At 55.6% G+C, this 56,467-nt stretch carries 52 protein-coding genes, 1 tRNA gene, 4 pseudogenes and 1 riboswitch (2 of these 58 running past the window's edge); of the genes and pseudogenes, 34 read left to right on the top strand and 23 right to left on the bottom strand.

Translation table 11 applies throughout. From position 1 onward, the window contains the following. Window positions 1-66, top strand: partial view of a hypothetical protein gene (locus tag AC1DFB_RS14785; RefSeq protein ID WP_170566679.1) — the final stretch only. It extends 144 nt beyond the left edge of the window; only the last 66 of its 210 coding nucleotides appear in the window; the start codon falls outside the window, past its left edge; it ends in the stop codon at window positions 64-66. On the opposite strand, the gene cobO is transcribed toward AC1DFB_RS14785, so the two are convergent. The 5 genes from cobO to AC1DFB_RS14760 form a co-directional block, all read right to left on the bottom strand. Continuing rightward, window positions 63-662: a cob(I)yrinic acid a,c-diamide adenosyltransferase gene (gene cobO / locus AC1DFB_RS14780; RefSeq protein WP_170625409.1), complete on the bottom strand. Its 600-nt coding sequence runs from the start codon at window positions 660-662 to the stop codon at window positions 63-65. The two genes, AC1DFB_RS14785 and cobO, sit on opposite strands and share 4 nt — an antisense overlap. Window positions 663-720: 58 nt before the next feature. Then, window positions 721-1,656 carry a DMT family transporter gene (locus AC1DFB_RS14775; protein WP_170398226.1) on the bottom strand — a complete coding sequence of 312 codons (936 nt, stop codon included), beginning with the start codon at window positions 1,654-1,656 and terminating at the stop codon, window positions 721-723. 54 nt (window positions 1,657-1,710) lie between these two features. Next, complete coding sequence (locus tag AC1DFB_RS14770; protein ID WP_170425573.1) at window positions 1,711-2,373, bottom strand: HD domain-containing protein; 663 nt, start codon at window positions 2,371-2,373, stop codon at window positions 1,711-1,713. Beyond that, entirely contained in the window at window positions 2,357-3,457 is a 1,101-nt protein-coding gene (gene aroC, locus AC1DFB_RS14765) for a chorismate synthase (protein WP_480921566.1), read from the bottom strand. The genes AC1DFB_RS14770 and aroC overlap by 17 nt, the downstream gene beginning before the upstream one ends. Window positions 3,458-3,568: 111 nt before the next feature. After that, on the bottom strand, window positions 3,569-4,009 hold the full coding sequence (locus tag AC1DFB_RS14760) for a 6,7-dimethyl-8-ribityllumazine synthase (protein WP_480707435.1): 441 nt from the start codon (window positions 4,007-4,009) through the stop codon (window positions 3,569-3,571). A gap of 72 nt (window positions 4,010-4,081) precedes the next feature. After that, window positions 4,082-4,228, bottom strand: a riboswitch (FMN riboswitch). A 55-nt stretch (window positions 4,229-4,283) separates the two neighbouring features. On the opposite strand from AC1DFB_RS14760, the gene AC1DFB_RS14755 reads away from it, so the two are divergent. Next, the gene (locus AC1DFB_RS14755; protein ID WP_480921565.1) at window positions 4,284-4,898 is read left to right on the top strand and encodes an FMN-binding negative transcriptional regulator; all 615 of its coding nucleotides are present in this window, start codon (window positions 4,284-4,286) and stop codon (window positions 4,896-4,898) included. 22 nt (window positions 4,899-4,920) lie between these two features. Here the strand turns inward: AC1DFB_RS14755 and AC1DFB_RS14750 are convergent, their stop codons facing one another. Next, entirely contained in the window at window positions 4,921-5,367 is a 447-nt protein-coding gene (locus AC1DFB_RS14750; protein WP_480921564.1) for a c-type cytochrome, read from the bottom strand. A 484-nt stretch (window positions 5,368-5,851) separates the two neighbouring features. Here AC1DFB_RS14750 and petA point away from each other — a divergent pair, with 484 nt between their 5' ends. Genes petA through AC1DFB_RS14735 form a run of 3 tightly spaced genes read left to right on the top strand, consistent with a single transcriptional unit; the run spans window position 5,852 to window position 8,586 of the window. Then, the gene (gene petA, locus AC1DFB_RS14745) at window positions 5,852-6,436 is read left to right on the top strand and encodes a ubiquinol-cytochrome c reductase iron-sulfur subunit (RefSeq protein ID WP_170398293.1); all 585 of its coding nucleotides are present in this window, start codon (window positions 5,852-5,854) and stop codon (window positions 6,434-6,436) included. A gap of 14 nt (window positions 6,437-6,450) precedes the next feature. Beyond that, window positions 6,451-7,782, top strand: coding sequence for a cytochrome b (petB, locus tag AC1DFB_RS14740; protein WP_170613159.1), 1,332 nt, complete (start codon window positions 6,451-6,453; stop codon window positions 7,780-7,782). An 18-nt stretch (window positions 7,783-7,800) separates the two neighbouring features. Beyond that, the gene (locus AC1DFB_RS14735; protein ID WP_170613161.1) at window positions 7,801-8,586 is read left to right on the top strand and encodes a cytochrome c1; all 786 of its coding nucleotides are present in this window, start codon (window positions 7,801-7,803) and stop codon (window positions 8,584-8,586) included. Window positions 8,587-8,729: 143 nt separating this feature from the next. Here AC1DFB_RS14735 and mtaB read toward each other — a convergent pair whose 3' ends face one another. Both mtaB and dapF read right to left on the bottom strand, forming a co-directional pair. Beyond that, complete coding sequence (gene mtaB, locus AC1DFB_RS14730; RefSeq protein ID WP_480921563.1) at window positions 8,730-9,986, bottom strand: tRNA (N(6)-L-threonylcarbamoyladenosine(37)-C(2))-methylthiotransferase MtaB; 1,257 nt, start codon at window positions 9,984-9,986, stop codon at window positions 8,730-8,732. Beyond that, window positions 9,983-10,825, bottom strand: a complete 843-nt coding sequence (dapF, locus tag AC1DFB_RS14725) for a diaminopimelate epimerase (protein WP_170408150.1) — start codon at window positions 10,823-10,825, stop codon at window positions 9,983-9,985. The genes mtaB and dapF overlap by 4 nt, the downstream gene beginning before the upstream one ends. A 209-nt stretch (window positions 10,826-11,034) precedes the next feature. On the opposite strand from dapF, the gene AC1DFB_RS14720 reads away from it, so the two are divergent. Then, window positions 11,035-11,110, top strand: a tRNA-Lys gene (locus AC1DFB_RS14720). A gap of 2,443 nt (window positions 11,111-13,553) precedes the next feature. Here the strand turns inward: AC1DFB_RS14720 and AC1DFB_RS14715 are convergent. Next, the gene (locus AC1DFB_RS14715; protein ID WP_480921562.1) at window positions 13,554-15,098 is read right to left on the bottom strand and encodes a ShlB/FhaC/HecB family hemolysin secretion/activation protein; all 1,545 of its coding nucleotides are present in this window, start codon (window positions 15,096-15,098) and stop codon (window positions 13,554-13,556) included. Window positions 15,099-15,222: 124 nt separating this feature from the next. Next, window positions 15,223-15,522: a hypothetical protein gene (locus tag AC1DFB_RS14710; RefSeq protein ID WP_170408154.1), complete on the bottom strand. Its 300-nt coding sequence runs from the start codon at window positions 15,520-15,522 to the stop codon at window positions 15,223-15,225. Between the two features lie 569 nt (window positions 15,523-16,091). Between AC1DFB_RS14710 and AC1DFB_RS14705 the strand changes: the two genes are divergently transcribed. Further along, window positions 16,092-16,607 (top strand): DUF805 domain-containing protein, encoded by a 516-nt coding sequence (locus tag AC1DFB_RS14705; RefSeq protein ID WP_170395437.1) that lies wholly within the window; start codon window positions 16,092-16,094, stop codon window positions 16,605-16,607. 74 nt (window positions 16,608-16,681) lie between these two features. Further along, window positions 16,682-17,452 carry a hypothetical protein gene (locus AC1DFB_RS14700; RefSeq protein ID WP_170408155.1) on the top strand — a complete coding sequence of 257 codons (771 nt, stop codon included), beginning with the start codon at window positions 16,682-16,684 and terminating at the stop codon, window positions 17,450-17,452. 276 nt (window positions 17,453-17,728) lie between these two features. Here AC1DFB_RS14700 and AC1DFB_RS14695 read toward each other — a convergent pair whose 3' ends face one another. Together AC1DFB_RS14695 and AC1DFB_RS14690 are read right to left on the bottom strand one after the other, a co-directional pair. Beyond that, window positions 17,729-17,959, bottom strand: coding sequence for a hypothetical protein (locus AC1DFB_RS14695; RefSeq protein WP_170408157.1), 231 nt, complete (start codon window positions 17,957-17,959; stop codon window positions 17,729-17,731). 13 nt (window positions 17,960-17,972) lie between these two features. Beyond that, the gene (locus AC1DFB_RS14690; RefSeq protein WP_480921561.1) at window positions 17,973-18,563 is read right to left on the bottom strand and encodes a hypothetical protein; all 591 of its coding nucleotides are present in this window, start codon (window positions 18,561-18,563) and stop codon (window positions 17,973-17,975) included. Between AC1DFB_RS14690 and AC1DFB_RS14685 the strand changes: the two are divergent. Continuing rightward, window positions 18,558-18,833: pseudogene (locus tag AC1DFB_RS14685) on the top strand (IS3 family transposase); the annotation flags it as partial. The gene AC1DFB_RS14690 and the pseudogene AC1DFB_RS14685 sit on opposite strands and share 6 nt — an antisense overlap. Window positions 18,834-19,030: 197 nt before the next feature. On the opposite strand, the gene AC1DFB_RS14680 reads toward AC1DFB_RS14685, so the two are convergent. Next, window positions 19,031-20,245, bottom strand: coding sequence for a TIGR00180 family glycosyltransferase (locus AC1DFB_RS14680; RefSeq protein WP_480921560.1), 1,215 nt, complete (start codon window positions 20,243-20,245; stop codon window positions 19,031-19,033). A 615-nt stretch (window positions 20,246-20,860) separates the two neighbouring features. On the opposite strand from AC1DFB_RS14680, the gene rfbF reads away from it, so the two are divergent. The 8 genes and pseudogenes from rfbF to AC1DFB_RS14640 all read left to right on the top strand — a co-directional run bounded on the left by rfbF (window position 20,861) and on the right by AC1DFB_RS14640 (window position 29,068). Then, on the top strand, window positions 20,861-21,628 hold the full coding sequence (rfbF, locus tag AC1DFB_RS14675) for a glucose-1-phosphate cytidylyltransferase (RefSeq protein WP_170408162.1): 768 nt from the start codon (window positions 20,861-20,863) through the stop codon (window positions 21,626-21,628). Beyond that, window positions 21,610-22,674: a CDP-glucose 4,6-dehydratase gene (rfbG, locus tag AC1DFB_RS14670; RefSeq protein WP_480887256.1), complete on the top strand. Its 1,065-nt coding sequence runs from the start codon at window positions 21,610-21,612 to the stop codon at window positions 22,672-22,674. Before rfbF ends, rfbG begins: the two co-directional genes overlap by 19 nt. Then, window positions 22,674-23,222, top strand: coding sequence for a dTDP-4-dehydrorhamnose 3,5-epimerase (gene rfbC, locus AC1DFB_RS14665; protein WP_170408164.1), 549 nt, complete (start codon window positions 22,674-22,676; stop codon window positions 23,220-23,222). Before rfbG ends, rfbC begins: the two co-directional genes overlap by 1 nt. Then, window positions 23,219-24,442 carry a class I SAM-dependent methyltransferase gene (locus AC1DFB_RS14660; protein WP_170408166.1) on the top strand — a complete coding sequence of 408 codons (1,224 nt, stop codon included), beginning with the start codon at window positions 23,219-23,221 and terminating at the stop codon, window positions 24,440-24,442. Before rfbC ends, AC1DFB_RS14660 begins: the two co-directional genes overlap by 4 nt. After that, window positions 24,430-25,559: pseudogene (locus AC1DFB_RS14655) on the top strand (DegT/DnrJ/EryC1/StrS family aminotransferase). Before AC1DFB_RS14660 ends, AC1DFB_RS14655 begins: the two are co-directional and overlap by 13 nt. Continuing rightward, window positions 25,556-26,302, top strand: coding sequence for a formyltransferase family protein (locus AC1DFB_RS14650; RefSeq protein WP_170408168.1), 747 nt, complete (start codon window positions 25,556-25,558; stop codon window positions 26,300-26,302). The pseudogene AC1DFB_RS14655 and the gene AC1DFB_RS14650 overlap by 4 nt, the downstream one beginning before the upstream one ends. A 1-nt stretch (window position 26,303) precedes the next feature. Beyond that, the gene (locus tag AC1DFB_RS14645; protein WP_170408170.1) at window positions 26,304-27,080 is read left to right on the top strand and encodes a rhamnosyl O-methyltransferase; all 777 of its coding nucleotides are present in this window, start codon (window positions 26,304-26,306) and stop codon (window positions 27,078-27,080) included. A gap of 131 nt (window positions 27,081-27,211) precedes the next feature. Further along, a complete protein-coding gene (locus AC1DFB_RS14640) occupies window positions 27,212-29,068 on the top strand; it encodes an SLC13 family permease (RefSeq protein ID WP_170398548.1) in 1,857 nt (618 codons plus the stop codon). Window positions 29,069-29,077: 9 nt separating this feature from the next. On the opposite strand, the gene AC1DFB_RS14635 is transcribed toward AC1DFB_RS14640, so the two are convergent. Together AC1DFB_RS14635 and AC1DFB_RS14630 are read right to left on the bottom strand one after the other, a co-directional pair. Further along, window positions 29,078-30,178 (bottom strand): Gfo/Idh/MocA family protein, encoded by a 1,101-nt coding sequence (locus AC1DFB_RS14635; RefSeq protein ID WP_480921559.1) that lies wholly within the window; start codon window positions 30,176-30,178, stop codon window positions 29,078-29,080. A gap of 12 nt (window positions 30,179-30,190) precedes the next feature. Next, complete coding sequence (locus AC1DFB_RS14630) at window positions 30,191-30,901, bottom strand: GntR family transcriptional regulator (RefSeq protein WP_480921558.1); 711 nt, start codon at window positions 30,899-30,901, stop codon at window positions 30,191-30,193. Between the two features lie 105 nt (window positions 30,902-31,006). On the opposite strand from AC1DFB_RS14630, the gene AC1DFB_RS14625 reads away from it, so the two are divergent. The 6 genes from AC1DFB_RS14625 to AC1DFB_RS14600 are packed head-to-tail and all read left to right on the top strand — an operon-like array spanning window position 31,007 to window position 36,584. Next, on the top strand, window positions 31,007-32,161 hold the full coding sequence (locus AC1DFB_RS14625) for an LLM class flavin-dependent oxidoreductase (RefSeq protein WP_480921557.1): 1,155 nt from the start codon (window positions 31,007-31,009) through the stop codon (window positions 32,159-32,161). Then, window positions 32,161-33,051 carry an aldo/keto reductase gene (locus tag AC1DFB_RS14620; RefSeq protein ID WP_480921556.1) on the top strand — a complete coding sequence of 297 codons (891 nt, stop codon included), beginning with the start codon at window positions 32,161-32,163 and terminating at the stop codon, window positions 33,049-33,051. Before AC1DFB_RS14625 ends, AC1DFB_RS14620 begins: the two co-directional genes overlap by 1 nt. Further along, window positions 33,051-33,566 carry a flavin reductase family protein gene (locus AC1DFB_RS14615; RefSeq protein WP_170408253.1) on the top strand — a complete coding sequence of 172 codons (516 nt, stop codon included), beginning with the start codon at window positions 33,051-33,053 and terminating at the stop codon, window positions 33,564-33,566. Before AC1DFB_RS14620 ends, AC1DFB_RS14615 begins: the two co-directional genes overlap by 1 nt. A 53-nt stretch (window positions 33,567-33,619) precedes the next feature. Then, the gene (locus AC1DFB_RS14610) at window positions 33,620-34,207 is read left to right on the top strand and encodes a TRAP transporter small permease (RefSeq protein ID WP_480921555.1); all 588 of its coding nucleotides are present in this window, start codon (window positions 33,620-33,622) and stop codon (window positions 34,205-34,207) included. Then, complete coding sequence (locus tag AC1DFB_RS14605; protein ID WP_170398321.1) at window positions 34,208-35,497, top strand: TRAP transporter large permease; 1,290 nt, start codon at window positions 34,208-34,210, stop codon at window positions 35,495-35,497. A 25-nt stretch (window positions 35,498-35,522) separates the two neighbouring features. Beyond that, window positions 35,523-36,584 (top strand): TRAP transporter substrate-binding protein, encoded by a 1,062-nt coding sequence (locus AC1DFB_RS14600; RefSeq protein ID WP_170514487.1) that lies wholly within the window; start codon window positions 35,523-35,525, stop codon window positions 36,582-36,584. A gap of 30 nt (window positions 36,585-36,614) precedes the next feature. On the opposite strand, the gene AC1DFB_RS14595 is transcribed toward AC1DFB_RS14600, so the two are convergent. Further along, complete coding sequence (locus tag AC1DFB_RS14595; RefSeq protein WP_170408184.1) at window positions 36,615-37,085, bottom strand: tetratricopeptide repeat protein; 471 nt, start codon at window positions 37,083-37,085, stop codon at window positions 36,615-36,617. Between the two features lie 15 nt (window positions 37,086-37,100). Between AC1DFB_RS14595 and AC1DFB_RS14590 the strand changes: the two genes are divergently transcribed. The 3 genes and pseudogenes from AC1DFB_RS14590 to AC1DFB_RS14580 all read left to right on the top strand — a co-directional run bounded on the left by AC1DFB_RS14590 (window position 37,101) and on the right by AC1DFB_RS14580 (window position 41,001). Next, entirely contained in the window at window positions 37,101-38,369 is a 1,269-nt protein-coding gene (locus AC1DFB_RS14590) for a cytochrome c peroxidase (protein ID WP_170625421.1), read from the top strand. Between the two features lie 75 nt (window positions 38,370-38,444). Beyond that, window positions 38,445-39,829, top strand: a pseudogene (locus tag AC1DFB_RS14585) (bifunctional enoyl-CoA hydratase/phosphate acetyltransferase). Then, window positions 39,829-41,001, top strand: coding sequence for an acetate/propionate family kinase (locus AC1DFB_RS14580; protein WP_170398336.1), 1,173 nt, complete (start codon window positions 39,829-39,831; stop codon window positions 40,999-41,001). The pseudogene AC1DFB_RS14585 and the gene AC1DFB_RS14580 overlap by 1 nt, the downstream one beginning before the upstream one ends. Before the next feature lie 213 nt (window positions 41,002-41,214). Here the strand turns inward: AC1DFB_RS14580 and gph are convergent, their stop codons facing one another. Beyond that, complete coding sequence (gph, locus tag AC1DFB_RS14575) at window positions 41,215-41,877, bottom strand: phosphoglycolate phosphatase (protein ID WP_480921554.1); 663 nt, start codon at window positions 41,875-41,877, stop codon at window positions 41,215-41,217. A gap of 225 nt (window positions 41,878-42,102) precedes the next feature. Between gph and hemP the strand changes: the two genes are divergently transcribed. Both hemP and AC1DFB_RS14565 read left to right on the top strand, forming a co-directional pair. Beyond that, on the top strand, window positions 42,103-42,270 hold the full coding sequence (gene hemP / locus AC1DFB_RS14570; protein ID WP_170398358.1) for a hemin uptake protein HemP: 168 nt from the start codon (window positions 42,103-42,105) through the stop codon (window positions 42,268-42,270). Beyond that, on the top strand, window positions 42,267-42,743 hold the full coding sequence (locus AC1DFB_RS14565) for a hypothetical protein (protein WP_170408198.1): 477 nt from the start codon (window positions 42,267-42,269) through the stop codon (window positions 42,741-42,743). The genes hemP and AC1DFB_RS14565 overlap by 4 nt, the downstream gene beginning before the upstream one ends. 46 nt (window positions 42,744-42,789) lie before the next feature. On the opposite strand, the gene AC1DFB_RS14560 is transcribed toward AC1DFB_RS14565, so the two are convergent. The 4 genes from AC1DFB_RS14560 to AC1DFB_RS14545 form a co-directional block, all read right to left on the bottom strand. Further along, complete coding sequence (locus tag AC1DFB_RS14560; protein WP_480921553.1) at window positions 42,790-45,855, bottom strand: aminotransferase class III-fold pyridoxal phosphate-dependent enzyme; 3,066 nt, start codon at window positions 45,853-45,855, stop codon at window positions 42,790-42,792. A gap of 103 nt (window positions 45,856-45,958) precedes the next feature. After that, complete coding sequence (locus tag AC1DFB_RS14555; protein ID WP_480921552.1) at window positions 45,959-46,831, bottom strand: NAD(P)-dependent oxidoreductase; 873 nt, start codon at window positions 46,829-46,831, stop codon at window positions 45,959-45,961. Window positions 46,832-46,999: 168 nt separating this feature from the next. Beyond that, window positions 47,000-47,404 (bottom strand): pyridoxamine 5'-phosphate oxidase family protein, encoded by a 405-nt coding sequence (locus tag AC1DFB_RS14550; RefSeq protein WP_480921551.1) that lies wholly within the window; start codon window positions 47,402-47,404, stop codon window positions 47,000-47,002. A 30-nt stretch (window positions 47,405-47,434) separates the two neighbouring features. Next, window positions 47,435-47,641 (bottom strand): hypothetical protein, encoded by a 207-nt coding sequence (locus tag AC1DFB_RS14545; protein ID WP_480921550.1) that lies wholly within the window; start codon window positions 47,639-47,641, stop codon window positions 47,435-47,437. 219 nt (window positions 47,642-47,860) lie between these two features. Between AC1DFB_RS14545 and AC1DFB_RS14540 the strand changes: the two genes are divergently transcribed. Continuing rightward, a complete protein-coding gene (locus AC1DFB_RS14540; protein ID WP_480921549.1) occupies window positions 47,861-49,018 on the top strand; it encodes an acyl-CoA dehydrogenase family protein in 1,158 nt (385 codons plus the stop codon). 216 nt (window positions 49,019-49,234) lie between these two features. Beyond that, window positions 49,235-49,987: a nuclear transport factor 2 family protein gene (locus tag AC1DFB_RS14535; protein WP_480921548.1), complete on the top strand. Its 753-nt coding sequence runs from the start codon at window positions 49,235-49,237 to the stop codon at window positions 49,985-49,987. A gap of 7 nt (window positions 49,988-49,994) precedes the next feature. Here the strand turns inward: AC1DFB_RS14535 and AC1DFB_RS14530 are convergent, their stop codons facing one another. Continuing rightward, the gene (locus tag AC1DFB_RS14530; RefSeq protein ID WP_170595154.1) at window positions 49,995-50,894 is read right to left on the bottom strand and encodes a LysR substrate-binding domain-containing protein; all 900 of its coding nucleotides are present in this window, start codon (window positions 50,892-50,894) and stop codon (window positions 49,995-49,997) included. Window positions 50,895-51,111: 217 nt separating this feature from the next. Between AC1DFB_RS14530 and AC1DFB_RS14525 the strand changes: the two are divergent. From AC1DFB_RS14525 to AC1DFB_RS14515, 3 genes and pseudogenes are all read left to right on the top strand, one after another. Next, window positions 51,112-53,303 (top strand): annotated as a pseudogene (locus tag AC1DFB_RS14525) (dehydrogenase E1 component subunit alpha/beta). Then, window positions 53,300-54,334 carry an ACP S-malonyltransferase gene (locus tag AC1DFB_RS14520; protein WP_480921547.1) on the top strand — a complete coding sequence of 345 codons (1,035 nt, stop codon included), beginning with the start codon at window positions 53,300-53,302 and terminating at the stop codon, window positions 54,332-54,334. Before AC1DFB_RS14525 ends, AC1DFB_RS14520 begins: the two are co-directional and overlap by 4 nt. Window positions 54,335-54,375: 41 nt before the next feature. After that, complete coding sequence (locus tag AC1DFB_RS14515; RefSeq protein WP_480921546.1) at window positions 54,376-55,647, top strand: NAD(P)/FAD-dependent oxidoreductase; 1,272 nt, start codon at window positions 54,376-54,378, stop codon at window positions 55,645-55,647. A 2-nt stretch (window positions 55,648-55,649) separates the two neighbouring features. On the opposite strand, the gene AC1DFB_RS14510 is transcribed toward AC1DFB_RS14515, so the two are convergent. Continuing rightward, the gene (locus AC1DFB_RS14510) at window positions 55,650-56,351 is read right to left on the bottom strand and encodes an SDR family oxidoreductase (protein WP_480921545.1); all 702 of its coding nucleotides are present in this window, start codon (window positions 56,349-56,351) and stop codon (window positions 55,650-55,652) included. Window positions 56,352-56,454: 103 nt separating this feature from the next. On the opposite strand from AC1DFB_RS14510, the gene AC1DFB_RS14505 reads away from it, so the two are divergent. After that, window positions 56,455-56,467 carry the 5' portion of a LysR substrate-binding domain-containing protein gene (locus tag AC1DFB_RS14505; RefSeq protein ID WP_170514539.1) on the top strand. 839 nt of this gene lie beyond the right edge of the window, so the window shows 13 of its 852 coding nt (coding positions 1-13); the start codon lies at window positions 56,455-56,457; its stop codon lies beyond the right edge, outside the window.

The raw sequence follows: 56,467 nt of genomic DNA, 5'->3' as shown, positions 1-56,467 counted from the left end.
GCAACGATGTACGCAGTCAGGCGCGATTCGATGCGCGCGCTGAATGAGGGTGGTGCGCGGGCCTAGAAATCCACACCACGTTGGGCTTTGATGCCGGCTTGGAACGGGTGTTTTTCTTCGGTCATCTCGGTTACCAGATCCGCATAGTCCCTGAGGGCTTGCGGGGCATCCCGGCCAGTCAGGAACACGCTGGTTTTGTCTGATCGGGTCTGAAGCCCCTCAATAACAGTGTCTACTGAAAGGTATTCGTAGCGCAGGGCGATATTGATCTCGTCGAGGACAACCAGATCGTAGTCGCCGCTTTTCATCAGATCACAGGCCTTGTTGAAGGCCGAAGTCGCTGCCGCGATGTCGCGCTCGCGGTCTTGTGTATCCCAGGTAAACCCTTCGCCCATCGTGTGCCAGGTGACCAGATCGCGTCCCTCAAAGAACCTGCGCTCACCGGTTTTCCACTTGCCCTTGATGAACTGAACCACAGCCACTTTCTGGCCCCAGCCCAATGCCCGGATCACCACGCCAAACGCAGCCGAGGATTTTCCCTTGCCCTTACCTGTATTGATCAGCACCAGTCCCCGGCCGGGATCGACCGCTTCCGAGACTTTCTTGCGGTGCTTGGCTTGCACCTCTTGCATCTTTTCTTTGTGGTTCTGTGCGTCGCTCATCGGGAAACCTCATAGGTGTATCGCGACCCAACCTAGGGAAAGATTGCGAAAGGTAAAGTCAGGCTTTGGGATCCGTTGCTGATCGCGCTTTGGTCCGATCAAGGCCAAGTTGTCGTTCACGCAGGATCACCACGACGTTGCCTGCAATCACCAACGCCGCGCCGCCCAGCATCACCAGGGTTGGCAACTCATCGAACCAGAAATAACCAATGACAATGGCGAACAGCATTGTGGTGTAGTCATAAGGTGCCAGCATTGACGCTTGTCCAAACTTGTAGGACGAGGTCACCAGAATCTGCGCCACTCCGCCGATCAGGCCGATTGTCACCAGCAATGCGGCTTGCTCCCATGTCGGGATAACCCAGCCCCAAAACACTGTGAGACCCGAAAGCAAGGTCGCTGTGAGAGAGAAATAGAACACGATTGCGGCGGGATGATCCACCTGTACCAGTTGTCGAATATGTATCTGCACAAAGGCACGGGCAACGGTTGCAGCCAGCACGCAAAGCGCACCTATTGTTGCGGCGGTTTCGGCAGTGCCTGAACCCAGCCGGGGCCAGATCATGATCAGAACGCCGACGAGGCCAAGCGCGACGGCCCCGATACGAATCATTCGTATCCGCTCGCCCAACATGATTGCAGCCAGAATCAGCGTGAAGATCGGGGTTGCATATCCGATGGCGGTTACCTCGGGCAGCGGCAACAGGCTAAGACCAGTAAAGGTCAGTCCCATGGCCGAGGTTCCCAGAACCCCGCGCCAGAAATGGCCCATCGGCTTCTTGACGACAAAGCCGTGCACCAGCTCTCCTCGCCAGACCAGCCAGGCGATGATAACCGGAATCGCGAAAAGCGAGCGAAAAAACACCATCTCTCCCGGCGGGAAATCATCTGACAAAGCCTTGACCAATGCAGACATCGTCGTGAACAGCACGAGCGCACTGAGCTTGAGCGCCACGGCCAATGCCGGACGATGCGATGTTAAGGATTTCGCCATGGTCGCGAACCTGCGCCTTTGAGGCGGAAAGATCAACTGGCCAAAGTTGCCGTATCAGAGATTGGACCAGTCTAGTGGAAGCTGAGCTCCAATTTCCTCTGACAGGTCCTTTAGAAACCTCATCATCCGCGCGGCTCGGTCCTGCGCGATGGCCCTGCCTTTTTCGGTCAGCATATCATTGGGTAAGCGCAGCAGTTTTATTTGCCAGTGATCGATTGAAAAAATCAGGTCATTAGGTAAACGGTTTTCGGCAAACGGATCTGACGGGTCATAAAGGGTGCGTCCCAGGGCGCCCGAGACTGAAAAGTTGCGGGCAATACCGATAGCACCCAACGCATCCAGACGATCGGCATCCCGTAGTATTCGCGCCTCGGGTGTTTCGGGCGGGATGTTAGCCGAAAAGCTATGGGCGGCAATCGCGTGCTGCACGGCTCCAATTTCAGTGGTGGAATAGCCGAATTCTTCAAGAATAGGCTCTGATTCAGCGGCGGATCGCATCGAGGCCAGATGCCGATCCGGGTCATCTTTTGACAGGTTGATCAGATCATGCAGATAACACGCCGCCAGCAAGACACGCGGGTTGGTTTCATCATCCGCAATCGCCTGCGCATTAACCCAAACCCGATCCAGGTGCGCCAGATCATGCGCCGGATCCGTCTGCATCCGTTGCCTGACGACAGCGCGCAGCGAAGCGCGCAGATCAGCCAATCTGTCCACGGTTCTCGCCGATTTGACCACGGTGCAGGAGCAGGTGATCAAGGATCACGCAAGCCATCATTGCCTCACCTACCGGAACGGCGCGGATGCCGACGCAGGGGTCGTGGCGGCCTTTGGTAATGATCTCGGTCTCTTCGCCGGATTTGGTGATGGTCTTGCGGGTGGTCAGAATGGACGAGGTCGGCTTGACCGCAAAGCGCACCACAAGATCCTGGCCGGTCGAAATGCCGCCCAGAATACCGCCAGCGTGGTTCGAGCTGTATTGAGGGCCGTCCTGTCCCATGAATATCTCGTCGGCGTTGGCCTCGCCAGTCAGTTCGGCGGCGCCCATGCCTTCACCGATTTCAACCCCTTTAACGGCGTTTATCGACATCATGGCTGCAGCCAGATCAGTGTCTAACTTGGCATAAACCGGCGCGCCGAGCCCCGCCGGAACGCCGCGCGCGACCACTTCGACCACTGCGCCGACCGAGTTGCCGGATTTGCGCAGGTCGTCCAGATAAGCGGCCCAATCTTCGGCTGCTTTGGCGTCGGGCGTCCAGAATGGATTCTGTTCGATCTGCGACCAGTCGAAATTGGCACGGTCGATCTTGTGCGGACCGATCTGGGTCATATAACCGGTGATTTGAACATTCGGAGCGATCTGTTTGATAGCCTCACGCGCGAGTCCTCCGGCCGCCACACGTGATGCCGTTTCCCTCGCCGAACTGCGCCCGCCGCCGCGATAGTCACGGATCCCGTACTTCTGCCAGTATGTGATGTCGGCGTGTCCCGGACGAAACTTGTCCATGATGTCGCCGTAGTCTTTCGAGCGCTGATCGGTGTTCTCGATCATCAACTGCACCGGTGTGCCTGTGGTCTGGCCTTCGAAAACACCAGACAGGATCTTCACCTGATCGGGTTCGCGCCGCTGTGTGGTGAATTTGTTCTGACCTGGTTTGCGCTTGTCCAGCCAATGCTGGATCATGCCTTCATCGATCGTGACGCCCGGAGGGCAGCCATCTATGGTCGCACCCAAAGCGGGTCCGTGGCTTTCACCCCAGGTGGTAACGCGGTAGAGGTGGCCAAAACTGTTCATCGACATGGGGCATGCTCCTTTGAGCGATGTGATTAGCGGGGAGTGCCTTGGTCCTCAAGCGGATTTGCATTTGCAGAGAAGCAAGCGCCGCCCTGTGGGCGGTGCGATTGGAATAAATCAGGCGGCTTGAGCCACCGCGGCGCGGGTTGCGTTGATCTTGAGCGCTGCATGAGCTGCCTCGCGCCCTTTTTCGATGAAATGCGCGCGATAGATGGCGTTGTGGTGATCCGTTTCCTGATACTGATGCGGTGTCAGCGAGACCGACAGGACCGGAACGCCTGAATCGAGCCCGGCCCGCATCAAGCCATCGACAACCGCTTGTGCGACGAAGTCATGCCGGTAGATGCCGCCATCTACTACAAAGGCAGCGCAGGCTACGGCGGCGTAGCGCCCCGTTTGCGCCAGGTCACGGGCCAGCAGGGGCATCTCGAAAGCGCCCGGAACGTCGAATACATCAACCTGATCAGCTGGAATTAGTTCGAGAAACCCATCCAGCGCGCGATCCACGATGTCGGAATGCCAGTTGGCTTTGACAAAAGCATAGCGGGTGTGTGTCATCATGATCTCCTTTCGTAACAGACACGTCACCCAAGGCGATCACGAGCAGGCACACCGCATTACCGGCGCGCTGCACGTTCTCTTTCATCCGGACTGTAACCGTCGGCTCTGGCTTCTCACCAGATCTGCTGACACCCCGGAGTCCGGGGCCGCTCGCGGGCTTACGGGTCATGCCCGCATACCGCCGGTGGGGAATTTCGCCCCGCCCTGAGAACGAGTGGGACCTTGCCAAGGAGATATCGCTTCTGCAAGAGAAATTGGCAGGAGGACGAATATGCATCCCAATCCCACCTTTCGCGCTGAGGCGCGCGAGCGTCACATCGAGTTTGCGCGTGACCGCGCCTTTGGTGTTCTCGCGGTGTCGACATCGGATGCACCGTTGTTAGGTCATGTTCCCTTTATTCTGAACGAGGATGCTTCATCGGCTGACCTGCATCTGGTCCGGTCAAATCCGATTGTTAGAGCGCTGAAACAGCCGCAACTTGCAAAGATCGCTGTGTTGGGGCCGGATGGGTATATCTCGCCTGACTGGTACGAAGTCGATGATCAGGTGCCGACCTGGAACTATGTAGCGGTGCATCTGACTGGTGTGCTTGAGATGCGGCCAACGGACGAGCTGCGAAATTTGCTCGACCGGCAGGCGGCAGACTTTGAAAATCGCCTGCTGCCAAAGCCGCCATGGTTGGCGTCTAAGATGACACCAGACGCGCTGGATAGAATGATGCGCATGATCGTTCCCTGCCGACTCATGATCTCGGATGTCGACGGCACTTGGAAGCTGAATCAGAATAAGCCCGATGAGGCGCGACATCGCGCGGCTGATCACGTGCACTCAGCAGGACTTGGCAGCGAGGTGGCGCGCTTGGCCTCGTTGATGCGCAAGGCCTGAGGCACGCATTCTCGCCTTCCATTCATTGAGCGCTGAATGTGGCTAGATAAGCAGCGATGTCATCTGCGCCATTTTTCAGCTTGACGCTCATGTTCGGGCGGGCGGTGTCATCATCTAGATATTCCTTGATGAACCCGATCGGATCCCGAGAATAGGCGGCGATGTTTTCTTCAGTCCACACAAGCCCTTCTTGCCCGGCGCGGATCATGTCGTCGGTGAACATCCCGATGGGCAAACGTTCACTTCCATAAAGATAATCGTTCTCAGTTCCGGCGGTGCGGCCAACTACGCCAAAGAGATTCGGCCCGGTGATGCCGCCTTTGACCAGAACCTCGCCATTTTTGATGATCGCATGGCACGAAGAGCATCTGTTATAGAGCTGTTCGCCTTTCGCCGGATCGCCGGCTGCGATCGCCTGTACTGAAGTCAGAAACGAAACAAAAACTACGGTTTCTGCTATTTTGAGCATTGAACATCTCCGGCTGGGAATATTGCGCCTGTGGCCTTTCACGTATTCCCGTTTAGAGTGCAATCTAATTCTGGTAGATAATCACGTGTTTGAAATATCTATTTTATATTAATAATTTAAGAGAAATCGTATCGCGCTAAAATAGAAGGAATACAGTGTTCCTAAGGTAGAGCTGCACGTGAAATCGGCGGCGTTCGCATAGGGTGAGGACATTTCAATTTGGGGATCTACCAGCGCGGGTCAATGCCGAATCACGTCCTACCTGCCTGGCGCAATTCGCCGCTCTGAGGGTTAAAATCTACATTTGAGATTGAAATTTTGCCCTTTCACCGTGACATGAATGCTTAGATGCGGCGTATTGCGCGTTTAAGAGCGCTGGACGAACTCTATTCTCCCCGATAGATACCCCGTTTAAGACGCCGCACTTGTGCGGTGCGCGAGCTTTATGCCCGTTCGCGGGCGCCAGATAATCGGAGATAACCTCGTGTCCCAAGCTGAAGACCACGAAGGCACCCGCAGAGATTTCCTCTACTACGTCGCTGGCGGCGCAGGTGTCGTTGCCACCGGGGCTGCCGTTTGGCCCCTGGTAAATCAAATGAACCCGTCGGCAGACGTTCAGGCGCTGTCCTCGATCCGTGTGGATGTGAGCGGGGTAGAGCCGGGTACGCAGCTGACTGCAAAGTGGTTGGGTAAGCCTGTTTTCATCCGTCACCGCACAGGTGCCGAGATTCAGGAAGCTCAGGAGCAGGACGCTGAAGGTGTCGACGCGCTGCCTGACCCGCTGGCTCGCAACTTCAACCTGAACGCCGACGCACCAGCGACCGATGCCAATCGCGTCATGCCTTCGCCCGAAGGCGAAGGAGAAGGGGCGTGGATCGTTCAGATGGGTGTTTGTACACACCTGGGTTGTGTGCCGCTTGGCGATGCTGGCGACTTTGGCGGTTGGTTCTGCCCCTGCCACGGCTCGCACTACGATCTTGCCGGTCGTATCCGCAAGGGCCCCGCGCCTGAAAACCTGCCCATTCCGCCCGTTGAATGGGTGGACGCCACCACCATCAAGCTCGGCTAAGGGAGACCTAACTTATGTCCGGAATTCCCCACGATCATTACGAGCCGAAGACAAATGGCGAGAAGTGGCTGAACAGCCGTCTGCCCATCGTCGGCCTGCTTTACGACACCCTGATGATCCCAACCCCCAAGAACCTGAACTGGTGGTGGATCTGGGGCATCGTCCTGGCGTTCTGCCTGGCGTTGCAGATCGTCACCGGTATCGTTCTGGTGATGCACTACACCCCGCATGTTGATCTGGCCTTTGCCAGCATCGAACACATCATGCGCAACGTGAACGGCGGCTATATGCTGCGCTATCTGCACATGAACGGCGCATCGCTGTTCTTTGTAGCAGTCTACATCCACATCTTCCGCGGCCTGTTCTACGGCTCGTACAAAGCCCCGCGTGAGATTACGTGGATCATCGGGATGCTCATTTACCTGATGATGATGGGCACTGCGTTCATGGGCTACGTTCTGCCCTGGGGTCAGATGTCCTTCTGGGGTGCGACCGTGATCACCGGCCTGTTCGGTGCGATCCCGTTTGTTGGTGATGCGATCCAGACCTGGTTGCTGGGCGGTCCTGCGGTGGACAACGCCACTCTGAACCGCTTTTTCTCGCTGCACTACCTTCTGCCGTTTGTTATCGCGGCGCTTGTGATCGTGCATATCTGGGCCTTCCACACCACAGGCAACAACAACCCGACAGGTGTTGAGGTTCGCCGTGGCTCGAAAGCCGAGGCAGAGAAAGACACGCTGCCGTTCTGGCCGTATTTCGTGATCAAGGATCTGTTCGCGCTGGCCGTGATAATGGTCGTGTTCTGGGCTGTCGTCGGCTTCATGCCGAACTATCTGGGTCACCCGGACAACTATATCGAAGCCAACCCGCTGGTTACACCGGCCGAAATCGTGCCCGAATGGTACTTCCTGCCGTTCTACGCGATCCTGCGCGCCTTCACCGGTGAGGTCTGGGTTGTACAATTTGCCAGCTTCATCACTGGTGGTATCATCGACGCCAAGTTCTTCGGAGTAATGGCGATGTTTGGTGCGATCCTGGCGATGGCCCTTGCGCCCTGGCTGGATACGTCGACCGTACGTTCCGGCAAGTACCGCCCGATGTTCAAATGGTGGTTCTACCTCCTGGTTATCGACTTCATGGCGCTGATGTGGCTAGGTGCTCGCCCGGCAGAAGAGCCTTATGCGACCTTCTCGTTGATCGCTTCGGCCTACTGGTTTGCGTATTTCTTCGTGATCCTGCCGATCCTGGGTATCATTGAGAAACCCGAACGTCCGCCAGAGACCATCGAGGAAGACTTCAACGCGCATTATGGCAAGGCAAATGCCGACGCCACGCCGGCCGAATAAGAAGAGGGACCGGATACCATGTTCAAGAAACTTGCAATCGGTGCAGCTTTTGCGCTTGCCCTCGTCCCTGCTGCCTCGTTTGCAGCCGGTGGCGCTGATATAGAAGTCGAAGACTTCCAGTTCTCTTTCGAGGGTCCTTTTGGAACCTGGGACCAAAATCAATTGCAACGAGGTCTTCAGGTATACACTGAGGTTTGCGCGGCTTGCCACGGCCTGAACTACGTGCCGCTGCGCGATCTCGAAGCGCTGGGGTACTCTGAAGAACAGGTCATCGCCTATTCTGCGGCAAACTTCGAAGTGTTCGATCCCGAACTGGACGATTTCCGTCCGGCAATCCCGACCGACCACTTCCCGGCCAACAACGGTGTAGGCGCGCCTGACCTGAGCCTGATGGCCAAGGCCCGTGCGGGATTCCATGGCCCTTATGGCCTGGGCATCAACCAGCTGGTCAAAGGCATGGGGGGCGCGGAATACATTGCGTCCCTGCTGGACGGTTATACCGGTGAGGAAAAGGAAGAGGCGGGTGCGGTTCTTTATAAGAACAAAGCCTTCCCCGGAGGCTGGATCTCGATGGCACCGCCACTGTCTGAAGATCAGGTTGAGTTTGCCGATGGTAGTTCTGCCTCTGTAGAAGCAATGTCCGAAGATGTTGCTGCTTTCCTGATGTGGGCTGCCGAGCCGAAGATGATGGAGCGCAAGAATGCCGGTTTCGTCGGGGTTCTGTTCCTAACAGTTCTGTCTGTCCTGCTGTACCTTGTGAACAAGCGCCTGTGGGCACCGATAAAGGGCAAACGTCTGGACTAAGGTCGACGTATAACTAAAAACTAAACCCCCGCGCCATCACGGTGACGGGGGTTTTTTTGTTGCGATGGTGTGGAAGGGGCCAGCCCCTTCTTGGCCTGCGGCCAATTCATCCCCGAGGTATTTTGGGCCAGATGAAGAACGGATCACACTTGTAATTGAGCTTCGCTGTGCCCCCGTATCGTCGCGATTACGATCTCGCCTTCGGGTTGGGCGTTGCCGAAGGTTACTTCGGTAAATTGTTCGGTGCGGCCCATTGTGGGATTTTCCATCAGGATATTGTGGGTTTTGCCGATCTGTGCCGTCAGATGCTTGATGACCTGTGCATCGCCGGCTGCACGCAGGCGCGCGGCGCGTTCTTTGATGACATTGCCGTTGATCTGTTGCGGTATGCGGGCTGCCGGAGTGCCTTTGCGTTTGGAATAGGGGAATACATGCAGCCAGGTCAGGTTGCACTCGGTGACGAGCTTGAGGGAATTCTCGAAATGAGTCTCGGACTCGGTCGGGAAGCCAGCGATGATGTCCGCGCCAAAAGTCATGTCGGGTCGTAGTTTGATGGCGTCTTCAGTGAAACGAATCGCATCTTCGCGCAGGTGGCGGCGTTTCATGCGCTTCAGGATCAGATCGTCGCCATGCTGCAAGGACAGATGTAAATGGGGCATCAGGCGCGGCTCGGTCGCGATGGCATGCATCAGGTTCTCGTCGACTTCGATCGAGTCGATTGAGCTGATGCGCAGACGAGACAGATCGGGCACCAGTTTAAGGATACGCATCACGAGATCGCCTAGTTTCGGCTGAGCGGGCAGATCCGCACCCCATGAGGTCAGATCGACCCCGGTCAGAACCACTTCGTTGTAACCCTTATCGACCAATCGTTTGATCTGATCCACCACAACGCCCGCAGGGACGCTGCGAGAATTGCCCCGGCCGTAAGGGATAATACAGAAGGTGCAGCGATGATCGCAGCCATTCTGAACCTGTACATAGGCGCGTGAGCGGGTTCCGAAGCCATCAATCAGATGCCCGGCGGTTTCCGTGACAGACATGATGTCGTCAACCTGAACCGCCTCGGTCTGACCGATGAAATCGGCGGCCATGCCTTTCCAGGTATCCGGTTGCATCTTTTCGGTGTTGCCGATGACCGCGTCTACTTCGTCCATAGCAGCAAAGGTCTGCGGCTCGGTTTGCGCCGCGCACCCGGTGACGATCAGACGTGCCGAGGGGTTTTCGCGGCGCAGCTTGCGAATCTCCTGCCGCGCCTTGCGGACGGCCTCGGCGGTCACCGCGCAGGTGTTGACGATCACAGCATCCGTTAGGCCAGCCTGCTGCGACAGTTCTTTCATCGCTTCGGTCTCATAGGCGTTCAGGCGGCAGCCCAGAGTGCTGAACTTAGGCGGGTTCATTCCAGTGACCTCAGGTATTCAGGCGTCAGCGTGCCCGAAAACACATGGGCTGTGGGCCCCGTCATCCAGACCCCATCCTCGCGCCAGTCGACCCAGATCGTGCCGCCGTCCAGATCCACTTGCACCTTACGCCCAGTGAGGCCTCGACGTGAGGCAGCAACAGCCGTGGCGCAAGATGATGACCCCGAGGCCAGAGTGATCCCCACTCCTCGCTCCCATACCCGCATGCGGATGCGGTCGGGGGCGACTATTTGTGCGACCTGAACATTGGTGCGTTCGGGATAGAGTGGATGGTATTCGTAACGCGCGCCGAACTCTTCCATCGGAATGGCCTCGGCGTTGTCGACAAAGAAAGTGCAGTGCGGGTTGCCCATGCCAGTCGCTGTTGGACCACCTTCTATCGGCAGTTCCAGCGTGTCCATCTCTTCCGCCAGGGGAATCTCGTTCCAAAGAAGTTGGGGGTGCCCCATATTCACCGACGTCAGTCCATCGCCAGCGTCGCGGGCCTGCAGTGTGCCGCGTTCAGTTGTGAGCGTGAGTTCGGATTTGCCTGTTTCGTTCATCAAAAACCGGGCGATACAGCGCGTGGCGTTGCCACATGCAGCCGAAGTCGACCCGTCGGCATTGTAGAACACCAGATGCGCATCCGCTTCGCCGCGTTCGATAACCGCCAACTGATCGAACCCCACGCCGAACTGCCGGTGCCCGATTCCCCTGGCAAGGGCCGGGGTGACCGGCACGGCATGCGCGCGCGCATCGACAACGACAAAGTCGTTGCCCAACCCGTGCATCTTCATGAAAGCCAAACCGGTGTCGAGTATCTGTTGCATGGCGGGCATATAACGCCGGTCCAGACATGAATCCACCCTGTCGCGTAGATTCCTGAAAAAAGGGGTTGACCCCCCAGTTCCACCTGCCTAATTAGGCCGCCTATCGGGGCGCCGAACTCATACGAATGACGGCGAACTGAAGTACGAAATAAGGTCTTGAACCCGGTCGGGTATTTACCTTAAAGAGTGCTGCGGATCGAAGAGATCCTTAAAAGAGTGGGCCGTTAGCTCAGTTGGTAGAGCAACTGACTTTTAATCAGTGGGTCGCAGGTTCGAATCCTGCACGGCTCACCACTTTTCAAATTAAATCAAATACCTATACGAAGTACCGTATGCCATTTTTGGGAGTCAACTGCTTCCCGGAAGCATGTCGCTCCGGCTTGCCCGTCTCGATAGTAAGGCAATCACGCAACATTATAGATGCCAAAAGTCCCAACTACAGAACCGAGCGTATCGAAGCCGACGATCGTATTTAGTGAAGAGTTCGAGTATTTTTCTAGATACGAGTATTAAAAGCCCATCACTCTTTCAAGCTTCTTTGCGAATGTCTTCATGCGCAGGTTCATCTAACACTGCGAACCTTCGAAGTAATCTCTACGCCGATAGAGACTTCTTGCTCTAAGTGGCCACTAGAGGTGATCCGTATTCCCTTTTTTCTGTTCTAGAGCGAAACCATTGCAATGCTGCGAAAAAGGCGGAAGAAGCTATTTCGTTGACACGATACGGTCCGCTTCAGAATAAAGACTGCTTGCCACCTGAACCGACTCTGCGATGAGGTGACTTATAAGCTGTTTTAAGGAATACACTTATCAACGCATAAGGTAGTAGTAGTATTGGCTCCTGCATTCGGAAAGCTCGTTCTGGCTTCGATGTTTAACCCCACAGAGGGCGCTGTCGCCAGACACAAAATAAGCCTCTAGCGATCCTCAACTGTGATTTGGATGGCAGAAAGCTAAGCTTCTCTTGCCTACAGAATTGTGCCCAAGCCTTTTAGGCAGTCGCAACATCGGCTCAACGTCAACCAATTTTGCCCTTCGAGCTGCTTTGTACGTCAACGGCGTCAATCTCTACCGCGATTGATGATGCTAGTCCTAGCTACCCGATTTACTGCGTTCATAAAAACAGACCCTGGCGCACATGCAGCGAAAGGTCACTTTGTCTCGCGGAGCGGGCGTTGGTGAGAGTTGCAACGAATGGCTACTTTGAACCAAATTGACCGATGCTGCTCGAAGCTCCCATAAAAGCAAGGCGCCGAAATCTGACTTTGCAAAGGTGCCGTTCAAAGTTTCGCTTGCCCAACCTGAACTGCCCAGATGGTCGGAGGCTCTTGGTGGAAGTGCGGCACTTTAGAGTGTTGGCCTATGTGAAGTAAATTTAGGTACGGAGCATTGTTGGGCTACGTCAGTCAACGTAAACGCCAGGGAATAAGGGTAATGCGAAATCCGATTAACCAGATGACAATTGACAAACTAGTGGTCGATTAATCTCATTGTCCGCGCAAAACCTACCAAGCGAGCTTCAGCGCTGCTTTCGTTTAACCGAAATAATGCACCCAGAGTGTTTTGGATGCCGAGCAGGTACATCCCGGGCCATTGCGTCCACGTTTCCGAGGTGCCGCAACGCTCCGTTGTTCAGCAACACGCCTCGCCCGGCATCATACCGGCGCTGTCCAAATCCGCTGGCAACGCATTCCCAGTCTTCCTTGGCCGCCGCGTTGCGGAATCTCGGTAGGTCGTGCGGGTCATGTCGTCCAGGTGTTGCTGCGACGTGATCGTGTTTCTTCGCATTACTTTGGTGGGTTAAATGGTGGGTCACTTGTGTTGTGCTAGGTTGCTGGACACTACCGGTTGTCGGCCTCGGCTTGGGGCGCATGATTGTCACGACGCCTTGAGGTTTCGGATGTCCTGGGACGGCCACGTGAGTTGCCGTCGGTTTCGGCGTCAACTGTGGAACCTGGCTAGGAACCGCCGTGGGAACCTGATTGGGGGTTGCGGTTGGGGCAAGCGGTGGTGTCGCCGTAGTACCGCTGGGTTGCGGAACACGGCCGGGCACTGCGACCGGAATCTGGTTTGGTGTTGCAGTCGGGACGAGCGGTGGCACAGCAGTTTGTCCAGTGGGCTGAGGTGGGACCTGACCAGGAACTGCGACTGGTATTTGGTTTGGCGTTGCGGTTGGCACAAGTGGCGGTACCGCTGTTGGGTCGGTAGGTTGAGGCGGAACCTGGCCAGGGATAGCTATCGGAACTTGATTAGGAGTTGCAGTCGGAACTTGCGGCGGCACCGCGGTAGGACCGGTAGCCAATGGTGGAACCTGATTGGGAACGGCTGTCGGAACCCGGTTTGGTGTCGCGTTTGGTGCCAAAGGCGGAGTTAGCGTCGGCGCTACTATCGGTGTGGGAACCTGACCAGGAACCGCTATTGGCGTCGCAATAGGAACCTGACCGGGAATTGCGTTCGGTACCGCGCCCGGCGCAAGGACTGGAACAGTAACGGAAGTGGGTGTTTGCTGCGTTCCCTTAGGCGGCAACTGATTTGCCACCGGCTGAGTAGGGCCAGTAACTTGATTACCTGCCCCTTGCCCACCAGACTGCCCGCATCCTTGGCTCGACTGGTGCGGGTTCCCTACGCCTCGGCACCACCCGTAGTGATTTCCGCGGGCAACGACCTGGGTAGCGGCCAGTTCTGCGATCAAACAAGCTGCAGTAAGTAAAACAATGCGGTTCCGTTTCATAACATCCTCACCAACTTGTTGTCAGAGCAAGATACGCGCCAGGATCGCCAGATTCGGTTAAAGGGCCGTCTCTCAAAGGGACACCGACGTATCCGGACAAAAATAGGTTTCGCTTGAACTCGATGTCCAAACCCAGACCTGTGGATGCCAGTGTAGCATTATCAACTTCAAAACTCGCAGGGTCATTGTTCGAGATGTAACCCACGTCGAAAAAGGCAAAGGGCGTTAGCCGATGAATGCTCTGAGAGCTGGGGAAGTAGGAGTGAGATATTTCGAATATCGCAGAAATCCCGGAATCACCGTCTACTTCGTCAAATCGATATCCGCGCAAAGCATAACGATCACCAAGGAAGTACTCTTCAACAGAGGGCAACCGGTCTGTTGTGTACTGCCCCCAAATCTCGGTGCGCCAAGCTGTGTTGGGCGACAAGCCCGTAAGTGGGCTTTCGTATCCGACGCCGCCTCGTAGGTGCCAGAACGAAGAGTCCCCGTCGTCAAAGTTTGCGTCTGTGGTGTCGTTGTCATTGTCGCCAACAGACAGTGTTAACCCGGCTTCAAAGGCTTGCCCTTTGGAATAGTTTTGCCCGTACAGATAGGTAATGCCAACAACACTTGCGTCACTGGACAATGGAACGCCACCGCTAACAGAATCCGATTCTGAAAGGCGATAATCCAAAAGCAGGTATCCATAACGAGCAACATCGCGGATCACAGGATAACCCAACGCAAGGGTGAAGTTCTCGCCGTCAATATCTGTTCTGGCAAAGTCCCCTGAAATGTCGCGTTTTGCGTTGACGTTCCCATAAAAAATCTCACCGTATAGACCATTGCTGTTCAGCGGCGTGCGATAGGTAAGCGCGCCCCACAATGAGTGTTCATCGTCTTTGTCCCAATTGTAATTGCCTGATCCCTCAAATCGCAGCAAATCTCCGACGGTCAGCGTCGAATAAAACTCTTGTACGACATAAAAACTAAGCGCTTCTCCAAGCTCACGCGGAGGGTTGTCGAGTGTCGCACTACCGGCTTGTTTTCGCAGTGGCTCTCCCAATACTCTCAGCCGAGCACCAGTCTGATCCGGGTAATCAAGTTCGGTCGACAATTCCAAGTCAGGTATGTCCTCGGCCAGCATCACTGCCCGCTCAAATCGTTTCAGCGTTATGGGATAGGAGGTGGTGAGGGGCTGAAAAATCTTCTCTAGTGTTTGGAACGTACGCGTATCTACACCTTCAATTTCGATGGTTTGAATGCGCCCTTCATTAACAATTATGCTCTGCCCATCAGGACCGGGCCAGGCTTCAGCCAAAAAATAACCGTCTTCTCGGTAGATCTGAGTGATCGTTGATGCGACCTCCACCGCTGTGATGCGCCCTGACCGATTGAAGGCCAATTGACCGGCAAAAGTTAACAGCTCATCCGTATCATACACCGTTACGCCGTTGACTGAGTGCTGTGATGCTATGTCCCAGGTTTGTGCAATGCTGTATTTTGGAACCGAAACAATGGCCACAAAAGTGCAAATGATCGCAATTACAACCGAGTTGGTCACGGGCATTTTCTACAACCTTTGCATGATTGAGAATGTTAGAGCCTAATCCTATTACGAGGTTTGAATGTCTGAGCTTGCCGTTATTCAAATTTGATCACGACTGGTGCTTTCGAGATACACAGCAAACAGACTACAATGCGCCTTCGTCGCCCAGGAACTCGATACCAGCGGTCGCGCCATCACTGTAGGCAATGCAATTCCAAGGAGCACGATCCTCGCCAACACCGACAGTGACTTGTGTTCCAGCCTCGCTGAACGCGGATGAGAGCACAACGACTTGCGAATTGTTCGTCGTCTTGGCTACATCTCGCAAACATGCTTGCTGAGCCGGTGTGAGCTCGGCGGACGCACTGGATGTACTCGCGTCGTCACAGGCCGCAAGCATTGCGAAACAAGTTGCGCCTGAAATCATCACCATCTTGTTGGTCATTTTCTTCTCCCTCTGGGTCCGTTGAAATTAGTGAAATTGGATGCGTTTATTTGAAGCTCTCGCGTCTGCGCAGCCAATAGAACTTACCTCGATCCTTTGACTATCTTTCCCAAAACTTGCCGCGTGGGGCTTGCTCGGCGGAACAACATTTCGTTGACCATCGGGGCCGCCAACAACGTGTGAAGGCCGAATGACGACACTGGCGAAAGCTAGAGCAAACTCTGGAAAGAGGGGGAGTACGTTAAGCTGCAGCATCGCGTCCTCCCAATGCTTGATCTTTGTTTGAGGGCCTCCGACCGCCAGCACTCACTCCAGCAGTCGGAAGGGCCCGACAAATCGGGCGACAGCGACATCAACGGAGGTAAAATGAAAGTTGTGTCGAATTCGCATGTTTGAATCTATTTTTTCATAAATCAACATTTTTTCCGCGCGTAAATTTCTCTACGCTCTCGTACGATAGGCCTCTGCATTCAAACAAAAAGGTAAGTGAGAGCATCCATACAGGCGAGTTTGTTCTTCTAGGTGGCGAAACGTTTTGAGGCCGCACAGAGATTAAGAAAGGAATGAAAATGGGATTTATTGAGGCCGTTAAAACGTGTTTTTCAAAATACTTCCAGTTCTCCGGCCGGGCTATACGTTCAGAATACTGGTGGTTCTTCTTGTTTGTGGTTCTCGTGAGTGCTGCTTTGGCTGTGCTGGATACGATCCTATTCGGGACTAACCCCGAGACAGGGCAAGGATCTCGGGTTCTGTCCTCTGTTTTTCAACTGGCTGTTCTCATACCTATGCTGGCCGCCGGTTGGCGAAGGCTGCATGATACAGGACGACCTGGCTGGTATTTGCTGCTGCCGATGGCGCTCAGCATTACAACGCTTTTTGTTATGCTGGGTGGCGTGGCGTTCTTTTCGGTATTGGAGCAAGGGACCGAGAACCCTGACGCATTACGAGGACCCGCGGCAGTCCTGGGCGTGACCGGTATTGTTGTTGTCTCAATTCTTCAATTGGTTCTGTCCATTCTGATGATCTGGTGGTTGACGCGCCCTTCGGAAGAAGGCGCAAACGAATACGGCGAACCTGTTTCCTGACCTGGTTGCCGGGGCAATTGGCCGGAATCTCAGGCTGAATGACAGTGCGAACCGTGACACCATGGAGAGAGAAAATGAGTTTCAAAACGATTTCCACTGGGACTCTAATGATGGTTATGGCGACAACTGCATCAGCGGAGTGGTCGTTCAACTCTGGGCCTATTCCCAATGCATTTATTCAAACCGGAAACATGACGCTGGAACTTCAGTGTAACCGTATTCGCTTTGCTCCGGCTGGATATGAGGACAGCCAGGACATTACGGACAAGCAGGGGCTTTCCATTCGTTTCTTGAAGAACGGAGCCACCGAAGTTGGAGCATTTCAGGTTGGCGCAGAAAACGCTGCCGTACAGATCGTTGATAACTATCCCGTCGAGGTCAGTTTCAATAGTCAAGAGGACTATGGTTTTGTACTGGGCCAGCTTGCGGCCAATGCATCGGTTAACCTGTCGATGATTGATCAAGATGTCAGCTACGGAATCTTTGACTTGAAAGGTTCCAGCGCGGCAATTCGGTCCCTTCGTTCCGCCTGCGATTCAGATACTGGCCAGGGGGCCTCCTACGAAGCACCCGAAGGCATCGTCTATTGTGGTGGCGGAGCGATAAACCGCGTGATCGAACCCGTAGTTTTCGACAATCCGGAGGGAGAGTGGGACGCGCGAGTAACGGTCAACGGTGAGTCAATTAGAGCCATGACGGCCTACAGTTACTTCGGAAACTCTGAGCCACCGGCCGGATTTGTCGTCGCCCTGCTAGGGGAAGAAAGGTCCGAGTTTCTGATATTTAGCGAAGGCTCGGTAAATTGGCTGGAATATGGGGACTACAGGTATGATCAGTGCAATTGATACCTCCTTCCAATCAGCTTCCAAATAGTGCGTCAGATGAAATGTTTGGCTTCCGGTATTGTACTGGTTTCGGGCCTAGATTGGACCTCAACAGCTTTCGCGGCTGACGTTTCGCAGCTTCCAACCGGTTTGCGGATAAACGTTGATCTGGCCGCACAGGCCTGCGCGTCGTTCAACGACGGTTAGTTTGACTTAGATTGGGGTGCGGTTGAGAGGGTCGATCTCGACGGAGATCTAAAACACGACTGGGTTCTGAATGAGTCTGGTTTCGCGTGTTCAAGCGCCGTATCTCTTTATTGCGGAACTGCCGGATGCATGTCGCACTTCCTGATCGGGGACCGTATATTTTTGCTTCTCAATCAGGGATGGGACATCGCGAAAATCGGCAACAGCGGTAAGCGGGATGCTGGGTTGCAAGCATAGCACTTTTTCAAAAGTTCGATAGTCGATTCCATAATCAAGAGCTAGACGAAAACTCATGGTGAAGCGTTCGTGTTGAAACAGCATGACTTATCCCAGACTAAAGATGGAAACCGTAATCGCGGTCTTTTTCTATCAACTGCTCGTCTAGCTCTCTTGCAGCAGAGTTTCGGCGGCTCTCGCTAGCTTCAAACTGGTCTGCAAGTTCTCTTCCAGCGTGGTGTGGTTTTGTTCTTCGGTCAGCAAGTCGATCAATGTAGCGACGGACTTTAGAAGTCATTTCATCAGTAGCTCGATGCACTGTACTAAGCCATTTAGTCTGACGTCGATCCTGCTCGTCGAGCGCTCTTCCAAACTGCGCAACTCCATTGTGGAGGTCTCGCAAACTGTCACAAATTTTTCTACGCAGGCGAGTAAGTTGCGTTCTGGTTCCAAAAACCTTTGACAGTCGAGCATGCATCTGAGACGCGTTAGTATGATCCAAAGAAGGCAAACCAACCCGTTCAAGACTGGCGTTCCAGATTTCCCACCAGATCAGCTTTTTCTTGTCGGTGACTTCGCGGCGCTTGTCATAAATGATGACTTCACAGTTTTGAGCACGTGACAGGTAAAGCGTCGGAAGCTGATACTGCTCTGATGGAATATCTTGGTATATGGAATCAGAACTATGGATAAAACCACCGAATGCCATTGTTTAACCCAAGGCAAGATCGAGCGCTGTCATCGGATCCTCAAGAACCGCATTATATTGGAAAACTATTTGCTTCCTGGCGAATTCACGCAGCAGATCGACGCCTTCGTCGACTACTACAGTCACCGTCGCCACCTCGAAAGCCGGCTAGCTCTTATACCCGCTGACGTATATATCGGACGAGGACAGACCATTCTGAAACAACGACAAGTGATCAAACGAAAGACCATCGAAAACCGGGACTTGCTTCGCCGTAAATCCGCTGCATAGTTAATCCATCCAGATGAACCGCACTCTTTCTTAGATCAGAGCGCAGTTTGTCCGAAAGTCTCTGATGGCAGACGCCAGCATCCAAAATGCCCGGTTCAAAGGCGCTGGGTCAGTGGCCTTGTGGTTCCTACGTTCTCCTTTACTTAACGAGGAACGCTTCAAGGGAGGATAGGATCACAGCAAGATATCAGAATTTGTTAGCTAGTCTGGCGAGGGTGGTTTTGACTTCCGTCATCGCGCGTTGAAAACGTGGATCGATCTGCCATAAACCCCATCAATTGCACTACTTTTTCTATTTCATTCAAGTTAACAAGCACACCTTCTGCTCGCAAATCCTCAACGGCGAGAAAGATATCTTTTCTTCTAGGAGCATTTGACTTTTGATTTGATGAGCTTTTCTCTATTATGGGTTTTTGCCGTCCTTTCGTGGAATGAGTGGATTGCGGGGTTTTGTCACCGGCTCCAAAAATTAGTTTTTGAAACCTTTGCAATAAGTTTTGTTTCTTTTTTACTACCCGATCAGATCGAGCAGCCGAGTTTCGTGTTTGCCAAGCTGTCTTTCGTTCCTGGATGGTATTGTCATAATGTGTGAACGCTTGTTCTAGATCATGTACAATTTGACGCTCTTCATCTGACGCGGCATCTGTTCGAAGATGCTCGGCCATTAAGCTTAGAAACTCGCAGCGCTGATCAAATTTGTTTTCGTCATTCCACCATTCATGGAATGTGTTGCGCACATCTAAGGTTTCATCTTGTCCGCGTTTAGGCGGTTCGCCTACGTTTCGAAGCCAACTCAGTACCGGTATCACTCGGCTTGGACCTTGGTACGCGATTGCGGCCTCGAATCTGAGTTCAGGAAGGGCAAATACGGGGAAAGACTTTGCTACCGATGCACGTAATGCCTTTTTCCAAACATCCGTCCTTGTCACTGCATAAATTGTGGAAGGCCGATAGTCTCCCAAGTGTGCTCTCACCCTCTCGGCAGCAGTCTTTTGGTCAATTCGGCGCCCGGCCATTTCAGGGTAAGCAGGAACTCCTTCAACCCGATCGGATGTTGCATCAAAGGCAAGTGCCCTTCCAATGCATGCGACCAGTTCTGGGTCGTTCGAAAGTTCTGTCAAACATGCTCTCAGGCCGGTTGGTAAGAAAAATTCGTCATCTGAGATCAGACCGCAGAATGGCGTCTGGACTATTTCTGTTGCGAAACTCAATCGGTCGAACAGAGGTGCAGGCATATGATAGTAATGTATTTTTTGACTCTGCGGCAGTGCTTCAGTGGGAATTGGCTTCTCCGATCCGTCGATCACATGCAGCTCGACACCTAACTCATTCCAATATGACATTGCTAACAGCACTAGCTGTTGTCGCTCAAAAGTTGGGATGACAAGAGTTAGATCTTCAAAACATACCATCGTATTATGCGTCCAAGCTTGATACTAAACCTAGTTTGACTGCTTCGGTTCTTGCAGCAAACCTAGACGACTGCAACCTTCCTTCTATTCGCAAAATTACAGCTGACAGAAACTACTTCATTGTGCTTGTTCGCGACACTACCAACTGTATTGTGCAGGCCGCGAGATTGGATCGCCATCGTTATGCAGCACCTTCCTTAACTGGGATTTGCACTGCCGGAACAGAAACTGCGGCAAAGGATCGCCTCAATGTTACAGGCAGGTATGATTGTAACGCTTTTTAACGGATTGAAGCAGCGGCTTCACGCTACATTTCATGACTTAAGCCAACATCCCGGCTCAGTTGCATTTGTAGTTGGAAACTGGTTTAGAGTTCCCGAATTTACTGTTGGCGAGCGGTTGGCGTGTGCAAGCTTCCTTTGTTTGGACTCGTCTCGCTTGTAGTAAAAAGATGTGATTGTGGGGTTAGGCTTAGGCGATCGAACAGTGCGCCGCTACTGGATGAATACTGGGTATAAAGCTATGCGGTTTTAGGGAAGCATAGGGTGGCTAGGTGGTATATCTTTGCGCAAGTCAGCGCATCATAGCAAAATTACAGAAGGTCTTAGGAACTAGATGAAAGCTGTTTTGCTTGCCGGTGGACTCGGTACCCGGATTAGTGAGGAATCTCACTTGAAGCCTAAACCGATGATTGAGATCGGTGGCCGTCCACTACTGTGGCACATAATGAAGATTTACGGAGCTTATGGGATAACCGACTTCGTAATATGTTGCGGCTACAAGGGATTCATAATCAAAGAGTATTTCGCAAATTATTTTCTGCATATGTCAGACATCACGATCGATATTCAGGAAAATCGAATGGAGGTACATCAACGCCATGCGGAACCTTGGCGTGTCACACTTGTTGATACGGGAGAGATGACACAAACGGGTGGAAGAATCGTGCGTGTGCGCGAGCATCTGGACGATCGGTTCCTGCTTACTTACGGAGATGGGGTTAGCGACATTGATATCAGCGAACTTATAGCATTCCACGAGGCAGAAGGTGTGGAGGCGACCGTGACCGCTGTTCAACCGGCCGGACGCTTCGGCTCAATTCAGGTCGAAGGTGCGCGGGTCAAAAGTTTCTTAGAGAAACCGAAAGGTGACGGACAATGGGTATCTGGTGGTTTCTTCGTATGTGAGCCGTCCGTTCTGGATCGTATTGACGGTGATGACACGCTTTGGGAGCGTGAACCAATGGAGGCGCTGGCGGCTGACAAACAACTGGCAGTCTATAAACATAATGGTTTCTGGTCGGCTATGGATACGCTGAGAGACAAGAACTTTCTGGAAGATCTTTGGGCTAGTGGGAAGCCGCCGTGGAGAGTCTGGAGGTGACGACCGACTGGAAGGGACGCCGTGTCCTGCTCACGGGACACACAGGATTCAAAGGCGCCTGGTTGTCGCATTGGCTGCTATCGCGCGGTGCCAAAGTCTTTGGTCTTTCATTGGCGCCCGAAGATTCACCCTGTCTTTTTGATGAGCTCGAGTTGGCCGAGCGTATGGATCACTCGATTTGCGATATCCGCAATTCGGCGAATGTCAACGCACGTGTTGCCGATGCTGATCCCGACATTGTGTTTCACCTCGCAGCCCAATCACTTGTCCGCCGATCCTATCGCGAGCCGCAAGGCACGATGGATGTTAATGTGATGGGGACGGTGAACGTTCTTGATGCCTTGCGAGAGAGAGACAAGCCCACTGCGGTCGTGATCGTCACTACCGACAAAGTTTATAAGAATCTTGAACAGAATGCGCCCTACTTCGAGGATGACCAGCTTGGTGGTCATGATGCTTATAGCGCCAGTAAAGCGGCAGCGGAAATTGCTATTGCAAGCTACCGATCATCGTTTTTTTCGGGTTCGCCAGTTCGAGTTGCGACGGCCAGAGCGGGTAACGTAATTGGTGGCGGGGATTGGGCCGAAGACCGCATCTTGCCCGATTTGGCCCGCGCGTTTGGAGATGGTCAAGCTTTGGTCGTGCGCAACCGGCACGCGATAAGACCTTGGCAGCATGTTCTGGAACCTTTGAAGGGATACATGGATCTGGCTGATGGTTTGCTTGATGGTCGTAGTGATTTGGAAACTGCCTTTAATTTCGGTCCTGTGGTTTCCGATCAACGTCCCGTTCAAGATTTGGTATCAACCAGCTTGAACGCTTGGCCGGGTGAGGTCAGATATCAAAGCGAAACAAATGCACCACACGAGGCTGGCCGCTTGACACTGTCAATAGACAAGGCGAATTCCCTGCTGGGGTGGGCGCCTCGCTGGAACTTTGACCAGGCAGTAACCCGCACAGTCGATTGGTATCGGCAATTCAGCTCAGGCGTCGATGCAAAAACCCTAGTAGATGCTGATATTGAAGAGTTCGAAAAGGCCGAGTGATGAAATTCGAACCGATGATGATCAGTGATGTGCTGCGTATCGACTTAAATCGTATTGAGGATGATCGCGGTTTTTTTGCGCGTTCTTTTTGTAGCGAAGAGTTTCAGTCGCGACACTTGTTCTCGGAAATCGCACAGATTAACACTTCTTATACTCGGCATATGGGCACAATCAGGGGGCTTCACTTTCAACGAGCCCCGGCTGCAGAGGCAAAGGTTGTGCGCGTCGTGCAGGGCGCGATTTTTGATGTTGCCGTTGATTTGAGATCCGGATCAGAGACCTTTGGACATTGGATCGCTCAGGAGCTCAGCGCAGACAACCGCGTTGCGTTGTACATTCCGGAGGGATTTGCCCATGGTTTCCAGACCATGACAGATGATGTCGAGATGGTGTACTTGCACTCGATTCCCTTCAGTCCTGAGTACAGCGGTGGAGTCCATTTCGACGATCCTGAGATTGGTATCGGCTGGCCGTTGTCAAAAACTGTGATCTCACCTAGAGATCGTGCTCTGCCACTACTTGCCGAACTGGAGCCGCTAGAGTCATGAAATGCCGTCACTGCTATCATCCGCTCGGCCCGGCCTTTCTTGACCTCGGGTTTGCACCACCTTCCAATGCCTATCTTACGCAGGCCGATCTGCATGCACCTGAAGTCACCTTTCCTTTGCGGTTACGTGTGTGTGAACAGTGTTGGCTGGTCCAAACAGAAGATTACGCCAGAGCAGATGAGATTTTTCGCGCGGATTACGCATATTTTTCATCGACTTCACAGTCCTGGGTTTCGCATGCCGCTGAGTATGCAAGCACAATCACCCAAAGGCTAAATCTGGGTGCTGACTCTTATGTGATCGAAGTTGCCTCCAACGATGGTTACTTGCTGAAGAATTTCGTGCAGGCAGGAATACCTTGCCTGGGTATCGAGCCTACTGATGCCACGGCAGAAGTTGCGGAACGCATTGGCATTCCAGTAATGCGGGCCTTCTTCGGTGAAACGCTGGCGCAGCAACTGGTAGCCCAAGGCCACAAGGCTGATCTTGTGTGCGGCAACAATGTATTTGCACATGTGCCCGACATCAATGACTTTGCTCTTGGGTTGGCAACAGTGTTGAATTCAGAGGGTGTTGTTACTCTGGAATTCCCTCATTTGCTCCGGCTTCTAGATGAATGTCAATTTGATACTGTGTATCATGAGCACTTCTCGTATCTTTCGTTAGGCGCGGCGCGGCGGATTTTTGAAATGGCGGGATTGCGTATCTTCGATGTCGAAGAACTCCCAACCCACGGTGGCAGCCTGCGAGTATACGGATGTTTGCATGATGCGTCACATCTTCTAACCGACTCGGTTGCAAGCGTTTTGGCTAAGGAACAAGCCGCGGGTCTAGAGACCCAGGAACCATACATTGCTTTCCAATCTCGCGTAGAAACGGTTAAGGACATGGCACTTTCTTTCCTACTGGAGGCCAAGCGTAGCGGCAAGACCGTCAGCGCATATGGAGCGGCCGCAAAAGGCAATACGTTGCTTAACTTTGCAGGCGTCGGCAGAGACCTGATTCAATTCGTATCGGACGCGGCTCCATCCAAGCAAGGCAAGTTCCTGCCGGGTAGCCATATTCCCATCCGCCCGCCCCAAGAGCTGAACGACAGCCGGCCTGACTACATCTTAATACTGCCATGGAATATCGCGGGTGAAATTACCGCTCAGTTGGCGGATTTGGCTGATGCAGGTTCAGCCTTCGTGACATTTGTGCCTGAGTTATGCATCAGATGACCAATCGGATACCATATACAAAGCCATCAATTACTGAACTTGAGGTCGAATACGCTGCAGATGCAGCGCGGCATGGATGGGGTGCCCAATGCTATGAGTACATTGATCGGTTCGAAAACGAGTTTGGGAAATATCTTGGTGTGGAACACACCATCGCCACCTCTAGCTGTACGGGTGCGATGCATATGGGCCTTGCTGCGCTAGGTATTGGACCTGGCGACGAAGTAATTCTGGCCGACACCAATTGGATTGCCACAGTGGCTCCAGTGAAGCATCTGGGTGCAAGCCCGGTCTTCGTTGATATTGACCCGGTCACATGGTGCATCGATCCTGAACGGGCTGATGCGGCAATTACCCCTCGTACTAGAGCCATTATCGCGACGCATCTTTATGGTAATCTGGCAGACATGACGGCCTTGTTGGCGCTTGGTGAGCGTTATGGAATTCCAGTGATCGAAGATGCAGCAGAGGCGATCGGATCGGAGTGGTTGGAAAAAAAGCTGGTTCGATGGGTTTGTTTTCCACGTTCTCATTCCATGGCACCAAGACCCTGACAACCGGCGAGGGCGGGTTATTCGCAACCAATGACACAAAGCTGTTCGAAAAGGTTCTGACGCTGTCTAATCATGGGCGCGTGCGAGGGCAAAGCCGCCAGTTCTGGGCCGATATGATTGGCTTCAAGTATAAGATGTCCAATATTCAGGCAGCGATCGGTTGTGCCCAGCTTCAGCGCATCGACGAGCTTACGGCGCGAAAGAAGGAAATTCTGGCGGGCTACAAGACAAGGTTAATAAATGAAACAGGCATTTCACTAAATCCAGAACCATCCGATGGCATAAATGGCGCATGGATGCCGACTGTCGTTTTTACAAAAGAAACTGGGGTCACTCGCGAGATATTGCAGGCCGCGTTTGCTGAAGCCAACATTGATGCTCGGGTGTTTTTCTGGCCCCTGAGTTCGCTTGAAATGTTCTCAGATTGTTCTGAGAATATTCATGCATGGGATATCCCTTGCCGTGCGATAAATTTGCCGAGCTATCACGATATAAACCATGAGCAGATTGAGAGAGTCGTTAGTGTGATCTCTAGAACCATCCAGTGCTCGGGTACACAATGAAACTAGCAACCTGCAAAACTCTTTTGATGGCCGATGGCGAGGTAGGGTATCGTATCGCCAAGCACTTAACTCGATATTACCTCGACGACATTGCCGCTATTATCACGACCGATAAAAACAAAATCTCTAATGTTGCAAGTAGTTGTGGAATCAACACTACCACCTTCCTAGGCGAGGACGAGCTACTAGAGTGGCTTGGAGCTGATGAGTTCGATCTCGGTCTTTTGGCATGGTGGCCGCATTTGGTAAGTGGAAATTTGCTGTCTAGGGCCCGTAGGGGATTCCTGAATACTCATCCTAGCTTTCTGCCGTACAACAGAGGAAAGCACTACAATTTCTGGGCAATCGTGGAAGAAGCACCCTTCGGAGTTTCTTTGCACGGAGTCACTCCCGGAATTGATGACGGTCCAATCATTGCTCAATCGTCAATACCATATGGGTGGACCGATACCGGCGGTACGCTCTATGAAAAGGCCCAAGTTGAAATGGTCGGTCTGGTTTGCAGATCTTGGGAAGCAGTTCGTGCTGGTCAGCTACCTGCAATCGAACAAGAACGAAATGTGGGCTCATTTCACCTCGCTTCGGAACTAGAACCAGCGAGTAAGCTTGATCTAAATGAAACAACAACCACTCGGGCCCTTTTGAATCTTCTACGAGCCCGAACCTTTCCTGGACATCCAGCTTGCAGTTTCCAAGACGGGGACGAAGCCTTCGAGGTTCGAATTGAAATAACGAGAAAGTAACATGGATCCACACAAAAAATTCAAATTAGAATGTGAAATAGAAATCGCCAGGGCAGGCGCAGATACCGACTTCTCGGACCTTACCAGGCAATGGTTCGAGCAAGCGAACTCGCATAAATACTCCTATCACTTTGATTGGTTTGGCAGACCGATAATCCAATATCCTCAGGACATTGTTGCCTTGCAGGAAATCGTCTGGAACGTCAGGCCTGATCTGATTATCGAGACGGGCATCGCACATGGCGGATCACTGATTTACTCGGCCTCACTTCTCGCGATGTTAGAGTATTGCGACGCCGTAGAAGCGGGCAAGACGCTTGACCCCGCTAGTCCCAAACGCAAAGTGCTTGGCATTGACATTGATATTCGCGCCCACAATCGTGCAGCCATAGAAGAGCATCCGATGGCCTCCAGAATCGAGATGATTCAAGGCTCATCTATTGACGAAGACATTGTGGACCAGGTTCGAACTGCTGCTGAAGATTACCAAAAGGTACTTGTTTGTCTCGACAGCAATCATACACACGATCATGTGCTTGCCGAGTTAAATGCGTATGCCCCGCTTGTTTCTTCGGGTAGCTATTGCATTGTGTTCGATACAATCGTTGAGGATATGCCTCCCACTAAGTTCACTGATCGTCCATGGGGACCTGGAGACAACCCAAAGACTGCAGTTCATGATTGGTTGAAAGTCAATCCTGATTTCGAGATCGACAAGAGTATCGATCACAAGCTGCAAATTTCGGTGGCACCGGACGGCTTCTTACGACGCCGGTAGTTTTGTCACGGTGGATTTCGACCAAACAGACAAAGTCCATGACAGGCCCGCGCTGATTGCCTAGAAGTGCCTATTAGATTTGCTTTTGGAACCAGGTGATCCCAGTGGAGCAATTGGCGTTTACATACGAAATGGGTGTGGTCTCGGCGCTTTTGGCCTTCACGGTGTTCTTGTTTGTGTCCGAGATTGTAAGGATCGATCTTTCGGCCATCCTGGTGTTGGTCATTGTGGGTCTGCTGAGTTATGCACCGGGTCTCGAAAATCTGGCAAATGTTCCTCATCTGTTTGACGGGTTTGCGTCCAATGCCGTGATTTCGATCATTGCGGTCATGATCGTAGGTGCGGGTTTGGATAAAACGGGCCTAATGAACAAGGTCGCGTCCGTCATTTTGAAATATGGTGGTAAGTCTGAAAACCGAGTGCTGCCGATCGTTTCGGGCACAGTCGGTGTTATCTCATCATTCATGCAAAATGTCGGGGCGGCGGCGTTGTTCCTACCGGTGGTTAGCCGTATCTCATCGCGATCGGGTATTCCGTTGTCACGTTTGCTTATGCCCATGGGGTTTTGTGCCATTCTGGGGGGGACAATGACGATGGTCGGGTCCTCGCCGCTTATTCTGTTGAATGACCTGATCCAAACTGCAAACGAAGGGCTGCCCGAAGCCCAGAAGATGGAACCCTTTGGATTGTTTTCCGTTACCCCCATCGGTGCGGTGCTGATCCTGACGGGGATCGCATATTTCCTGCTGCTGGGACGTTGGGTGCTGCCGGGCGATTCAGGGTCGGAGAGTACGGGTACCGGGCGCGGGACTCAGGAATATCTTCAGCGGGTCTACGGGCTGAAGGCCGATGTGTTCGAGGTTGTGGTTCCGGCCGACAGCCCGCTGGTCGGGCAGATACTGGCCGACATCAACTTTGAAAATCATCTCTATATCATCTCGACCTTTTACCGTGGCAAGACCTCGATGGTTCAGGTGCTAACAGCCGAGATTGCTGCGCCTTGTCGATTGGCGATTGTGGGTCGGCGCTGGGTTGTCGAAGAGTTTGCCGAAAAGTATGGGCTGACGGTGCTGCCTGATCTGGATGTGTTTGTCGAAGAGTTCGCACCCACGAATGCTGGGGTCGCAGAGGTGGTCGTGACGCCTGACAGCAAGCTGATCGGCAAATGCCCTCGCGAATTGCTGTTCCGTAAAACCTACGGAATGTCTTTGCTCGCCATCCACAGGGGTGAAGAGACGCTGAGTCATGTCGAGACTGAGACGCATGAATCCACCCAGATCGGGCTTGAGAAGTTCAAGGCTGGCGACATGTTGGTTGCTCATACCCGCTGGGACAACCTGATGCGGATAAAGCGTGATCCGGATTTTGTTGTGGTCACGTCTGATTTCCCGCAGGACGAATTGCGCCCGCAAAAGGTAGGCTGGGCGCTCTTGTTCTTCTTGATCTCATTGTCGCTGATCCTGTTCACGGATGTGCGGTTGTCGCTCTGTTTGCTGACCGGAGCCGCAGGAATGATGTTGACCCGGGTGCTCAGTGTTGACGAGGCGTATCGAGCAGTTGGATGGAACACGGTCTTTCTGCTGGCGTGTCTGATCCCGTTGGGTCAGGCGGTGCAGAATACCGGGACTGCGGCATGGATTGCGCAACAGATCATGATCATCTTGGATGGATGGCCGAATTGGGCGCTACAGGCGGGCGTCGCCATTCTGGCGACGGCATTTTCTCTGGTCATGTCAAACGTCGGCGCGACGGTTCTGTTGGTGCCCCTTGCGGTTTCAATTGCGGTTGCGGCGGGTGCCAACCCGGCGGTCTTTGCATTAACCGTCGCGATTTCGACCTCGAACAGTTTCATTATCCCGACCCATCAGGTAAATGCGCTGATCATGGGGCCAGCTGGGTACAAAGTGACCGATTTCGTCCGTTCGGGCGGGATCATGACGATCATCTTCTTGATCGTCTCACTGTTGATGCTGAATGTGATTTTCTGACCCTGTTAATTACCCAGCTAGGCTGATCGTTTGGCCCTGCTCTGACGCCTGTTGTGCGGCAAGGCCGATACGCACGGCCCAAATCCCATCACGCAGTGAGACCTCGGGTTTGGCGCGCTCGCCCCTGACCAGCTCCAGAAAGCCTTTGTGCTGGTAATAAGTCGAGCCATTGTGGTCGCCAGCCGCCAGCAACTCGGGATCAACGGGGATGTCGCGCTGGATTGGACCTTTCGGTGCGCGAGGGCTGATGATCAGCTGTGGTACAGGCGCGTCGCCCAGATGTTCGGGCCAGAAGCGGCCCGGGCCGGGCACAAGCGCTTCGATTTTGGTATCGCGCCCAATGGCCGAGATTTCTTCTTGATACCGCGAACCCTCGGCAAACATGCAAAGCTCGAGCATCGCGCGCGCGCCCGAAGCAAAATCGACAATGACATAGCCGTGGTCCAGAATATCTGGAGTATCGCCGTCATAAACTTCGTCCAAATGATTGACAGCTTGGCCTCCGCTTGCGGAAACACGAACCGGGTCTGATTGCAGGATCAGGCGCATGAGGTCGAAGAAGTGGCAACATTTTTCGACGAATGTACCGCCAGTGTTACGGTTGAACCGGTTCCAATTGCCGACCTTTTCGAGAAACGGAAAGCGGTGTTCGCGGATCGTGAGCATCTTGATCCCACCACCTGCGGTCGCTGCTTCATCGATCAGCGCCGTGATCGGGGGCATATAGCGATATTCCATTGCGACCCAGATCGGGTGCGGAAAACTGCGTTCCAACTCCTCAAGCCGTGCAAGATCGGTGGGATCAGTGAACAACGGTTTCTCGATCAACAGTGGCAGTGGGCGGGTTTTCGCAATCTCGGCCAGTTGATCAACATGCAGGTGGTTGGGGCTGGCGATGACCAGACAGTCCAGATCATTGACCGTCAGAAGGTCCTGAAGGGAAGACACCATTTGCGCATAGGGTGCAATCGCCTGCGCCATATGCGCCATCTCCGGGTCGGGTTCGAAGATTGCGGCGACTCGTGTGCCCTCAAGCAGAGCAATGTTGTGCAGGTGTTCCTGCCCCATCATGCCGCATCCGATCAGCCCGTAATTGGTGGTCCGGGTCATGCGCAGTTCCTTTTATTTCAGGCGTTGAACGTATGTGGCTCGATCTGGATCAAACCATGTTTTTGAAAACTCGATAGGTTCAGCTTTCTCAGACCAACTGAACCGTTCGATATACCCTGCGGCTTGGCCCGCAGGTTTGGTGAAGCCTTCAGGAGTCCAGTCGGGCAGGGCACTGACAGAAACGCGATCCTCTGCCCGTGTGATCCAGAAGCCAAGTTGTTGCTGGTAATAGCGATAAAGCGAGTCGGACAGCAGGTTCTGGTCGATGGTCCCGGCTGATTCGTCCAACCAGATTTCTTCGACCGCGATGATTGTGTCATTCAGATAACGCATCCGGCGTACACGCGAACCGCTATCAGACAGGCCGAACTTCGGCAATTTCGCAGGCTTCTTGAGATGATCAACCGACAGGATGTCGGCACGCGGCAACCCGCCGCCTTCGGGCAGTTCCAGCCGGAACATGGCATAGACGCTGTTCTGCGTTCCGGTCTCACGAATGTAATTGCCCGAACCCTGAATACGCTCCAACATGCCTTTTTTCTCAAGCTCGGCGAGCGATTTTCGCAAGGTCCCGACCGAGACATTGAGGTTCGAAGCCATGTCCCGTTCAGGTGGAAGACGCTCACCATCAATTAGACGGCCCGCTGCAATGTCGCGGATCAGAAGCTCTGAGATCTGGACATAGATCGGCAGGGCGTTGGGGTTGCGGCTGTTGGAGGACATTGAGGGCGCTTCACTCGGTCGCAGGAAAAATTGATACACTATTGATCTACATCAATGCGCTTGCTACGCAAGAGGAAAGTCAAAGATGTACGGAGCGTGAATCAAATGACCATCGTCCCCATCACATCCCCCGACCTGGATGCGGCCGAGGTTTCGTGGTTTGCAGCGCTTTGCTCGGATGACTACCAGTTTCTGGGTGTGCCCGATGGTGAACTGCGATCCAGCTGGGAGCATTGTTCAAGCATCGTGAAAGAGGCCGAGGCGCAAGGCTTTCGCAACATCCTGTGCCCATCGTCTTATCAGGTCGGACAGGACACCCTGAGCTTTGTTGCAGGTTGCGCGCCGATTACCGAAAACATCAACCTGCTGGCCGCCGTGCGCTGTGGTGAAATGCAGCCCATCATGCTGGCCCGCACCATCGCGACGCTGGACCACATGCTGGAAGGGCGGCTGACGGTTAACATCATCTCGTCCGATTTCCCGGGCGAGAAAGCCGACAGTGCGTACCGCTATCAGCGTTCGCGCGAAGTGGTCGAGATCCTGAAACAGGCCTGGACGCAGGACGAAATCAACCATGCGGGCGAGGTCTATAACTTTTCAGGCCTGACCGCCGACCCGGCTCGGCCTTACCAGACCGGTGGCCCGCTGCTGTATTTCGGCGGCTACTCGCCGTCTGCTTTGGACCTGTGCGGTGAACATTGCGATGTCTACCTGATGTGGCCGGAAACAAAGGATCAGTTGGCCGAGCGGATGAAAGCCGTTCATGCGGTTGCCGAGAATTACAATCGTACTCTGGATTACGGCCTGCGCGTCCACATGATCGTGCGGGATACCGAGGCTGAGGCACAGGAATACGCCGACTACATCGTCTCGAAACTGGATGACGAATATGGTCGTGCGATCCGCGAGCGGGCACTGGACGCGACATCCTTGGGCGTGGCGCATCAATCCAAGAACCGCGATCTGGCGGATGAGTATGGCTATGTCGAACCCGGGCTGTGGACCGGCGTCGGACGTGCACGTTCGGGCTGTGGCGCTGCGCTGGTCGGTTCGACCGATCAAGTTATGTCTAAGATCGAAGAGTATCAGAAGATGGGCATTCGCGCTTTCATCTTCTCGGGCTACCCGCACATGGACGAGGCCAAGCATTTTGGCGCCCGTGTGATGCCCAACCTGAAAACCTGCTCGCTTCCCGAAGCCTACGGGCGCGTGCCAGCAACCACCCCGGCAACCCCGCTGGGCAACGGAGTTCGTCGCTGATGCAACGTGTGAAACTATCTGACACGCTGGAAATGAGCCGTCTTGTCTATGGTATGTGGCGCTTGGGTGATGACAGTGACACCTCTACTGCGCATGTTGAGGCCAAGATTCAGGCCTGTCTGGATCAGGGCATCACTACCTTCGATCAGGCCGACATTTATGGCGGATACGCGGCCGAAGCCGTTCTGGGCAATGCCTTGCGCACCAATCCCAGCCTGCGCCAGAAAATGGAGATCGTCACCAAATGTGACATCGTCGCGCCGATGGGGCGTTATGCCGAGGCCAAGGTCAAATATTACGACACGTCGCGTGCGCATATTCTGAAATCGGTCGATACATCTCTGTCGGAAATGGCGATCGACCACATCGACTTGCTTCTGATCCACCGCCCGGATCCAATGATGGATCACCATGAAACCGGTGCGGCGCTGGATGAGGTGGTTGCCAGTGGTAAGGTCGGCGCGGTTGGTGTGTCCAACTTCCGCCCTTGGGACTGGTCTTTGCTGCAGTCGGCGATGAAAACCCAGTTGGTCACCAATCAGATCGAGATATCTCTGGGCGAGATCAGCCCGTTCACCAACGGTGATCTGGCGTTCCATCAACAGCATGGTCACTCGCTTATGGCGTGGTCTCCACTGGGTGGAGGCCTTTTGATGGCCGGGAATCCACCGGTCGGCGTTGTAGCGGATGAGATCGCCGCAGAATTCGGGGTGGACCGCGCCGCCGTTGCGGTTGCCTTCCTGCTCGCGCATCCGGCGAACATCCTGCCGGTTTTGGGCACAAATAATCTGGGCCGTATCAAACGCGCCTCGGATGCGTTGAAGGTCAAGCTAGATCGTGAAAGCTGGTACCGCCTGTATGAGGCGGCGCTGGGACATGAGGTGCCATGATGAACGCAATCTCGCGCGATATGAACCATACATTCGTCCCGCATAAGGACGACACGCGAACCCTGCGCGATGCTTTTGGCCGTTTTGCCACCGGAGTTACTGTCGTGACCTGCGACAGTGAGGATGGGCCAATCTGCATTACCGCCAACAGCTTTTCGTCCCTGTCGCTGGATCCGCCGCTGGTGATGTGGGCGGGCGACCGCAATTCGCGCCGGTTTCGTTATTTTCACGCGGCGCGTCACTTCAGTGTGCATGTTCTGTCTGCTGAACAGGCCGAGCTGTGCTTTGGCTGTTCAAAAGACGCCCATGCGCTGCGTGATATCGAACATGACCGTTGTGAAAACGGCACCCCGTTGTTGCCGGGTAGTCTTGCCCGGTTCGAATGCGAGCAGCACGCTTATCACGATGCAGGCGATCATGTGATCGTGGTGGGCAAAGTTCTGAAAGTCAGCATGGCGGATGGAGACGCGCTGACGTTCTTTGCCGGAAAACTCGGCCAATTCGCGCAGAGCTAAGCGCGATATGAAGACTGCGGGTCAAACCCGCAGCTGACAGTGGGAGGATCCGCATGGGCGGACTGGCATCGGCGTTGACGCCGATTGCATTCGTGAACGAAACCGTGCTGCGTCTGGGCCGCGCGGTCGGTGTTGTTGCGATTGCAGTTATGGTTATCGCGATCCTGATTCAGGTGTTCTTCCGATATGTCTTGGGCAACGCCCTGCCATGGCCGGATGAGGCTGCCCGGTTCTGCATGCTCTGGATGACGGGCTTGATGGCCCCCACAGCTTTCCGTCGCGGAGGGTTCGTCGCCATCGATATGCTTGCGCGCTTCCTGCCGCGCGTGCTTGGTCAATCGCTCAATTTGTTACTGCTGCTGATCTCGCTGGCCGTGCTGCTGGTTGCGGTCAATATCGGCTGGTCTGAGGTTACGGGCTTTGGTGGCCGGTTCGCCACTGCGGCGTTGTACCTGCCTACCTCTTTCGCGTTCGATGAATGGTACCGTATTCCGCGCAGTTGGATGATGGCCTCGCTGCTGGTTGGGATCATCTTGCTGATCTCGGTCAATATCGAACTGATCTTGCGGTCGATAGTAACCATGCTGGGCGGAGCACATCTTTTGCCTGAAATTCCCGAAGCTGCGGTGGGGGCTGAATAAATGCTGATTTGGTTCCTGCCCACCTTCCTGATTTTCCTGCTGATCGGCCTGCCGGTCTTTTTCGCACTGCTGGCAGCGCCCGGCATTCTGCTATGGCTCAGCGGTCAGACCAACGACATTACGCTGCTCTATCGCAATGTCTATAACGGTATGGATAGCTTCCCGCTGATGGCGATCCCTTTCTTCATGCTGGCCGGAGAACTGATGAACCGGGGCGGCATTACCATCCGACTTGTGGAGTTCAGCCAGGCCCTGATGGGCCACCTGCGGGGCGGCCTTGCGCATGTGAACGTCCTCAGCTCGATCCTGTTCGCGGGCCTTTCAGGATCCGCTGTCGCCGATACTTCGGCGCTTGGGTCAATGCTGATCCCGGCGATGGAGAAGCAAGGCTATACCCGCAAATTTGCCGCCGCGATCACGGCAGCCAGTTCGGTGATCGGGCCGATCATCCCGCCCTCGGGAATCATGATCATCTATGCCTATGTCATGGGTGAAAGTGTGGCTGCGCTCTTTCTCGCTGGCATCGTGCCTGGGGTCATGGTCGGTGTCGGTTTGATGCTCATGATCAAGCTTATGGCGGATCGCTACGACTTCCCGGTCGCCAGCCGTAAATACACTTGGCCGGAACGCCGTCAGGCCAGCCTAAAGGCGTTCTTCCCACTGATGACCCCTGTGATCATCCTGGGCGGAATACTGGGTGGCATCTTTACCCCAACCGAGGCCGCCGCAGTCGCAGTAGGGTATGCCTTCATCATCGGTTTCTTCGTCCTGCGCACATTGACGTGGAAAGAAGTCCCCGAAGTGCTCAGCAATGCAGGCATGACCTCCGCTGTCGTCCTGTTGTTGGTCGGGGCGGCAATGGCCTTCAAGACGGTGGTCAGCCTCAGCCATGCGCCGGAACAATTGGCCTCGCTGATCCTCAGCCTGTCGGAAAACCCGCTGATCCTGCTGTTCCTGATCAACCTGCTGCTGTTCATTGTTGGAATGTTCCTGGATGCAGGCCCTGCGATCATCATCCTTGGTCCGATCCTCGGTCCGATCTTCACCAGCCTCGGTGTAGACCCGATCCATTTTGCCATTATCATGAGCGTCAACCTGACTGTCGGTCTGGCCACCCCGCCCATGGGGCTGGTGCTGTTCGTAGCCGCCGCCGTGTCTCGGGAACGGGTTGAAACCATCGCCAAGGCAATCCTGCCGTTTCTGGCGGTCGAAATCATCGTGATCTTCTTGATCACATACATCCCCGCACTATCCATGACGATCCCGAGGATAACGGGATTTGCAAACTGAACTGAGTATCACAGGGAGGAAACGCATGCTCAGAAGATTTATCAAAACCGCAGCGGTGGCCACGTCGCTAGTGGCCGCGTCTGCGATTGCCGCGGCTGCCGCCGACTACACGCTACGCGCCACAGCAAACTCGAATGAAAACGACGAAGACTATGACGGTCTGGTCGTTTTCAAGAACTACGTTGAGGCGGCCTCGAACGGAGCCATTGAGGTTGAGCTGTTCATAGGTACGCAGCTCTGCTCGAACGGTGCCGAGTGTCTGCAGGGTGTGGCAGACGGTACGATCGACATCTACATCTCAACCTCTGGAGGGGCCTCGGGCATCTTCCCTTACGTGCAGGTTCTGGACCTGCCTTACCTGATGGCCGATGACCGCATTGCCGAACATGTCCTATCTGGTGATTTCACCCGGCAGATGCGCGACATGGCGCTGGAGGATTCCGGCGGTGCGATCCGTCTGATGACAATCGGCAATACAGGTGGCTGGCGCAACTTCGCCAATACGCAACGCCGTGTCGCCGAGCCGGCTGACATGGAAGGTTTGAAAATCCGCACCGTGGTTGCCGACTTGCCGCAGGAGCTGGTCAAAGCACTGGGTGCATCACCGACCCCAATCCCGTGGCCAGAACTGTTCACCAGCTTCCAGACCGGCGTGGTTGAGGGCTCGAAAAACGGCATCACTGACATCATGGGTATGAAGTTCCCTGATGCAGGCCTGCAATATGTCACGCTGGATGGGCATGCCTACATGGGTGCGCTGTGGTGGATGAACAACGCCAAGTTCCAGGAGATGCCAGAAGATATGCGCCGCGTGGTAGTCGACGGGTTTTATGCGCTGCAGCAGGCGACCTTTGCCTCACCCAAGCGCAAGTCGATCCAGGCGTATGAGGATTTCGTTGCCGGCGGTGGTGACCTTTATGTCCTTACACCCAACCAGAAAGCTGCTTTCAAAGAAGCCGCAACCCCGGTCTATGACTGGTTCCAGTCCAATGTGGCACGTGGTGATGAGATCTTTGTAGCGTTGACTGACGCTGTGGCAGCAGCCGAGGCGGATGTTAATGCCTCACGTGATGCGGATCTGAACTGAATTGTTGGGCCGGGCCCTGGGGTCCGGCCCTCACCGAAACGGGTACATCCACCCTTTGTAGTCGTTGACCAGAACATGCGCCTTCTCGATCTGCTCCGGCGACATTTTTTTGACCACTTCTTCAAGGCTGATCGCCGCATCGGGGTCGCCGCCAATGGCGCTGAGCGTGTACCACATGTACGCTCGAACCAGATCAGGCGCGGGCATGCCCAGACCCAACTCGTAGTACCAACCGATACCAGATTGCGCCCCGGGATGACCTTTCATCGAGGCGCGCAAGTACCATTCAAACGCGCGTTCATAGTCCTGTTCGACTCCAAGTCCCAACCCGTACATCACACCGATCAATTCCTCGGCTTCGGCATTGCCGGACCGTGCTGCCGGCAGCAATTCCTCACGCGCGGCTTCAAACTCTCCGGCCTCCATCAGATCGCGTGCTTGTTCCAGTTCAGCCAGCGCTGGGGTCGCGAGAAGGCACAGGGCAAATACAAACTGGCGCATGGGGTTGCTTTCCTTTTGGCAGGGGCTGCGGCAGCTCAGGATCTGCCGCGCCCGCTGACGGATGACGATTTCATCCCCTTTGATATGGAACAGGCCGCCATCGGTCATCAACTGTTTTACGATCCGATCTTGTCGGGCAACCAGAACATCAGCTGTGCCCACTGCCACCACCCGGATTTTGGCACCTCGGACGGGTTGTCGCTGGGCATTGGCGAGGGCGGGCAGGGGCTTGGCCCAGATCGCACGCCGGGCACCGGAGCGGACAAAATCCGCAAGCGTATTCCCCGCAATTCGCCGGGGCTTTGGAACCTTGGGGCAAAGGACCTTCACACGGTCTTCCATGACGGTCGCCTAAGTATCTCTGACGTCTACGGTAACGGCTTCAATTCGCCCGCGCAGGAATGGCTGCCGGAGGGGTTGAATTCACTGCTGGCCGCGCAGGCACTTTTCCCGCTGACCTCGCAATTCGAGATGGCCGGAAATGTGGCCGAAAATCAAGTCACCGGCGCGGTGCATGACCGCATCGACAAGGGCTGGCCGATCCTCGCCAAACGCGTGCGCACTGATCCGCGCTATGGGCCTGCCATGGTCAAGGCGTTCGATGACATCGACACGACCGAGGACATCACGATAACTCAGATCACCAACGCGCTGGCCGCGTTCATGGCACTGGAGTGGCGCAGCACCAACAGCCCGTTTGATCAATATCTGGCCGGAGACCATGCCGCTCTGACGCCAGAGCAATACGATGGTATGACCTTGTTCTATGGTGAGGCAGGTTGCGCAAACTGCCATTCCGGCCCGTTGCTATCGGATCAAAAATTCCACGCGCTGAGCTTGCCGCCATTTGGACCGGGCAAGACCCGCCAATGGGACCCCTATGCCCGCGACGTGGGTCATATGGGTGAAAGCAACCGTCTTGAGGACGCCTATCGCTTTCGCACACCGATGCTGCGCAATGTGACAGAGACGGCGCCCTATGGTCACAACGGTGCCTTTCCCGATCTGGAAGGCATTATTCGCCACCACTTGAACCCATCTCAGAGCCTCGCTGCCTGGACCCCTGATTTGGCCGGGCTGCCCAACGTGCCGTGGCTTGAGAATGTTGATTTCATCGTCTGGCAGGACCGGTTTGAGATGGAGCGTCATCGTCAGAAAATTGACATCGAACCGCTGGAACTGACCGATGCCCAGGTCGCAGATCTGGTGGCTTTCATGGGTGCATTGACCGGGACCACACTGGATGCGCCACTGTTCGGTGTGCCAGATGGGTTTGAGCCCTAGAAACCCACCGAACGTCATTGGAAATTTACGTGAAATCTCATAATGATCGGTGCAAAACAGCCGCCGAGAGTTTCAATGCAGTATCACAACAAGCCCTTTGATCAGCTTCAGATCGGTGACACCGCCGAGCTGACTCGGTTCTGCACAGAGGATGATTTTTATGTCTTCGCATCGAATTCCGGCAACCATAACCCTTTGAACCTGGCCGACGAAGATGGGGACGGTGATAACGTAAACGAGGCGATCGCGCCCGAGATGTTTCTTGGGGCTCTGATCTCGGCCGTTTTGGGGAATATCCTGCCGGGCGCGGGTACGCTGTATAAGTCGCAAAGCTTGGATTTTAGCGCCCGGGCATATGCGGGTGAAGAACTGCTGGCCAGAGTTACGGTTATCGAAAAACGCGATAACCGCGAGGTAGTTCTGAAAACTCAGGTGATGCGCCCTAGTGATGAGGCGCTGATCGTGTCCGGCATCGCTGTCGTGATCGCTCCGGAGAAAGAACTGTCATTCAATGAGATTGAAGTGCCTGGTCTGGTCGTCGAGCGGCACCGGCATTTTGATGCACTGCTCGATCGCTCGCGCCCGCTGCCTCCGATCCCCACGGCAGTTGTCGCCCCAGAAGAGCCCAACTCGCTGGGGGGGCCTTATTGGCGGCGCGTGAAACCATCATCAAGCCGGTCCTGATAGGTGACCCCGACAAGATTGCTGCAGCAGCGCGTGAGATTGAGTTGCCCTTGGGTGACGTCGAGATCGTTCCTGTTAAGGACCATCTGGACGCCGCCAACAAAGCGGTTGATCTGGTTGTCGAAGGACATGCTGAAGCATTGATGAAGGGGCATCTTCATACGGACGAACTGCTACGGGCGGCGTTGCGGCGGGATCGTGGACTTCGCGCGGGGCGCCGATTTACGCATGTCTTCGTCATGGATATACCCGGCCAGCCGCATCCCTTGCTGGTGACCGATGCGGCCATCAATATCGAGCCGGATCTGGAAACCAAGATCGACATCACGCAGAACGCGATCGATCTGGCAATCTCAATCGGAATTGGCGCTCCGAAAGTGGGTGTTCTGTCGGCGGTCGAGACGGTGAATCCGGCTATCCGGTCGTCGATTGATGCCGCATTGCTGTCGAAGATGGCCGAGCGGGGGCAGATCAGGGGTGGCTTGGTCGATGGGCCGCTTGCCATGGACAACGCGGTCAGCCTGGCCGCGGCGCGCACCAAAGGGATCGTGTCCGAGGTGGCCGGACGGGCAGACATTCTTGTCGTACCCAATCTGGACGCAGGCAACATGCTAGCCAAGCAACTGACGTATATCGCGCACGCCGAGGCTGCCGGGGTGGTGCTGGGCGCGCGCGTACCGATTATTCTGACCAGTCGCGCAGATGGCGAGAAGGCGCGGCTCGTTTCCTGTGCCGTCGCGGCCCTGCATGCGGCGCGGATGTCGGGTAAGATCTGATGGACCATATCATCACACTGAATTCAGGCTCGTCCTCGCTGAAGTTTGGGTTGTTCTCCGCGGGCGAAGCAGATCCGATCCTTGTCTGTTCGGGAGAGGTGGAACGCATCGGCAGCCGCGCGGCGCGCATCAAAGCAGAGACCACGGATGGCCGCGTGCTTGCCGATACCGCTTCTGAAGCGCTGTGCGATCAGGCCAGCGCCTTGGACTATATTTTGGATTTGCTGGAACGGCAGTTCCCGTCGGCGGGCGTGACCGCGGTTGGACACCGCATCGTGCATGGCGGCCCGGATAATGACAGGCCCATTCTGCTGACCCCCGAAAGCTTGCAGATGCTGGAAAAACTCGAGCCTTTTGCGCCTCTGCACCAACCTTACAATCTGCAGGGCGCACGTACTGCGATGGACAGGTTCCCCAATGCCAAGCAGGTTGCCTGTTTCGATACCGCTTTTCACCGCCACCACCCTTGGGTCAATGACACCTTCGCATTGCCGACCGAGTATTACGATATGGGCGTTCGCCGCTATGGCTTCCACGGTCTGAGCTATGATTACATCTCGGACCATCTGGCCAAGACTGCTCCGCTGATACATGGCGGACGGGTGGTTGTGGCGCATCTTGGCAACGGTGCCTCAATGTGCGCCATGATCGGAGGTCGCTCGGTCGGTTCAAGCATGGGGTTCTCGGCCATGGATGGTTTGCCGATGGGAACGCGTTGTGGCCAGCTGGATCCGGGCGTTGTGCTGTATCTGATGGATCAGCAAGGCATGAATGCGGATGAGATCTCGGACCTTCTGTATCGTAAATCCGGGTTGCTTGGCCTTTCCGGGATGACCAATGATATGCGTACGCTTGAGGCGTCGAATACGCCGGGTGCACGCAATGCCATCAACTACTACACGTTCCGGATACGCCGCGAGCTGGGCGCTTTGGCCGCCGTGTTGGGAGGTCTGGACGCAGTCGTGTTTACCGGCGGGATCGGTGAGAACTCGACCTATATCCGCGACCGTATCTGCACTGACATGGGGTGGTTGGGTCTTGAACTGGACCACGATGCAAACGCGGACAATCTACGCGTCATCTCGACCGACCTGTCACGTGTGAAACTGATGGTCATTCCGACGAACGAGGAACTGGTGATCGCGCGTGCCGCGGCTGAGAAAGCCGCATAAATCCCAGTTTTTAGGCTTCTGCGCGCAAAATAATTTGGGGGATCGGGAAAAAAATCGCAGCACTACGGGAATCCCCCAATTTCGCGATCCGCGCAGGTGCGTTAACTTTTCATTAACTACCGGGCCAGTGCGCCCAATCCACTTTCACTAATTTCCCCCGATGAGGGGCTGGCTTCTTACCCCCTTGGCCGGCCCCTCGACCTTTTTTGGGGTCTATGCCTGCGTCAGGATTTTCCGAACAAGTGCAGGCAGTGCGGTACTGTTATCATAGCTGAGCGTGTGCGGCATGTCCGAAACCGGCGACTTTCGATATCCCTGTTCAAACAGCAAAAACGGGACCTGAGCCCGTTGCGCAGTTTCGGCATCAACCTCACTGTCGCCAACGAAGATCTGTGGGCCTGCGGCTTGAAGGGTCTTGAAACAGGCGTGCAAGTGCTCTGGATCGGGTTTGCGTATATCCAGCGTGTCTCCACCAAAGACCGTGTTGAAATAGGGTAGCAGGCCAAGTTCGCCCAGCACATGCCGGGCAGGGGCTTCGGGTTTGTTGGTGCAGACCCCAAGCGCACAGCCCATATCGCGAAGCTCATCCAGCGCCTGGATCACGCCGGGATAAACTACGGTCTGATCGCAGGCGCCTGCATTGTAGTGCTTCAGAGTAAGCAGTGTCAGGTCCTTGTGAAGCGTTGGCTCCAGCCCGCAATGCGTCATCGCCCGCTCGACCAGCTTGGGTAATCCGTTCCCGACGAATCCCCGGATCGTATCCTGAGGCAAGGCGGGGTGCCCCTGATCGTGCAGCATTCGGTTTACCGCAGCTGCAAGGTCGGCAAGGCTGTCTATCAGGGTGCCATCCAAGTCAAATACGACAACTGCTGCCATCTGCGAATCCGCCTTTGTTTGTTGATGTCCAATGCCTAGGTCGTGCTGTGCGACGGCGCAATAGAGACCCGTGGGAGTGATTGAAAAAACAGCAGCTTGACAAACCTTACTATTTTTATCAGATTAATCACACGAACAGATAGCCAGCCCAAAACAGGGTCAGCCAGATCAAGCGAAACGAAGACAGACAAGGCCAAGTGCCACAGATGCTCTGGAGATGCCCCAATGAACGCGCAAACCCCTACCTCGACCCTTAGCTACGCTGTTTCGATGCTTCCGGCCCACAAGGCGGAAGACCTCACCAATGGCGGCAATTTGGCCCATATCGAGCTGGGCGATCAGCTTTATACGCTGCGTATCACCCGCGCAGGCAAACTGATCCTGACAAAATGAGCGCACCTTCTTCGCGTGGCGGGGCGGCTGTTGGCCGTCTGGCTGACCTGAACCCCATTGAGGCCGGAGCCGTCATGTATCTGCGGCTTTGGGGTGATGGGGTCGAAGGCCGGGCAAATGCCGCAAGCGATTTTGACATCGCGCTGGGTGCAGATCAGGGACGCGCCACGATGCTGACGCTGGACCGGCTGTGTTCACTTTGTGCACATCACGGTCGCCGTCCGCTGGTGCGTCATGGGCTGGGATGTGCATGTCTGGGCGCTGATGAGAATTGTTTTGCCCAGATGATCGGTGCCGCCTCTGAAGGGGCGCGTGAAGATGCAATGATGATGGCCTCGCTGATCGTACGGCCCGATTTCGCCCCGGCACTGGCCTCATTGTCCGAGGAACTGGGCTTGGCGTTACGCCGGATGACCGTTTCGATCCCTTTGCCGACGACCGGGCACCACCCCCCACATTCAGTGCTCCACTGATCGACGGCGACAAAACCCCAGCAATTTCGCTGGGGTTTTGTGTTTCTTAGCAGCAGCCGCAGCCCGCATGATGATGATCGTGATCGCACATGGGGGCAGGGCTGTAGTCACCCACTTCGCCAAGAACCTCCCGCAGCGCCCAAAGAATCATGTCGACGTCCTCTGCTTCGATGGTTAGCGGTGGCCGGATTTTCAGGATATTGTCCTTGGGTCCCTCGCTACCGATCAGAATGCGATGATCGCGCATCCGATTCTTGACGTAGCTGCAAATCTCACCGCTTTCCGAACCGTCAGGATTGACCAGTTCCACCCCTAAAAACAGACCCATGCCGCGTACATCGCCAACGCAGGCAAAGTCCGCTTCGATCTTTCGGAGGCCGTCCATCAGACGAGCCCCCATCACACGGGCGTTCTCTTGAAGGCCTTCATCGTCGACGATGTCCAACACCTCTTTTCCGATCCGGCAAGACAGGGTCGATCCTCCGAAGGTCGAGAAAAACTCGATCCCGTTGTCGAAGCTTTCGGCGATCTCTTTGGTAGTGACCAGCACACCCAGCGGGTGGCCGTTGCCGATGGGCTTCCCCATTACCACTATGTCAGGCAGCGCGCCCTGATGTTCAAAGCCGAAGTAATAGTCGCCCAGGCGCCCGAGGCCGGTCTGGACTTCATCGGCAATGCAGACCCCTCCGGCGGCGCGGATTTTTTCATAGACCGCAGACAGATAGCCTTTTGGTGGAATGATCTGTCCCCCGACCGAGGGGAATGTTTCAGCGATGAACCCGGCTAGGCCTTGCCCTTTTGCCTGCAATGCCGAAATCGCCGGATCAATCAGGTCAGCAAACTTCCGGGCACGCTCGGGGTCATCACGCCGGAACGAGCCGCGATAGTCATCCGCGACCTCAACCAGTTCCACCCAATCTGCCTGCCCAATACCGCCAGGTTTGTTGAATTTGTAGGCCGAGATCGCCACCGCAGCGTTTGTGTTGCCGTGATAGCCGTGATCGGGCGTCACGATCCCTTTTGCCCCGGTATGCGCGCGCGCCAGACGCAGAGCCAATTCGTTGGCCTCAGTCCCTGAGTTGACGAAGAAACAGACCTCAAGGTGATCCGGCAGTTTCGACAATACCTTGTCGGCAAAGGCGGTTTGCGCCGGGTGCAGATAGCGCGTGTTCGAATTCATGCGCTTCAGCTGATCCGCTGCAACCGCCTGAATACGCGGATGCGCATGGCCTACATGCGGAACGTTGTTGTAGGCATCCAGATAGGGTCGCCCCCATTCATCGAACAGGTGATGCCTCCAGCCACGCACCAGCATGACCGGGTCGTCGTATGTCAGGCTGACATTGCCGCCGAAGTGTTCGCGCCTGTCCTGTAGGATCGCCTGCTTGTCGGTTGGTCGATAGAAAACCTTTTCATCAGGCAAGTTCAACAGTGCTGCGGGGTTGGGGCAGACCGCGTGCCAAAGCTCGAGCTCATCAGGATCCGCTACGCCCGGCCAGTCGGCCTGCATACCGTCGGTCGTCAGCGCCAGTTGGAAATGCACATGCGGGGCCCATCCGCCATTCTGACTGGCATCGCCCAGACGGGCAAAAGCTGCACCCTGAGCCACCGGGTCACCCGGTTTCAAACGCTCACTCACCTCAGGGTCCAGATGGCCATAAAGCGTGTAGAATGCATCCCCTTCGGGCGTTTCGTGGTGCAGGATCACAACCCCGCCATAGTCGAGATGCGCGTCCCTGTTTTCAACCGCTTCGACCCGACCGCTGAGAGGTGCATGCAGCACTGTTCCGGCGGGTGCAAACACATCCACGGCCAGATGCACTGTGCGCCGATCCGACGCTTTCCACGGTCCCTTGCGAAACCCCGGCTCAGCATAGATCAGGCGTGGCTCGCTGTAATACCCAAGCCAGGGATCATCCCCAAACTCCTCACCAACCCGCGCCGCCTCGTCCAGCGGCATGTGGAACGGGTTTTGAGGCCAGGTTGAGTTTTCCACCGACAGTGAGCCCATCGGTGCGTCGCTCAGATTCTGCCCGAACATCTGCGCGAATTGTCCGCGATGGCCGGACAGGTAGGCGTGAATGCGCTCGGCTCCGTTCACAACCGGCAAGCCACACGCTGCGCGCAATAGGGCGGGCATGAGTGCGCCATTGATTGCCTCATTTTCAATCAATCGCCACGCTGGGGCCTGGCTGATCGTGACATACGGATCATCCGGGTTCTCAATCGCCATCAGCGTCGAATTCACCACGGACACCGCCAACCGTGCTTGCAACAAAGGCCAGATCAGGTCGATCTCATCCGGGCGTAACCGATTGGCGGCGTGATACCCGCGTACCAGCGCAGCCAATGCGCGCTCGGGTTTAGGGTGGTCCAGAACGACATAGGCCCCGGCAATAGCCAGATCGCAAACGCGCGGCGCCGCGCACATGTCGCCAAGATCGATCAGACCCGAGATGCTGCGTCGTTCGCCCAGATTGCCTTCAACAAGGATATTGTAATCATTGGCATCATTGTGAATCGCCTGCTTTGGCAATGCACCCAGTTGATCAGAGATCGCCTCAAAATCCTCAGCGATTTGTTGAACGCGCGCGCGTCGTGCCGGATCAGAGATGGCCTCTAGTTGGTCGACGATCCAACTCGCCCGCGTCAAATCCCATTTGAAATCGGCGCGCTGCAAACCCTCATGGGTGAACCCCTCCAGCGCCCGGTCGGTTGCGCCCAGAACACGGCCCAGTTTTAGTATCAGGTCTTCGGTCTTGGGCGCGCTGCTTGCATAGCATGCCCCCGGCAGTCGTTCCTGCAGCCAGACCAGTCGCGGTTGCCCATGCGCGTCGGCAATCTCGGGCAACATCATCCCGTTCAAATCGGGATAAACGGCAGGAAAGGGCAATCCGGGCGCTGCCGCGCTGAGATGTCCCAGCGCCTTGATCTGCAGATCGACTAATGCCGCATCGCACCCCGCGCGCATCACCTTGAGCACATAATCCTGCCCGTTGGTGGCTTTGACCACAAAGTTGAGGTCGTACTCCCCATCCAGACGCGTCAGACGGGCGTCCAGACCCCAGTGTTCACGCAGGCGACCAGCCCAGAAAGTGTTCATGTCGCTCATGCGCTATCTCTTGCAACTGCCACGGTGATCCTCTTCATCTGGCCAAAAATATCTTCGGGCGGAGTCGCGCCCTTGCGCGATGGGGCAGACAGCCCCCCTTTGCTCAGTCCAGTGCTCGCAACCGTTTGAACAACGAGGACGTATCCCACCGGCCCCCGCCAAGTTTCTGCACGTCTTTGTAGAACTGGTCGACCAGCGCCGTCACTGGCAGTGAAGCCCCGGTCTCATTGGCGGTATCCAGACAGATTCCCAGATCCTTGCGCATCCAGTCGACTGCAAAGCCATGCTCAAAATGGTCATCGAGCATGGTCTCATACCGGTTCGCCATCTGCCAACTGCCCGCCGCGCCTTGGCTAATCACCTCGACCACAGCCCGACCATCCAGCCCGGCCTTTTCGGCAAAATGTAATGCTTCGCTCAGGCCCTGCACCAGCCCTGCAATCGCGATCTGGTTGCACATTTTGGTCATTTGACCCGCGCCGCTGTCTCCAATGCGGCGGCAGATTTTGGAATAGACCTGCATGACCGGCTCAGCAGCACGATAAGCGTCCATGTCACCGCCGCACATGATCGATAGCACACCATTTTCGGCTCCCGCCTGACCGCCCGAGATCGGGGCGTCTACAAAAGCAACCCCCTGTGTCTTGCCAGCCTCGTACAACTCGCGCGTGACCTTGGCCGAGACGGTGGTGTGATCAACAAATACCGCACCCTTGGCCATTCCGTGAAAGGCGCCATCTTTACCTGTGCAAACCATACGCAGATCATCGTCATTGCCAACGCAGGCCATCACGAACTCTGCCCCTTCTGCGGCTTGCCGCGGTGTCAGAGCCATCGCGCCACCATGCTGGGCGACCCAAGCCTCGGCCTTGGATGCGGTGCGGTTGTAGACGGTGACTTCGTGGCCGGCAGCCTGAAGATGCCCGGCCATCGGGTAGCCCATGACGCCTAGGCCAAGGAACGCAACTTTTGCCATGTGATGATCCTCTCTATTATCCGCCCCTGCCTCGAGCGGACGGCAGGTCGTGATGTTTAGAAAGGACAAAGCAAAGCTTGGGCCAAAGGGCAACCCTGCGTCACAATTTGCTGCCCAGATCCATAGAGATCGCGTGCCATTCGTTTCAAATCTGAACTGGCGCGGATTTCATCTTCGTATATCGCCAGCAGCTTTGAGCTCAGCCAATTCCTGCTGTAAACGCTGGTTTTCTGCTTGCAGAGCAGCCAGTTGCCGACCCAGATTATTCAGATGTGGCCGAAGTTCGGTCTCGGTAAAGCGCGGCGTGATGTGGCGGGGGCAATTCCAGTCAAGCGCTTCAACCCTGATGATTGCGGCACGTTCTGCCTCGGTCTCGGAGCCTTTGGTGTAAAGATCAGCCGCTGCTGCGGCACCTTCCGAGAATGTCATCTGGCCAAGTATCTTGAGGCGGCGCTGGTTCGCGTAGTCCATTAATATCAGTGCCACGCGGTCATTCCCATCCAGGTTGCCGCGCGAGATATATTGTTTGTTACCAGACAGGTCCGCATAGCCGATGGTGTGCGGGTCCAGCACTTTCAGAAACCCTATCGGCCCACCGCGAAACTACACATAAGGCCAGCCGGTTTCTGAGACGGTGGCCTGATAGAACCCGTCGCGGGCGCGAATGAACGCCTCTTCGGTCGGTCCGATTTGGTGGCCCTGTTTTGGTCCTCGGCTCAGGAATTTCGCGTAGGTCGCGGCGGATACCATCCGCTCTTGATGGGCGCGAACGGCAGGTGTGAAGGTCAGTTCAGAAAAGGCGCGGGGCATTATGCTGTCTCCTACGTCGTCCGGGGCGTATGCGCAATATGGTCGATGATGGCCTGCTCTGTCAGGCGTGGGAACACAGATGTGAACGTTTGGCCCCAAATTCGGCAACGGTGCCAAGGACGTTGCGTAGCATCTGTCCTGGACGCCACGTCACATGGATTGGAAGGAATCACACACCCGGCTAGTTTTGGGCAAACACCTGATCTGGAGAGCTATTTGATGTCGCTTTTTACCAGCACCGCCGCCTGGGTTACTGACGAACACCGAATGTTTGCTGAAATGGCGGGCCGGTTCATGGATGATGCCTTGGTACCCAATACCGAGAAATGGGCCGAGAACGGGGCGGTTGATCGTACCTTTTGGTTGCAGGCGGGAGAGACGGGTCTGATGGCCGGTTCGATTGCTGAGGAATATGGTGGCGTCGGCGGCGGGATGGGTTTCGATTCCGTTACTTTGTATGAGCAGACTGCGCGCGGGGACGCAGGATGGGGATATGGCATCCAGTCTATCGTGACCCACTACATCACCGCTTATGGCAGTGAGGGTCAGAAACAGAAGTGGCTGCCGAAACTGGCCTCGGGTGAGATGATCGGCGCGCTGGCCATGACCGAGCCGGGCACGGGATCGGATGTGCAAGCGGTGAAGACGACCGCTGAGAAGGATGGCAATTCTTATCGGCTCAACGGGTCCAAGATATTTATCACCAACGGGCAATCGGCTGATCTGGTTATCGTGGCTGCCAAAACTGACAAGTCGTTAGGGGCGAAGGGGGTCTCTCTGATTGCGGTCGAAACCGACGGGGCTGACGGATTCCGGAGGGGGCGGAACCTCAAGAAACTGGGAATGAAGGGCAACGATACGGCTGAGCTGTTCTTTGAAGACGTTAAGGTGCCAATGACCAACCTGCTGGGCCCGGAAGAGGGGCAGGGGTTCTATCAACTGATGAAGCAGTTGCCGTGGGAGCGGCTGACCATCGGGATCATGGCGCTGGGCGCGATCGATTTCGCCATATCGCAGACGGTGGACTACGTGCAGGAGCGCAAGGCGTTCGGACAACGGGTGATGGACTTCCAGAACACACGTTTCAAGTTGGCCGAGTGTAAAACCAAGGCCGAGGTGCTGCGCAGTTTCGTCAATGACTGCATTGGAAAACTGGAGGCCGGTGAATTGGATGCTGCGACGGCCTCGATGGTGAAATACTGGGGCTCTGAGGTGCAGAACGAAGTGATGCACGAATGCCTGCAACTGTTCGGCGGCTATGGGTTCATGATGGAATACCCAATCGCGCGGCTCTATGCGGATGCGCGGGTCCAAATGATCTATGGCGGGACGAATGAAGTCATGAAAGAGCTCATCGCCCGTTCGCTGGACGTCTGAACCAAAACACTCCCGCCCGTCGTCCACATTCCTTACGGAACGTCTCCTCCCGTTGGGCCAGGCAGGCGCGGACGCAGCCCGCGCCTGCCTGGCCCCCTGCCGTCCGCAGGACGCAAGGCCGAAGGCCGCGCAGGGTTTGGCTGTTGCTGGCGTTGATGCCTGACACGTCGCCTGCCATTGTGATCACGGAGTAGTCAGACCTGAAGGGAACCCGGTATGGAGAAGTCCAACAAAGATCGCATATCTGCCCTGCTCAAAAGCATCGAAACGGGCGATCCGGGTCCGGTTTCGGTGGTAAATGAAGCACGATACATCCAGCACAATCCGCAAACCCATGAAGGCAGCGAAGGGCTTGCATCCCTGTTCAAACGGCTGTCCCAGACCTCACCGCGCGTGAATATCGTACGCGCCTTTGAAGACGGCGATTTTGTCTTCGCGCATACGGAATATGATTTCTCAAGGCGGAATATCGGCTTCGAAGTGTTCCGGTTCGAAGACGGGCAAGCGGTAGAGCATTGGGACAATATCCAGAAACGGATGGGGCCAAACGGCTCGGATCACAGTATGGTGGATGGTCCGACCGAAGTTCGGGATGTCGAGCAAACCGAGGAAAACCGGGCCTTTGTTCGCGCCTTCGTCGAAACCGCGTTGATTGCCGGGGATCTCGACCAGATAGAGGCCTGTATCAATACTTCCGCTTTCGTAGAACACAGCCCGCAGCTCTCGGATGACTTGACTGCCTTGAGGACCGCATTGGCCGATAGGAACGCCTTAAACTATCAGCATCTGCATCGGGTATTGGCGGAAGGGGATTTTGTACTGACCGTGTGCGAAGGTGAATATCAGGGCACTCACAGCGCATTTTATGATCTGTACCGCGTTGCAGATGGCAAGATCGTCGAACACTGGGATACGGTTGAGTCCATTGCACCACGCAGCGAATGGAAAAATGACAACGGCAAGTTCTAAGGCCGCGTTAGGCGTGGGCGTCTGCCCCAATCTGTTCACTGATCCAGGCTTGGAAAGACCGTAGAGGCTCGGGCATCGAGCGGTCATTCGGCCAGACCAGATAATAGCTGCCAAGGCTCACGCGCGGCCCGTCCCATGCCTGGACAAGCCGCCCGGTGCGCAAATCATCCTGCACCAGATATGACGGTAACAGAGCCACGCCCAACCCATGAATCGTGGCCTGAATCATGGTCGAAAACTGATCGAACAGCATTCCCCGTAGGCCGGTGACGGGCTGGCCCTGTATCTCAAACCAGCGCTCCCAGGCATCCGGACGCGACTCCAGATGCAGCAGTGGCGCGGCGCGGAGAGCATCCAAGTTACTGAAATTGAAGGCGGTAAGGGCAGGGGCGCAGACCGGCAGGACCTCTTCCCGCATGATCGGCAGATACTGAACGCCCGCCCAATCCTGCTGACCGAAATGGATCGCGGCATCAAATGGCTCAGTCGTAAAATCAAACGGTTTGAGGCGGGTCCCCAGATTGACAGTAACCTCGGGATGACGTCGCGCAAAATGCTGCAGGCGGGGTGCCAGCCAGTGCATGCCGAACGCTGGAAGGATCGACAGGTCAAGTGACCCGCCCGCCGGATTGGCTTTGAGTTTCAGTGCGGCCTGCGCCAGATTCTGAACAGCAGACCTTGCGGTTTGCACATAGACTTTGGCTGCAGGCGTCAGGTGCAGCCGCATCTGGCTACGCTCGATCAACTGGACTCCCAGCTGATCCTCCATCGTCTTCAATTGCCGGCTGATCGCGCTTTGTGTCAAGGACAGCTCAGCTGCAGCAGCAGATGCGCTGCCCAGCCGATCTACGGCTTCAAGCGCAAGCAAGGACGAGATTGAAGGCAAGAAACGGCGGGGTGCAATCATATGACAATTCCTCATACCTATTGAACGCAATAGCACTGGTTTTTTCCTGCCGCCAGAGCGATGACTGGTGCGCCACATCACCTTTGTGGCCGAGAGGGTGCCGCGCCATCCGCGATCTTGAAATTCACGTCGGAGCGCGGGACAAATCAGCAAGCGGGTCGCACCCGCGCAGAGGTTCCCCAAGGCCGATGACACCAACAAGACAAAAGCGAGAGACATGGACCGCGCCCAGATCGTACATGAGAATTTCCTGACCCGTGTCGCAAATCGTGATTTTCCCGACGGAGCCCCGCCGCGCGTCGGTCTGGGCGATGCTGAAGCCGTTTCGCTATTCCGGTCGCAAGTTCTCAGCCGCGCGTTGGATCGGACCAGCCGGGCGATGCAGAAGGCAGGGCAGGGGTTCTACACCATCGGCTCATCTGGCCACGAAGGGATGGCCGCCGTCGCGCACGCATTGCGCCCAAGCGATATTGCCTTTCTGCATTACCGGGATGCTGCGTTTCAGATCGCGCGTGCCGAACAGGTGCCGGGCCAGCAGATCGCGTGGGATATGCTGCTTAGCTTTGCGTGCTCGAAAGAGGACCCGACCTCGGGCGGGCGGCACAAGGTGTTGGGATCAAGGGCGCTGATGATCCCGCCGCAGACCTCGACCATCGCCAGCCATTTGCCCAAAGCCGTTGGTGCGGCTTATGCGCTGGGGGCAGCCCGGCGACATGCGCCCGAACATCGCGTGTTGCCGGAAGACGGGATTGCGATGTGTTCATTTGGGGATGCCTCGGCCAATCACTCAACCGCGCAGGGGGCGATCAACACGGCAGGCTGGACCAGTGTGCAATCGACGCCGCTGCCGCTGCTGTTCGTGTGTGAAGACAACGGGATCGGGATTTCGGTCAAAACGCCCAAGGGCTGGATTCAGGCGTCGATGGAGCATCGTCCGGGGATCAAGTATTTTCAGGCCAATGGGTTGGACATTTATGAAACCCATGCGGTCGCGAAAGAGGCTGCAGATTATGTCCGCAAGCGCAGGAAACCGGCCTTCCTGCATCTCAGAACCGTGCGGCTTTATGGCCATGCCGGGGCGGATGTGCCCACGACCTATCTGCCGAAAACTGAGGTTGAGGCGGATGAGGCCAATGATCCGCTTTTGCACACCGTACGACTGCTGGATCAGGCGGGTGCATTGTCGCCGGATCAGGCGTTAAAAATCTACAGCGATACCTGCACCCGAACGGATCGTGTAGCTACAGAGGCTGCCAGCCGTCCCCATCTTGCCAATGCGACCGAAGTGATGGCAAGCCTGATCCCGCCTAAGCGCCCTTGTAAAGCGACCAACGGCCCGAGCGCTGAGGCGCGTGCGAAGACCTTTGGCGCAGATATGCGCGCGATGGAGGAGCCGCAGCCGCTCAGCCGCCTGATCAACTGGGCGCTGACCGATCTGATGTTGAAACATGCCGAGATCGTTTGCATGGGCGAAGATGTGGGCCGCAAAGGTGGCGTCTATGGCGTCACACAAAAGCTGCAGCAACGCTTTGGTCCGGACCGGGTGATTGATACCCTGCTGGATGAACAATCCATTCTGGGTCTCGCGATCGGTATGGGCCATAACGGTTTCATCCCGATCCCCGAGATCCAGTTTCTGGCATATCTGCACAATGCCGAGGATCAGATCAGGGGGAGGCGGCAACCTTGCCGTTCTTCTCGAACGGGCAGTTCACCAACCCGATGGTGCTGAGGATTGCTGGGCTCGGATATCAGAAGGGCTTTGGCGGACATTTCCATAACGACAACTCTCTGGCTGTCTTGCGGGATATCCCTGGTGTCATCATCGCCTGCCCGTCGACCGGGGCGGATGCGGTGCAAATGCTGCGCGAATGCGTGCGGTTGGCGCGCGAAGAGCAGCGGGTCGTGGTGTTTCTTGAACCGATCGCACTCTACCCGATGCGCGATCTGCATGCGGCGCAGGATGGCGGGTGGATGACCATCTATCCTGCGCGAGATCAGAAAATTGCGCTGGGCGAGGTGGGAGTACACGGGAACGGTACCGATCTCGCCATCGTGACCTATGGCAACGGGCATTACCTGTCGCAACAGGCCCTGCCAGAAATTGAGGCGGCGGGTCTGAAAACCCGGATTATCGATATGCGTTGGCTAGCTCCTCTGCCAGAAGAGGCTTTGCGCGAAGCCACCAAAACATGCGCGCATGTTTTGATCGTCGACGAATGCCGCAAGACCGGCAGCCAGTCCGAGGCGCTGATGACTTTCTTCGCCGAACAAAGTTCTTCTACTCGAACTGCCCGCGTTGTGGCCGAGGATTGCTTTATTGCAACTGGACCCGCCTATGCCGCACCTCTTCCTTCGAAAGACGGTATCGTTGCCGCAGCGCTGGCTTTGACAGGAGCAGCCTCATGACCCGCACCGCCGTTGTGATCTGCCCGGGCCGGGGCACTTATAACAAGCCTGATCTGGGCTATCTGCACCAACATCATTCGGATCGTATGGACTTGTTCCGCAGCTTCGACGCCATTCGCGCCGGAACCGGACAGGATGCGATTACTGCCTTGGATGGGGCTGATCGCTTTAGCGTCGGGAAGTACTCGCGCGGCGATGTGGCCTCACCCCTGATCTATGCTGCCGCGTTGGCCGATGCGCAGGCATTGGCCAACGATATTGAAGTCGTCGCCGTCACTGGTAACTCGATGGGCTGGTATATTGCGCTAGCCACCGCAGGGGCATTGACCCCTGGGAACGGGTTTCGCGTGGTCAATACGATGGGCACGCTGATGCAGAAGCACCTGATCGGCGGTCAACTGGTTTACCCATTCGTCGATGAGACATGGGCGAATGATCCTGCCCGCAAAGCCGCATTGCTGGAGGAGGTGGCGAGGATAGATGCGTTGCGCGATCATTCTCTGGCGCTTTCTATCGATCTGGGCGGGATGCTGATATTGGCAGGCAATGAGGCGGGTCTGACGGCGTTTGAGGCGGCACACCCCACCGTGCAGGATCGGTTCCCATTGCGGCTGGCCAATCACGCCGCCTTTCATACGGCGCTGCAGGCCCCGGTGGCGGCGGAAGGTCGGGCGCAATTGAGTTCTGATCTTTTTGCTCAGCCCAAGTTCCCGATGATTGACGGGCGTGGCAAAATCTGGTGGCCCGGCGCAACTGACACGAGTGAGTTGTGGGACTACACGCTGGGCCATCAGGTGACCGAGACCTATGACTTCACCCATGCGATCCAGACGGCCGCACGCGAGTTCGCGCCCGAGCTGTTCATCATCACCGGCCCCGGTGCAACGCTGAGCGGCGCGGTGGCGCAGTCACTGACACTGGGGCGCTGGCGGGGCATGACCGACAAGGCGTCATTCCAGTCGCAGCAGGAGGCGGATCCATTCCTCATCGCCATGGGGCGGGCTGACCAGCGCGCCCTTGCAACCAACTGAGACCAGCCTGATGATCGGCGAAACTTTGGCGAGGCCCGGGCATGCGCGACTATGATCAATCGTTATGGCGGCAGACCTGTCGCGAGCGTATCGACACGCAAAAGCTTTCTGATGACGTAAGCGTTGATCTTGCCGTGATCGGCGGTGGTTACACTGGGTGTTCTGCGGCCTTGACCGCAGCAAAAGCGGGGGCTTCGGTGTGCCTGCTCGAAGCGCATCAGATCGGCCATGGTGGATCGGGGCGGAATGTCGGTCTCGTCAACGCAGGGCTTTGGCTGCCACCCGATCAAATTCGGTCGCATCTGGGGCAAATGGCGGGGGATCGGTTGATCGATCTGCTGGCCAACGCTCCGTCAGAGGTGTTCGAGTTGATTGAAACGCACGGGATTGACTGTGAGCCTGAGCGGCAAGGCACGTTGCATTGCGCGCATTCAGCCTCGGGCTTTGGTGATCTGCGTGAGCGTCACGCACAGCTGAGCGCGTCCGGTGCGCCGGTCGAGTTGCTCGATCCTGACGCGTCGCGCCAGTGCACGGGCAGCCCGGCTGTTCACGGCGCTTTGTTTGACCCCCGCGCGGGTACAATTCAGCCGCTGGGCTATGCGGTGGGACTGGCCCGCGCTGCACAGAATGCGGGGGCGCAGATATACACCCAAAGCCCGGTCCGATCTTTACGACAGGAAGCCGGGGTTTGGGTGCTGCAGGGGGATGGCGGAACCGTGCGCGCCAGATCGGTCATTCAGGCGACCAATGCTTATCATCAGGGCATCGCCGATACCGCACCCTACTATGTACCAGTTTATTACTTTCAATACGCCACCGCGCCGCTGTCCCATAACCTGCGGGCCAGCATATTGCCGAAGGCAGAAGGATGCTGGGATACCGGCCTCATCATGACATCCTTCCGTTTGGATCAGACGGGGCGGTTCGTCATTGGCGGCATGGGGGATCTAAGCAGCGCCGGAGGATTTGCACACAAATCCTGGATCAAGCGCAAACTGGCTGCACTTTATCCGCAATTGGCGGATCAGCCGTTGATTGAGGGCTGGCATGGGCGGATTGCCATGACTTCGGATCATATTCCCAAAATCACTCTGATCGGTCCAAATGCGTTAGCAGCGCATGGGTTTTCGGGGCGTGGGATCGGGCCGGGCACCGTGTTCGGGCGTTTGATGGCCAAAAGCCTGCTCAGGGACGATCCGTCCCTGCTGCCGGTTCCGTCAGTGGCTGAGTATAGCGAAAACTGGACTGGTCTGCGCCGCGCTTTCTTCGAAACCGGCGCGGCGCTGACACATCTTGTTAAGGCGCGGTTCTGAGTTCAGACAGACCGGGTGATACCGCCATCGACGCGGATGTTCTGCCCGGTTATGTAGCCTCCGCCTTCAGAGGCGAGCATAGCCACGACCGAGGCGATCTCATCATAGCTGCGCCCGTAGCGGCCCATCGGGATGCGTGTGCGGAACTCTTCTTTTTCCGGAAGGCTGTCGATGAACCCGGGCAAGACGTTGTTCATGCGGATGTTGTCGGCGGCGTATTTGTCCGAGAACAGCTTGGTAAACGCCGCCAGCCCGGCGCGGAATACGCCCGAGGTCGGAAAAACCGGATCCGGTTCAAACGCAGCAAAGGTTGAGATGTTGATGATCGATCCACCGCCCTGCGCTTGCATGATCGGGGTCACCAGTCGGGTCGGTCGGACGGCATTCATGAAATAGACATCCATGCCGGTGTGCCAGTCCTCATCGGTCAGCTCCAGCACCGCTGCGCGGGGTCCGTGCCCGGCTGAGTTCACCAGCACATCGATCCGACCCCAATGGGACATTGCAGCATCGACCAGTTTCTGCAGGTCATCATTCGACTGGTTCGAGCCCGTGGTGCCCACGCCACCCAACTCATGCGCCAGCGCCTCACCCTTGCCTGACGAGGACAGGATGCCGACTTTGAAACCATCCGCCGCCAATCTGCGCGCGGAATCCGCGCCCATACCGCTGCCGCCTGCCGTGATCAAAGCTACTTTTTCCATCTTCACGCTCCTTTGCGATGTTTGGTATAAAGATGGCTGGCAGCGTTCACTTTGACCAATCAGTTCTATTGCGCATAGGCTGTAGAAAATCTACAGTTTAGCTATGCCCGCTCTTC

This window comes from Ruegeria sp. S84, assembly GCF_056583445.1.
The sequence above is the reverse complement of the archived record's forward strand: the minus strand, read 5'-3'. Positions and strand labels throughout refer to the sequence as shown.

Coding starts and splice junctions, on each gene's coding strand:
- AC1DFB_RS14660 (WP_170408166.1), top strand. CDS start 23,219: ATGAAATGCCGTCACTGCTATCATCCGCTCGGCCCGGCCTTTCTTGAC.
- AC1DFB_RS14555 (WP_480921552.1), bottom strand. CDS start 46,831: ATGGCAAAAGTTGCGTTCCTTGGCCTAGGCGTCATGGGCTACCCGATG.
- AC1DFB_RS14535 (WP_480921548.1), top strand. CDS start 49,235: ATGGAGAAGTCCAACAAAGATCGCATATCTGCCCTGCTCAAAAGCATC.
- AC1DFB_RS14595 (WP_170408184.1), bottom strand. CDS start 37,085: ATGCGCCAGTTTGTATTTGCCCTGTGCCTTCTCGCGACCCCAGCGCTG.
- AC1DFB_RS14645 (WP_170408170.1), top strand. CDS start 26,304: ATGGATCCACACAAAAAATTCAAATTAGAATGTGAAATAGAAATCGCC.
- rfbC (WP_170408164.1), top strand. CDS start 22,674: ATGAAATTCGAACCGATGATGATCAGTGATGTGCTGCGTATCGACTTA.
- AC1DFB_RS14515 (WP_480921546.1), top strand. CDS start 54,376: ATGCGCGACTATGATCAATCGTTATGGCGGCAGACCTGTCGCGAGCGT.
- gph (WP_480921554.1), bottom strand. CDS start 41,877: ATGGCAGCAGTTGTCGTATTTGACTTGGATGGCACCCTGATAGACAGC.
- AC1DFB_RS14605 (WP_170398321.1), top strand. CDS start 34,208: ATGCTGATTTGGTTCCTGCCCACCTTCCTGATTTTCCTGCTGATCGGC.
- AC1DFB_RS14700 (WP_170408155.1), top strand. CDS start 16,682: ATGAGTTTCAAAACGATTTCCACTGGGACTCTAATGATGGTTATGGCG.
- AC1DFB_RS14710 (WP_170408154.1), bottom strand. CDS start 15,522: ATGACCAACAAGATGGTGATGATTTCAGGCGCAACTTGTTTCGCAATG.
- AC1DFB_RS14635 (WP_480921559.1), bottom strand. CDS start 30,178: ATGACCCGGACCACCAATTACGGGCTGATCGGATGCGGCATGATGGGG.
- AC1DFB_RS14760 (WP_480707435.1), bottom strand. CDS start 4,009: ATGACACACACCCGCTATGCTTTTGTCAAAGCCAACTGGCATTCCGAC.
- AC1DFB_RS14545 (WP_480921550.1), bottom strand. CDS start 47,641: ATGCCCCGCGCCTTTTCTGAACTGACCTTCACACCTGCCGTTCGCGCC.
- AC1DFB_RS14650 (WP_170408168.1), top strand. CDS start 25,556: ATGAAACTAGCAACCTGCAAAACTCTTTTGATGGCCGATGGCGAGGTA.
- AC1DFB_RS14630 (WP_480921558.1), bottom strand. CDS start 30,901: ATGTCCTCCAACAGCCGCAACCCCAACGCCCTGCCGATCTATGTCCAG.
- AC1DFB_RS14690 (WP_480921561.1), bottom strand. CDS start 18,563: ATGGCATTCGGTGGTTTTATCCATAGTTCTGATTCCATATACCAAGAT.
- AC1DFB_RS14680 (WP_480921560.1), bottom strand. CDS start 20,245: ATGGTATGTTTTGAAGATCTAACTCTTGTCATCCCAACTTTTGAGCGA.
- AC1DFB_RS14620 (WP_480921556.1), top strand. CDS start 32,161: ATGCAACGTGTGAAACTATCTGACACGCTGGAAATGAGCCGTCTTGTC.
- AC1DFB_RS14600 (WP_170514487.1), top strand. CDS start 35,523: ATGCTCAGAAGATTTATCAAAACCGCAGCGGTGGCCACGTCGCTAGTG.
- AC1DFB_RS14530 (WP_170595154.1), bottom strand. CDS start 50,894: ATGATTGCACCCCGCCGTTTCTTGCCTTCAATCTCGTCCTTGCTTGCG.
- AC1DFB_RS14560 (WP_480921553.1), bottom strand. CDS start 45,855: ATGAGCGACATGAACACTTTCTGGGCTGGTCGCCTGCGTGAACACTGG.
- AC1DFB_RS14735 (WP_170613161.1), top strand. CDS start 7,801: ATGTTCAAGAAACTTGCAATCGGTGCAGCTTTTGCGCTTGCCCTCGTC.
- AC1DFB_RS14610 (WP_480921555.1), top strand. CDS start 33,620: ATGGGCGGACTGGCATCGGCGTTGACGCCGATTGCATTCGTGAACGAA.
- AC1DFB_RS14715 (WP_480921562.1), bottom strand. CDS start 15,098: ATGCCCGTGACCAACTCGGTTGTAATTGCGATCATTTGCACTTTTGTG.
- cobO (WP_170625409.1), bottom strand. CDS start 662: ATGAGCGACGCACAGAACCACAAAGAAAAGATGCAAGAGGTGCAAGCC.
- petB (WP_170613159.1), top strand. CDS start 6,451: ATGTCCGGAATTCCCCACGATCATTACGAGCCGAAGACAAATGGCGAG.
- AC1DFB_RS14755 (WP_480921565.1), top strand. CDS start 4,284: ATGCATCCCAATCCCACCTTTCGCGCTGAGGCGCGCGAGCGTCACATC.
- AC1DFB_RS14625 (WP_480921557.1), top strand. CDS start 31,007: ATGACCATCGTCCCCATCACATCCCCCGACCTGGATGCGGCCGAGGTT.
- mtaB (WP_480921563.1), bottom strand. CDS start 9,986: ATGAACCCGCCTAAGTTCAGCACTCTGGGCTGCCGCCTGAACGCCTAT.
- AC1DFB_RS14615 (WP_170408253.1), top strand. CDS start 33,051: ATGAACGCAATCTCGCGCGATATGAACCATACATTCGTCCCGCATAAG.
- AC1DFB_RS14775 (WP_170398226.1), bottom strand. CDS start 1,656: ATGGCGAAATCCTTAACATCGCATCGTCCGGCATTGGCCGTGGCGCTC.
- AC1DFB_RS14540 (WP_480921549.1), top strand. CDS start 47,861: ATGTCGCTTTTTACCAGCACCGCCGCCTGGGTTACTGACGAACACCGA.
- AC1DFB_RS14510 (WP_480921545.1), bottom strand. CDS start 56,351: ATGGAAAAAGTAGCTTTGATCACGGCAGGCGGCAGCGGTATGGGCGCG.
- AC1DFB_RS14705 (WP_170395437.1), top strand. CDS start 16,092: ATGGGATTTATTGAGGCCGTTAAAACGTGTTTTTCAAAATACTTCCAG.
- aroC (WP_480921566.1), bottom strand. CDS start 3,457: ATGTCGATGAACAGTTTTGGCCACCTCTACCGCGTTACCACCTGGGGT.
- hemP (WP_170398358.1), top strand. CDS start 42,103: ATGAACGCGCAAACCCCTACCTCGACCCTTAGCTACGCTGTTTCGATG.
- AC1DFB_RS14580 (WP_170398336.1), top strand. CDS start 39,829: ATGGACCATATCATCACACTGAATTCAGGCTCGTCCTCGCTGAAGTTT.
- AC1DFB_RS14520 (WP_480921547.1), top strand. CDS start 53,300: ATGACCCGCACCGCCGTTGTGATCTGCCCGGGCCGGGGCACTTATAAC.
- AC1DFB_RS14750 (WP_480921564.1), bottom strand. CDS start 5,367: ATGCTCAAAATAGCAGAAACCGTAGTTTTTGTTTCGTTTCTGACTTCA.
- dapF (WP_170408150.1), bottom strand. CDS start 10,825: ATGCCCGCCATGCAACAGATACTCGACACCGGTTTGGCTTTCATGAAG.
- AC1DFB_RS14640 (WP_170398548.1), top strand. CDS start 27,212: ATGGGTGTGGTCTCGGCGCTTTTGGCCTTCACGGTGTTCTTGTTTGTG.
- AC1DFB_RS14695 (WP_170408157.1), bottom strand. CDS start 17,959: ATGCTGTTTCAACACGAACGCTTCACCATGAGTTTTCGTCTAGCTCTT.
- AC1DFB_RS14565 (WP_170408198.1), top strand. CDS start 42,267: ATGAGCGCACCTTCTTCGCGTGGCGGGGCGGCTGTTGGCCGTCTGGCT.
- rfbF (WP_170408162.1), top strand. CDS start 20,861: ATGAAAGCTGTTTTGCTTGCCGGTGGACTCGGTACCCGGATTAGTGAG.